Source organism: Limnothrix sp. FACHB-1083 (assembly GCF_014696485.1).
GTDB lineage: Bacteria > Cyanobacteriota > Cyanobacteriia > CACIAM-69d > CACIAM-69d > CACIAM-69d.
This window is the reverse complement of the sequence record NZ_JACJQD010000009.1, coordinates 173,015-230,685: the sequence shown is the minus strand read 5'-3', so window position 1 is coordinate 230,685 and position 57,671 is coordinate 173,015. Positions and strand designations below refer to the sequence as shown.

Genomic DNA, 57,671 nt, shown 5'->3' with positions numbered 1-57,671 from the left:
CCGCCCAGGTTGGCATCGCCATCTTTGAGTTTGTTGCGCTTGCGGGCGATCGCGTTCATGGTGCGGGTCAAAACGGCCTTCAACCCTTCCAGGTGGGTTCCGCCATCCACAGTGCGGATGTTGTTGGCAAACCCGAATAGGTTGTCCGTGTAGGCATCGATCGACCATTGCATGGCCACTTCCACATGCACCCCGTCGCGCTCCCCTTGCACGTAGAGAATTTCCTCGTGGAGGGGCAGGCGATCGCGGTTGATATAGGCTACATATTCCCGAATGCCGCCTTCATAGCAGTAGGTTTCAACCTTGGGTTGCTCGGTACGCAACAGCTCCAGCCGGTGATCGCTGAAGGTGATTTTTACGCCCGCATTCAGATAGGCCAGCTCCCGCAGCCGACTGGCGAGGGTGGCGTAGTCAAATTCTGTGCCGGTGATGAAAATTTCGCGATCGGGCAAAAAGGTGACCCGCGTGCCCGTTTGGGAATCGTCGCTGGGTTCGCTAGTCAGGGGCCCTTGGGGGATGCCTCGGCTGTAGCGTTGAACGTGCCGTTGGCTCAGGCGCTTGACTTCAACAATCACTTCTTCCGAGAGGGCATTCACCACGGACACGCCCACGCCATGGAGACCGCCGGATACTTTGTAGCCACCGCCGCCGAATTTGCCGCCCGCGTGCAGCACGGTCATCACGGTTTCGAGGGCGGATTTGCCGGTTTGGGGGTGAATGTCAACGGGGATGCCGCGGCCGTCGTCGGTGACGGTGACGGAGCCGTTGGCATTCAGATCCACTTCAATGTGGGTGCAATAACCAGCAAGGGCTTCATCGATCGAGTTGTCCACCACCTCGTAAACTAGATGATGGAGACCGCGCGGCCCAGTGGAGCCGATGTACATTCCCGGTCGCTTGCGGACAGGTTCAAGCCCTTCAAGAACCTGAATTTGATCTGCCCCATAGTTGCTGGTCATGCTCACTCCGCTCCAGATTGGACATCTTAGGCAGGTTAAATTTGCCTAAAGCCCTATAACTTCAAAACATTCCAAGATTTTAGCACAAACGGGTTCTAGGAGTTGCCAGGGTACGCTTGTTATGAATTTGGGCTTGGGATTGATTGACCTTGAAAAATGCCTGGAAAGGTCACTAACAGCCCTAGAAATTTGCCTTCCTAAGGTTGCAGCGGGGAGCCACTTCCCCCTTAGGCTCCTGGGGGAGTGGCCGATCGCAAGGCGGCCATGAGTTGAGCTAAATGTTCGGGCTGGTGGGTGGCCATCAGGGTCAGGCGCAGGCGGCTGGTGGGCACGGTGGGCGGTCGAATGGCTCCGACCCACAGGCCGGCTTCCGTGAGCGATCGCCCCAATTGGCTGACGGTGGCTGGGTTGGGCACTTGCAAACAGAGAATAGGCGATTCACTGGGCAGTAGGCGGTAGGCGCGATCGCCCTGGGTGAGTTCGGCGGGCTGGGTGGCTAACCAATCCTGAAGGGCTTGACGGAGCGATCGGGTATTGTGCCAAAGGGCGGCCCGTCGCTCGGGTTCTTGGTTCACAATCCGAATGGCAGCCAGGGCGGCGGCCGTGTCAGCGGGTGACAGGCCCGTGGTGTAAATCCAACTGGCGGCGCGGTTGCGCAAAAAATCGACGAGGGTGGCCGAGCCGGCCACATAGCCCCCCAAGCTGCCCAGGGCCTTGCTGAGGGTTCCCATCTGAATCAGCGATCGCCCGCTGCACCCCAGGGCCTCCACGCAGCCGGCCCCCGTGGCCCCGAAAACCCCCGTCCCGTGAGCCTCATCCACCAACACCATGGCGGAAAAGGCCTCCGCCAAGTCCAGAATTTCCGGCAGGGGAGCCAAGTCCCCATCCATACTAAACACCGTGTCCGTGAGGATCAGGCAGCGGCGATAGTGGGAACGGTGGCTTTGGAGCCGATCGCCCAAATCCTGCAAGTCGCCATGCCGATAGTCCACGACCGTGGCTCCACTGAGTTTGGCTCCGGCTAGCAGGCTGGAATGGTTATAGGCATCGTTCAAAATCAAATCTCGCGGGCCTACCAAGGCGGCGATCGTGCCCAGATTGGCTAAATACCCGGAACTGAAGACGATCGCGTCTTCGGTCTGTTTTAGTTGGGCGATCGCCTGCTCTAGCTCTCGGTGCAACGCTCGCTGGCCAGTAATCAGCCGTGAGCCAGTGCTGCCGGTTCCATCGGTTTGAATCGCCTCGATCGCGGCGGCCATTAACCGGTCATCGCCCGCCAACCCCAAGTAGTCATTACTGGCGAAGTTAATCAGGGTGCGGCCGTCGCGCTCCACCACGGCCCCCGGCCGGCCGCTCAGGATCTGGGGCGATCGATGCCAATGGGCCCGGTGAATCGTCTGGAGGGCCTGGGCCATCCAGTCGTAGGGGGACTCGGTTGAGGAAGGACTGGGGGCGGTCTTAGGAATGGGCATCGGTGGCGCGATCGACGGCATGGCCAGCCCCAGAACGGGCCGGATGGGTAGGGGTCTGCCCATTATGATCGATCGAGTTCAAATCCTTGGGGTCAACCTCCGGATCAAAATCCCCGCGCTGACTGCCCGCCACTGGCCGATCGCCGGCTGGATGATCACTCCCCGCCGCACGATCGGGGTCAAAGTCACCCGGATTAGAATCACGAAAATTATTCAGATGATTCATCCTGGGGTCATCAGCTATTTCACCGGCTCTTTCGGCAAAATCGGGATCCGGCGCTGGCGGTCGCTCGCCCACCAGCCAGTAGGTGAGCATTTCCCCGCGTCCTCGCACTTGCCAGGGGCCACGCGGCTCTAGAACAAATTGATCGCCCAACAGGGCCGCCGTGGAAGCCGTCACCTGAATTTTGGCTGCTTCCCCCTGGGACTCCATCCGGCTAGCAATATTCACCGTGTCGCCCCAGAGATCATAGATAAATTTGCGAATGCCAATGACCCCCGCCACCAAGGGGCCCGTATTCAGCCCAATTCGCAACTGAAAGGTTTGCCCATTTTTGCGTTGAAACTGCCCGATCGCCTGCTGCATTTCCAACGCCATCCGCGCCGTGTTGATGGCATGGTTAGGATGCGCCGAAGGCACGCCCCCCACGGCCATGTAGGCATCCCCGATCGTCTTGATTTTTTCAACCCCATAGCGTTCAGCAATGCGATCGAACTCCGAAAAAATATCATTCAAACAGGACACCAACTCCGCCGCTTGAATTTGGGAAGCCCATTCCGTAAACCCCACAATGTCCGCAAACAGCACCGTTGCCGACTCGAAGCGATCAGCCATGGCCGTCTGTTGCATTTTCAGGCGCTGAGCAATTTTCTGGGGCAAAATATTCAGCAATAATTGCTCCGATTGTTGCCGTTGTTGTCGCAATTCCAGCTCTGTTTTGCGACGTTCGGTAATCTCTTGCACCATGCCTTCAAAGTAAAGAAACTTGCCCCCAGCGTCATAAACACTACGAACGGTTTCAGAAATCCAAATTCGCCGGCCATCTTTCCGGTAAACTTCCGACTCAAAATTGGATACTTCTCCGTATTGAGCCATGTAGGCCAGAAACTCTTCGCGCCGGTGCGACCGCACGTAAAGTTGGTGGCCCACATTGGTGATTAGTTCCATCATTTCTTGAGGCGATTCATAGCCACAAATGCGGGCCAAGGTCGGATTCACACTCATAAATCGCCCTTCCCAAGTGGCTTGAAAGATCCCTTCTAGGGCATTTTCAAAAATGCTGCGATAGTTTTCCTCCGCCTGTTGCAGGGCATCGGCCGCCAACTTGCGATCGGTGATGTCATCCAAAACCCCTAAAACCCCAATCACTTGCCCCGCTTCGTCGCGAATCGGTACGCGGTAGCAATCTAGCCAGATGGGCTGGCCCCCTTCAGCGTGACGATATTTGCGTAATAGTTGATGGGAAATGGGTTGGTTAGTTTCAATCACGCGGCGATCTTGGGCCCGAAATTGTTCGGCAATGGCTGGATCTTCAATTAAGTCCTGATCGGTTTTGCCAATCACACTTTCGGGATCCCCTAAACCGGATGCTTCTGCCCAACTTCGATTGCAACCCAAGAAAACTAAGTCAGCATTTTTCCAAAAAATTTGCTGAGGAATGTTGTCTAAAATAATGCGTAAATATTGCTTTTGTTCTTGCAAAATGGCGGCGGTTTTTTCATGTTCCGCCACTTCCGCTATTAGCCGCTGGTTTTGTTCGGCAACCAGCTTGGCAGCTCGCTGAATTTTCAGGTGTGTATTGACTCGAACCAAAACTTCTTCAAGGGCAAAGGGCTTGATTAAATAGTCAACGCCACCCACCTTGAAGGCTTGAATTTTATCTAAGCTGCCATTGGAGCCGCCATCAGAGCTGCCAGTGAAAATAATCGGAATATCGGCAGTTTTTGGGTTGGCTTTCAGCTCCTCGCAAAGGGCAAAGCCACTGCGATCGGGCAGATACACATCCAATAGGATGAGGTCAAAGGTATGGTGCTTCAGTTGCTGCCAAGCCTGATGGGCATTATCCGCCAGCAGGATGTGATAGCCCTCACGCGCTAGAAGTCGATGCAAAAGAGTGCGATCGTCCGTTCGATCGTCCACGATCAACAGACTGGAGCGGGCCACCGACCAATCAGGACGCAGAACGGGTCTCTCTGCACCGTCGGGCAAACTCTCGGCAGACGGGTCGATCGAGAAAGTCACAAGGCTCTCCTCAAAAGCTGAGGCGCAAACGAAGCCGCATCACGGCAAACTACCAATATCTTATCGCTGACCCAGCTTCTGGCGAGGAAGCATTCTTGGATCATTTTCCGCATAATCACGGTTATGGTTTGGCTGATTATGCTTGCCCCTAGTCATTATTCTTGCGAAGAATAGATATTTTCGGGTCTAATATGACCAAATTGCAACGCAAAGAGCGCTCCACAGCATCTTCAGACCCCAAAGTCAGCCAAGTAGCAATTAATACGGTGCTTTGAAAATACTCGATCGACTGTGAGCGAAGCGTGAACATTGGCCCTGGTCTGGGTAGCAGTTTTGGGCGGGTTCGGGGTGGCTTGCCGGTCTTTGCTGGCTGATTTTCGGGGGCTGACAAATTTCAGGGGTTGGTTTATGGCAGGAGTTTGTTTTAGGTTGCCCATTTGTTTTAGGTTGTTGGTCTTGGTTGGCTTGATTTGGTTGACTGATTCTGTTTGTCTTTAACGCGGCGGTGAATGGGCATGACTCAAAATTCCCCAATTCCAGTAGTGGTGGTTGGTGCGGCTGGCAAGATGGGCCGTGAGGTGGTGAAGGCGGTGGCGGCTGCGCCCGATATGACCCTCATTGGGGCGGTCGATCGCGCGCCGGAGCTAGTGGGCCAGGATGTGGGCGAAGTGGTCGGCTGCGGCCCCTTGGAAGTGCCGATTTTGGATCAGCTAGAGGCGACTTTGGCCATGGCGGCCCAAGAGCGACAGTTAGGCGTGATGGTGGATTTCACGCACCCCAGTTCGGTCTATGAAAATGCGCGATCGGCGATCGCCTATGGCATTCGACCCGCGATCGGCACAACGGGGCTGAGTGAGCAACAGGTGCGCGAGTTGGCGGAATTTGCCGACAAGGCCAGCACCGGTTGCGCCATCATTCCCAACTTCTCGATCGGGATGGTGTTGCTTCAGCAGGCTGCGGTTCAAGCCTCCCAATATTTCGATCATGTGGAAATCATTGAGCTGCACCACAACCAAAAGGCCGACGCACCCAGCGGCACGGCCCTGCAAACGGTGCAACTGATGTCTGGATTGGGCAAAACCTTCAATCCGGCACAGGTGGAAGAAAAGGAATTGATTCCCGGTGCGCGGGGCAGCTTGGCCGGCGACAATATCAATGTTCACAGCATTCGCTTGCCGGGTCTCATTGCTCACCAGGAGGTGATCTTTGGTGCGCCGGGCCAAATCTACACGCTGCGCCACGACACGAGCGATCGGGCCTGTTATATGCCCGGTGTGTTGCTGACGATTCGGAAGCTGATTGACCTGAAGTGCTTGGTTTATGGTCTTGAAAAACTGCTGTAGCAGCGCGACAACCTGATGTCGATCGGTCAAGGCCAATGGCCGTTGCCGTTACCCGATCACTAGGCAGCAAGGGGCTTCAGCCCCTTGTGAGGGCGACTGGCGTTGCCCTCCGATGGCTTAACCTTGTCCACTCGCCTCAGTGACTTCCTCAGAAACTTCCTCAGAACCGCCTCCGAACAACCTATGCTGGTTCCGCTGACCCGTGACGCTTTCGATCGCCTGATTCCCTCGATCGCCACCTATCCGCAATACCAATTCTATTGGGGGCGGCCGGCGGACTTCATTCGCCGCCTAGCCATTTCCGTGGTGGGCATGGTGGTGACCTGGTTGGGCAGCCTAGCCACGGGCGATGCGACGGGCCCCATTTGGTTTGTGCTGGGCTTTGCGGCAGCGCTCTATTGGTTTTGGGCCCCCATCTATTGGGCCAGCCTCCGCAATGGCAAAGTGCGCAAATTCGGCTATTGCGGTTTTTGGGAAGGTGAAATTCTGGATGTTTATGTGACTGAAGAGCTGGTGGGTCAAGAGGAAACGGTGAACCGCCAGGGCGAGTTGGTGATTGTGGAAAACCGGGAGCGTTGCCTCAACTTGGAAGTGGGCGATGAGACGGGATTTGAAACCCGTTTGCAGGCTCCGCTGCGTCGCGAGCACAAGGGCATTAAGCCGGGAATGCGGGCCCAAACCCTGATTTTGTCCGATCGCCCCGATTTGGGACGAGTGGCCCAAGTGGCTGATTTTTATCTTCCCGATCGCCAAGTTTGGATCAGTGACTATCCCCTGTTGCAGCGGGAAGCCTTTGAGGAGGTGAGCCGGGAGCTGAGCGACCCACCGCCAAATCGTCGATCGCGTCGGCCCAGCCGTCCGGCCCCAAGCCAGGAGACCGGCTTAGCCCGCCGCCCGGATCCGCGCGATCGGGCCCTGGCCCGTTATGATCGGCGTGATGCCTCCGAGGGGCGCGGGCGGTTTGATGATCTTGAAGATGACTTTGAGAACAGCGATTTCGAGAACTTTGAGGACGATCGCCGCGATCGCCCCCGTCGCCGCCGCTAGAACCTGAAAACGGCCCCAACAACACAAAAAAGCCCCAACCGTCGATCAAAGTCGATCAAAACGGACTCTACTGCCCAGAATGCTCGCTAAATCCCAGGAACTGCTGACAGTTGGGTCAATTTGTCGGTTAGGGAATTGACGGAATGGGTTGAGCTTGGTATTCCTGATGTCAACATGAGCGTGCTTGACTGACCCTAACGATCCCCGATCGCCCCTTGTCACCCGAAACCGCTCGATCGCCTAACCTCGCTGAATTCCGTCTTTTGGATCCCTATCGCGCGTTAGCTCGTCGATCAGCCTGTGGAACCCCTATCCTTTTCCGATCCGTTTAATGGTGCATCGTCGCCCGGGGTGACCCTATTTGGGCCGCCACATCTTGCGCCCGGGGCAATTGGGGGAGCGGATTGGTTGCCCCCAGTGCCCCCAGAGGAGATGGTTAGCGAAGTAACCGTCATGCCCGAGCATTCTGCGGACTGGTTGTTGCAGCAGTGGTTGGATCTGGGGCTTCAGCAGCTCGAAGCCAGCAATTATCCTGGGGCGATCGAAGCCTTTGAACGGGCCCTCGATATCCAATCTGACTTAACCGTTGCTCGCCACGGCCGGGCGATCGCCCTAGTGGGAGCCAAGGCCTATGCCGAAGCTCTCCCGGAACTGGAGGCACTCCTGCAACAAATTCCGCACCAAATGGATCTTTGGGGGAACTATGGCCATGCCCTCGCTGCCATGGAGCGTCACGAGGAAGCCCTCGCCGCCTATCGCCACATCCTGGCCATTGATCCCAACGTTGTCAATGCCTGGCTCGATTGTGGGCGGTTGCTGCAAACCCTAGACCGCTGGGGCGAGGCTGCCGCCGCCTATGAACGGGCTTTGGAGTTGCAACCCACCGCCAGCGCGGCCTGGTTCGCCCGGGGAATGCTTCAGAAAAAGCTCGGTCAACGGGCCCAAGCCCTGGAGTCCTTTGAACGCACCCTTTCGATCGATCCCCATTGCAAGGAAGCCTGGAACTATCGTGGCAACTTGCTCGAAGATTTGGGCCGCACCCAGGAAGCCCGCGAGGCCTATCAACGGGCGATCGACCTGGATCCTCAGTATGCCGAAGCTTGGAATAACCTAGGCATTGCCCTCGATAGCCAACAGGCCCACCAGGAAGCCCTGGAAGCCTTTCACCAGTCTTTGGCCAGCGATCCGAATAATCCCGATGTGTGGAATAACTGTGGCCTCACCTTGGACAGTCTGGGGCAATTAGGCGAGGCGGTGACCGCGTTCGATCGCGCCTTGGCACTCACCCAAAACAGTCACTGGAAATCCTGGGCAAATCGGGGTTGTGTCCTTTGGCGGCTCCACGGCTATGCGGCCGCCCTCAAAAACTGGAATCAGGGCATCGACTCCCTCAATCGCCAAGCCCCAGACTACGCCCTCGGTTGCGGCATTTTGCACTATCACAAGGGCCGGGCCCATGTGGACGAAGGCCAGCGCCACTCCGATGCCTTCCCCTACTTGCAAGAGGCGCGACTCTGTTTTGAGCAAGCCCTCAATTTCCTCGCACCCGATCGCCATCCAGATTGGTATTTAGAAGCGGCCCAAGGGGCGATCGACACGTATCGGGCCCTGGGTAATGCAGACCAAGCTCAAGCCCTGATGTATAGCGCCACGGAACTGCTGCGCCGTCGAATGCGCGAAACGGACTGCACCAGCCAAAAAATGGCCCTCGCGAACAAGCTGGCTAGCTTCTACCAAAACGGGCGATCGTAGCGCCTGGTCGTTGGAATGATTAATCCCTTAGTCATAATTATTATTTGTAGTTACAGCCTTTACCTAGAACGATTGGTACGTCATATTACAGATGCCATAGAGCAATTATGAGGTGGGCACTGCCCACCCTACTAGCGCGTCAAGCTTATTTTGATAGGTCAAATTAGATGACTGTTGCTGTTACCAGATCCTTAGGCAGCGAGGGGCTTAAGCCCCTTGTGAATACGACTGGGTTTTTCAACAAAAAAACTGCGATCGCCCGATCGCAGTTCGTCAAAAAGGTGAGGATAAAAGAACGAAAAAATCATTCAAAAATTGGGCAACGATGATTCCATGAATGATTGGGAATTTGGACAAAATCACGGGTCGTGAGTCGATCGAGCCACTGGATATTTAGCAACCGCCATTGATCCGGCTTCAGCCGATTTCAGCAGTTTCCACAACACCAATCACCTAAATCGCTTCTCCCCTGTAATTCGGGTCATCATCCGGTTTGTGCTCAAGTTTTGTGCTCAAGTTTAACGATCGAACCATTCGCCCCAATTGATCGTTCAAACCCTGATTTTGGGTCAGGAGCACCAGGAACCTAGAAACTGAACTCGGTGCGCACCACGCCCAAGATGGCCGTGTTGTTGTCGTTGCCCGTGTCCGCATTGAACACCGCAATCACCCCCGGAGTGATCGAAATGAAGTCGTTCACGGCCCAGCGGTAGAGCGCTTCCACGTGGATCGGTGTTTCGTCATCCTCTTCCACGCCATCCGCACTGATCACCGTCGGCGGCTGACCCACCAACAAGGATCCCAGGTTGCCTTCTTTGCCCAAGTCAGGGAAGACCAAACCCACAGCCCAGTTCAGCACGTCGATGCTGTCGTCGCTTTGGGCATCTTCCGCCTTGGTGTAACCAACCCAACCGTTCAAGCCCACCTTGGGCGAGAACAGATAGTTAGCTTGCAGGCCAACACTGTTGCTGATCGCGGAATGGTCGCCAAAGGGGTTGATTGTGCGTCGCGTGCCGGTGCGACCCAACAGGCCCAAGTCTTCGTCGGCGTATTGGTAATCGTCGTTGGAGTAGTAGCTGTGGGCAAAGAACAGGCCGGCGCTGAAGCGGCTGTCACTGCTCTTGTAGTTCAAGCTGGCGCTGGCGCTGTAGCTACCGCCAAAAAGACCGCTGCCATCGCTGGGGCTGGCGGCGTTGCCGGCCATGTAGGCGGCCCCGATCGACCATTGATCGCTGGGACTCCAAACAAAGCCCACCCCAGCATCGGCCGGTTGACGCAACACGGGCGGCCGATCGCCAAATCGCGACAGGGCCCCGGAACCATCGCCATAAAGGAAGGGGTTGTGGGTGTCGTGGATGTCATCCAAATCCAACCCGGTGGTTCCCACCAGGGCTTCCACTTTTTCCCCGATCGGGAAGCGATAGCCCAAATAGGTCAGGCTGATTTGGTTGCTGTTGCCGTCGCCGTAGCTCAGGGAACCCAAGCCCGTCACATCGTTCAGCGGATTCTGAACATTGTTGGTTTCCAAACGGGTGGTCAGGGTGTCTTGGCCCGTGAAGCTGGTGTTGAACACCAGTCGCACCCGATTGCTGAAGGTGACGTTTTCGGCGTTGCTGTCGTCGTCATCGCCCGTGAGGGTTCCCCCTTGCAAACCAAGGATGGCGTTCCCGGTCAACTTGGTGGTGGTGGAGAATTGGGTTTTCTCCAGGTAAGAAATCCGACCTTCCAGGGTGTCTACGCGACCCCGCAGCGCGGCCAGCTCGGTCTTGAACATGTCCTGCAATTTCTTCAGGACTTCCAGATCGGCCTTGGTGGCGTAGTCAGCCACGTTGGTCACGAGCAATTCTTGGATTCGATCGAGGCAAGCATTCAAACCGGCCGCGAACTCGTAGCGAGTCATGGCCCGGTTGCCCTTGTAGGTTCCGTCGGGATAACCGGCAATGCAACCGTAGCGCTCAACCAGCGATTGCAGGGCTTGGAAGGCCCAATCGGTGGGTTGCACGTCCGACAGTTGCGAGACGGAGGTGACCTGATCGGCGCTGCTGGCGCGGCGGTTGCGTCCCTCTTGGCCGTATTGGTTGAGGTCGTTGATCAGCTCGCTGGTGTCGGCCACGGCCCCGATCGAGTCGGGATTGGCCAAGTCAGGGCTAGTGGAATTAACGGATTGGGCTAAGGCCGGTGCAGCGGGAGCCGCCGCCAACAGGGCCAGGGCAGCGATCGGGGTTAAGCGCGATCGCCAATGGAACCGAGACATATGCAAACCTCACACGAAAAATCTGAGTCCATTGCAAACTGAATTCATCCCCAGCCTTTAACCATCAAAAGCTGGCAGCAATTCCTCAAAATCACTGCCCTCCCAAGGTCGCCAGCCCAGAGCCAAATCCCTTCGCATCCATCAAAAAGATAATGATTCTCAATCTGATTTATGAAAAGATAATTAAGCGGCGATGAATCAGTTTTGATCGTCATTCTAGCGAATTCTAGATCGATCTAAGGCAGAACAAAGACAAAATATTATTGATTTTGGATCTCAATAGGGTGATGTAAATTCTACGTGAAATTACTGGGATCAAACGTTCAAAATTACAAAACAACCCCCGCAACAGCAAGTCCCCAGCCGACAGGTGCAGTAGGTTCAAGGGCATGAATTTTGATTGGATATGGAGCCGATCGAGCCGTTTCAAGCGATCGACTCCTTCGCGCCGCTCAACCCGATCCAGCCGATCAGCGATTTTGGCCCCAGGGCAATGGCGCAATTGGCCCTAAGAATTCTCGAGATTGTGGGCAGCAGCGCGATCGAACCAACGGAGCAGCACGCGGGCTAACTTGCCCGAGTGGTGGCGAATTAGTCCCGTGTGGGGATCTTCGTCAATGACGTTGGCAATCACGATCCGGCGACCCAGACGCGCCACCGCTTCCCGATCGAGCTGAATGGGGTGGCTATGTTCGCGGGCATAGCGATCGAGGGTTTTGGGGGATGGGGGATTTTTTTGCACCAACACCGCATCAAACAATTTGTGACCACAGGCCTGGTCGATCGCCCGGATGTGATCCGAAACGGTGTAGCCCTCCGTTTCTCCCGGTTGGCTCATCACGTTGCACACATAGATCCGAGGAGCCGGACAACGGGCGATCGCCTCAGTAATTTCTGGAACCAACAGATTGGGAATCACGCTGGTGTAGAGGCTGCCGGGGCCAATGATGATGTAGTCCGCCGACTCGATCGCCTCGATCGCCCGAGGCACGGCCCGAGGATTAGACGGCGTGCAACCAATGCGGGCAATTTGCCCATGGGCCTCGCTGATGTTCGACTCGCCCTCCACGTAACGGCCATCGGTTAGCTCAGCCCAGAGCACCACATCCTCCAGCGTGGCCGGCAACACCCGCCCCTGCACCGCCAGGACTTGGGAACTGGCATCGATCGCCTGTTCCAAGTCTCCCGTGATGTCGCTCATGGCCGTCAAAAACAAGTTGCCAAAGCTGTGGCCCGCCAACCCGCTGCCGGTGGTGAAGCGATATTGAAACAACGCCGTCATCAGCCGCTCTTCCGCCGACAGGGCCGCCAAGCAATTGCGAATATCCCCTGGTGGCAGCACCCCAAAATCGCGCCGCAGCCGTCCTGAAGATCCGCCATCATCCGCCACCGTCACAATGGCCGTGATGTTGGCGCTGTATTGCTTGAGGCCTCGCAACAGGGTTGAGAGACCCGTGCCACCCCCGATCGCCACAATGCGCGGCCCCCGATTCAGCCGCCGATGGGTCAAGAGGCGATCGATCAACTCCTCATCCCCATCGGGCATCAGCACTTCCGCGATCGTTCCCAGGGTGCGCGTTTGTCCCCACAACACCAACCCCAACCCCCCCGCCAACACCAGCGGCCCAGAAACATTATTGGGAATTAGGGTGGCCAAGCGCCCCACAAACTCTTGCAAGAACTGAGTGGTGTAAAACACCGGGGTTTGCTTTGTCCAAATGGCCGCCCCAAACCACACCAACACCGCCCCGCTCGCACTGGTCAGCAGCCAGCGCTTGACCAACAAACCCGGCGCAAGCCACTTCACCCATTGGTTAACCCGTTTGGGAGCGCGGCGCTGCAAAATGGCTCGCGGTAGGTTGCTGAGCCAGTGAACGGTTGAGTAGGACAGTCGATTCTTCAAGGGAAAGGTGGGGAAAAACGGACAAACGAAGCCAAGGCAAGCAGAATCAACAACAAGCACTGGGGCCACAACGGCGGCAACGGCAGCAGTTACCGGGACGCAGGGGAATTAAACCATTGGTGGGGGATCGGGTTCTGGCCAATGGCTACCGTCTCCTTCAAGCACGTATTCAAGAACGTCTTTAAGGACGTAGGCTTAACACCCATGGATCCCCGTTGTTGGCGGTGATTGAGCCGGTGATTAAGCCGGTGATTAATCCGCTAATCCTGAATCCCGATCGCCCCAGCCTGGATCCGCAAACGGGCGGGCTAAAATGGCGAGCAACGGAATTAACCGTTTCCAACCGTCGTAATTTCCATGAGGATAGCGCGTTGCGGATTGGATCCCGGGATGAGTAGCCCGCTCGGTGGGCTGGCATGGCTGGGAATGCTGGCTGCTGGTCAGTCGGTCTGGTTCGTGCGGCGAGACCAGTTCAACCCATCGATCGCAACCCATTGGTCGTCAAATTTGCCGCGAGAGGTTCCCGCAGTTCCACAGGGGCTTCCAGTAATTGCAGCGTGGCCCGTTCGGCATCGATCGCCACCGGAATCCCGATCGGGAGGGTGAGCTTGTCGGGCACATGGCCTAGGGCTAACCCCTGCCAACTGGGAATTCCCAAGGGGCGAATCCAATCATCCAGCACGCGGTTAAGGGAAAGGGCCGGCTCCCGATCGCCCGGACTCTCGCAGCGCGTGCATTGGGCAAACACGAACCCCGCCAACTGATCCAGCAAACCCGCCAGCTTCAGTTGCGACAACAGGCGATCGACCCGATAGACCGGCTCGCCCACCTCTTCCACCACCAAAATTTTGCCCGCCCACTGGGGAAGATAGGTGGATCCCACCATGGCCGCCAACACCGACAGATTCGCCACCACCAAGGGGCCCTGGGCTTGGCCGGGGTGAATCACTCGGTGGGTTTGCTGGGGCGGATTTTGGAGGGTGGCCGCTGTCCCTGCCATCAAAACCTGTTGCCAAGCGGCCGTGGAAAACGCATTCCAGCGAGAAGCGATCACGGGGCCATGGAACGTGACCAAGCCCGATCGCTCGTAATAGGCCAACAACAGGGCGCTGATGTCGCTGAAGCCCAGGAGAATTTTGGGGTGCGATCGCGCCAACTCCCAATCCAGCAGGGGCAAAATCCGCGCACAGCCCCACCCACCGCGCGCACAAATAATTGCCGCCACTTGCGGATCGGCAAAGGCCCGGTTTAAATCCGCCGCCCGATCCCGATCGCGCCCGGCCAAGTAACCATCTCGATCGAATAAATGTCGCCCCGGAACCAGCCGAAATCCTTGCTGAGTAAACCACTGCCAGCCCTGCTGTAGGTCGGCTGCCGAAACGCGCCCCGCCGGAGCCACAATCGCGATCGTGTCGCCGGGTCGGAGCGATCGCGGCCGCAGCAGAGGCCGCACCGGGTTAGCCGTTGGCAATGGCGACAAGGGAGAATCTGCCGCCCTAGCCAGCGATCGGCCGTCGATTTGCGTAGCCAGGGCCAGAGCACCCAAACCCCTCAGCCAAAACCGGCGCGATCGCCCATGGTTGATCATCATTAATCGCTTTTTGAAAAAAGTTATGAATAGAAATGAGAACGGCTCCGCAGCCTGCTCAGTAAACTTCTTACACGAATCGGCTAGCAGCCCTCATCCCCCAACCCCTTCGCCCAGGGAGGGCGAAGGGGAGCCAGAACCATTGCGTTACAGCGATCTCGGGACTGGCGATCAAGTCCCTCTCCGAACTTGGAAGAGGGATTTAGAGTGAGGGTCTTGATTGATACAAAAGGTCTAGTGATTGATTTCATAATTCCATGATCATCCATTACCCAGTCCTGGCTTCAGACAATCTTTTGTTAAGCTAGACTGAGAATTAATTGCAATAATGCTAGGCTCATACTTCAATTAAAACGCCGATTATCCGGCCGAGGTGCGATCGCCAGCAGTCATCAGCAATCCTCGATCGACCCACCATCCCAGGCGCTCAGTGCCCTCGGGGTAGACCCTGGAATTGGGTCACGACAACAGCCGATCTCCCTGCGCAGACTGACAACCACCCCGAACCGGATTTTCATCAACCCGACATTGCCAGCTTCCATGAGACGTTTGACCCGCCGCGCCTTTTTGGCGACCAGTTCAATGGCCACCGCCGCCGTTGCGATCGCCCAGGGTTGCACCCCATCTTCCTCCACTTCCAACAACGCCAACAGCAGTTCCAGCAATGGATCCAGCCAAAAAGTGTTGCGGCTCTATTCCGGCCGTCACTACGACAGCGACAAGGCTGTTTATGAAGGATTTGAACGCAAAACCGGCATCAAAATCGAGTACATCTCCGATGATGCCGACAAGCTCATTGAGCGGATCCAAGCAGAAGGCAGCAACAGCACAGCAGATCTGTTGTTAACAGTGGACGCGGGGCGATTATGGCGGGCTTCGGCAGAAGGGTTGTTTCAGCCGGTGACCCCCACCCAGGCCCCCAACCTTTACAGCGCGGTTCCAGAAAATTTGCGCCACCCGGAAGGCCAGTGGTTTGCCCTGTCAAAGCGGGCCCGCGTGATTATGTACAACAAGGAAAAGGTGCAACCCTCGGAACTCAGCACCTATGAAGCGCTGGCCGATGCCCGGTGGCGCAGCCAAATTCTGGTGCGCACCTCCAGCAACATCTACAACCTGTCCTGGGTGGGCGAAATGATTGCTGTCCATGGCGAGGCCAAGACGGAACAATGGGCCCGCAGCATGGTGGCGAATTTTGCGCGGCCACCGGAAGGCAATGACACGGCGCAAATCATGTCCTGTGCAGCGGGTATTGGTTCGATCGCCATTTCCAACACTTACTATTTGGTGCGTTTGGCCAAGTCCACCAAACCGGAAGAGCGCACCGCCTTCCAACGAATTGGAGTCTGTTTCCCAAACCAGGGCGATCGGGGAACCCACATCAACATCAGTGGCGTGGGCCTGGTGAAAAATGCTCGTAACCCCGAAGGGGCGATTCAGTTCATGGAATATTTGCTGAGTCCCGAAGCCCAGGAACTCTTTGCCAAGGGCAACCACGAATATCCCGTGCTGAAGGGTGTGGCGCTGGATCCAGATCTGGCCAAGCTGGGCACTTTCAAGGAATCTACCGTGAGCGCCACCACCTTTGGCCGCAACAACGAGGTGGCGCTCAAACTGCTCGATCGCGCTGGTTGGAAGTAACGTTGCCATGGGCCAGGAACCCACTCCCCGATCGCTTCCTCTGGTTTTGAGCGCCTTCGAGCCTCAGACCCTGCGGGGGTGGTCATGGGTTCATGGCCATTGCCGCTCGATCGCCCAATCAAATTGACTAATTAACTTAACTTATTAGATTGATCCATGAGATCCAGTCATCGGATCAAAAATCCAGCGTGCCTTGTGCAAACTGCCACGAAATCGTTTCAGTAAGTCTTTCAGTAAGTCACTGAATTTTGCTAACTAGTGAGCTATTGTCGATCGCTCAGTTGAAGCTTGCGTTTGCCAAGCCAATTCATACTATCTCCGCAGGTACAATGTAGCTTTTTTAGCCAGGTTGCTGAGGCGGAAACTCATAATCCCTAAAAATTGATTCAAAACTTAAATTTGCAATGTAAAAAAAGTTACAAGCCTGTCTCGATTAATAGTGAATCTGTTGATCTCGCCAGGGCAAAATCTTTAGAAAATATTGAAGAAATATTACAATTATCTGAGAAAGCATCTGAAATTCATTCAGAATCATTTCGTTCAATAATGACAGTCATCTCACTTTCTTGATCAAAATCTGAAACGAGACAATGAAGGTTTTTGTTTACAGTCTCGGTCTCTCAAAATGGCAAAAACCCTGATCAAGCTAAATGAGAATTGGTTTAGTCAACCCTCATTTTAAAAGCCAGTTTGGCCAGGAGTGAGGGATGGCAAATCAAAATTTTTCTTTATACTAAAGCAGTAACTAGGACAGTGACCTAAACTCAAGTTTCGGGCTTCTGATGAAATTCCCGTAACACTACTTCCCCTGAGTCTGAACCCATGACGAGTGCGCCCGGTTCCACCAACCCAGCGATCGCCCATCTTCCGGCATACCAGATTCTTGAGCTGATGTATGAAGGCACAAGAACACTGGTCTATCGCGCAGTGGAAAAGGCAACCCAGCGATCGGTCATCATTAAAGTTCTGTCTCAGGAATATCCAAGTTTTGCAGAATTAGTCCAGTTTCGCAATCAATATACGGTCACCAAAAACTTACCCATTGATGGTATTGTTCACCCCCTTAGCCTCATTCCCTACGGCAATGGATACGGATTGGTGATGGAAGATTTTGGAGCAATTTCCCTTGCTCAATATCTTCAAGATAATACAGTCACTTTTGTTGAAATTCTAGGAATTGCAGTTCGTTTGGTTGAAATTCTCCATGAATTGCATCAATATCGGGTTATTCATAAAGATATTAAACCAACCAATATTCTCATTGACCCCACTTCCAAGCAAGTCAAATTAATTGACTTTGGAATTGCTTCTCTGTTGCCGAAGGAAACGCAATCCCTCCAAAGTCCTAAAAGTCTGGAGGGAACCCTCGCCTATTTGGCTCCAGAACAAACGGGGCGCATGAACCGGGCGATCGATTATCGAGCTGATTTTTACGCCCTAGGAGTCACGCTCTATCAAATGTTGACGGGGGAATTACCGTTTAAGGGTCAAGATCCGCTGGAGCTAATTCATTGCCACATGACGCAAATTCCGCCAGCGGTGGATGTGTTGAACCCTCAGGTTCCTGGCATGGTGGCGGCAATTGTCAACAAGTTGATGGCCAAAAATGCGGAGGATCGCTACCAAAGTGCCTTGGGGTTGAAGCATGACCTGGAGCATTGCCTCAACCAATATACCCTTCAAGGACGGGTAGCGGTTTTTTCTTTGGGCGATCGGGACTTGAACGATCGATTCCTGATTCCCGAAAAACTTTATGGTCGCCAAACAGAAGTTCAAGCCCTTTTAGATGCATTCGATCGCGTGGCCCAGGGAGCCTCGGAATTAATGTTAGTGGCGGGATTTTCCGGCATTGGCAAAACTGCCGTGGTTAGTGAAGTCCATAAGCCGATCGTGCGGCAACGGGGCTACTTCATTAAGGGAAAGTTTGATCAATTTAATCGCAATATTCCTTTTTCGGCCTTTGTTCAAGCGTTTCGAGATTTGATGGGGCAGCTTCTCTCAGAATCTGACCAACAACTTGCCCAATGGCGCACGAAAATTTTGACGGCCCTGGGAACCAACGGGCAGGTACTGATTGACGTGATTCCTGAGCTAGAGCGGATTATTGGTTCGCAACCACCGGCTCCGGAGTTATCCGGTGCGGCGGCTCAAAATCGATTTAATTTGCTCTTTCAGAATTTCCTCCAAATCTTTACCCAAGCGACCCATCCCCTGGTTTTATTTTTGGATGATTTGCAGTGGGCTGATTCAGCCTCTTTGCAACTGATTAAGATTTTGATGGATGGTCATCCCTATCTTTTGCTATTGGGAACCTATCGAGATAATGAAGTCTCGTCTGCCCATCCGTTAATGCTGACCATTGAGGAACTGAAAAAAGCAGAGGTCACGCTGCAAACAATCACCCTTGCTCCCCTAGGGTTTCGCGATACTAACCAGTTGGTGGCGGAAACTTTGCATTGCGGCTTGGATCGATCGCGCTTGCTGACGGAGCTAATTTATCTTCGTACTCAAGGAAATCCTTTCTTTACGGCCCAATTTTTGAAGGCTCTCAAAGAAGATGGCTATATTTTGTTTGACCGAGAGCAAGGCGTTTGGGAATGCGATTTAGCACCCATCAGCACCCTGTCTTTAACGGACAATGTGGTGGAATTTATGGCCTTGCAGCTTCAGAAGTTGCCTGCGGTTACCCAAGGAGTTTTGAAGCTAGCCGCTTGTATTGGCAACCAGTTTGATTTGAGCACCTTGGCCATTGTTTCTGAACAGTCAGAAACGGAGACCGCCGCAGCCCTCTGGAAAGCGCTGCAAGAGGGATTAATTTTGCCCCAAAGCGAGGTTTATAAATTCTATTTAGGTCAAGAAACACCAGAGGCGACAGAAACAGAAACCACAGTGAGCGATCGGGCTGTTTATCGCTTTTTGCACGATCGTGTTCAACAGGCAGCCTATGCCTTGATTGATGACGACCAAAAACAGGCAACCCATCTTTGTGTGGGTCGGTTACTGTTGGAGCAACTTTCAGAGCGCGATCGGGAAGAGCGGATCTTTGAAATTGTTAACCACCTCAACGTGGGTCAAGCGCTCATTGCAGCACCCAACCAACAGCGAGAATTAGCCCAATTAAATTTCTTAGCCGGTTGCAAGGCCAAAGCCGCCACCGCCTATGCCGCCGCATTGACCTATATTCGCACGGCGATCGAGTTGTTACCGGAGGCGATCGCCCAAAAGGATTATGACCTCAGTTTTAGGCTCGATAAAGAACGGGCAGAAGTTGAATATTTGAATGGCAACCTGGAAGCAGCAGAAATCTGGATTCAAAGAGCCTTGGGCAAGGCGAAAACTTCCTTAGAAAAAGCCGATGTTTACAACATGTCGATCTTGCAATATACCTTGCAAGCCAAATATCCCGAAGCGATTCAAGCGGGCCGTCAAGGCTTAGCCCTCCTGGATATTGATCTGCCTGTTGATCACTTGGAAGCGGCCCTAGCCCAGGAATTAGGCCAAGCAAAAACATTGGCCAATCATAATTCCTTTGAGGTGCTGACTCAGTTGCCGATCATGACTGAGCCGGAGCAAAAAATGGCGATCAAGCTGTTAATTAGCATGGGGCCGCCCACCTATCGTTCCCATCAACGGCTGTGGTCGGTCATTTGTGCCAAGGCAGTGAATCTTTGTTTGCAATATGGCAATACACCGGAAATTGGCTACATCTACCCGGCTTTTGGTGGACTGCGGGGCTATGCCTTGAATAACTATCAAGGCACTGATCAATTACTAGATATTACCCTTCAGCTAATTCAGGCTTTTAATAACAAGTCCGCTGAAAGTGTGGCTTATTTGATGATTGGCAGTTCCTTACGCCATTGGTCAGATCCCCTCAAAATCGCCACGGAGGATTATCTATCTTCCTATCGAGTGGGGCTGGAATCGAGTAATTTGCAATACGCGGCCTATGCTTTTGGTCACAACATGTATTGCCGGTTTTATCAAAGCCTGCCCCTAGATCAACTATTTGATGAAATTACAGAATATTTAAACTTCAGTCGCAAGCATAAAAATCAGTGGGCGATCGATCTTATGTTAGGGGGTCTGTCGGTGGTTGCCAATCTCCTAGACCCGGAGTATGACCCAACGGATTTATCGATCGGCTGGGGCAAAATTCAGTCAGAGCTAGCCTACTTAGAGCAATGCCGGATTCACAAAAATTGGCAAGTTATTTGCATTTTCAATATCCTGCGTACCCAAGTTCTTCTGATTTTTGATCAACTGGAAGAAGCCTATTATTACGGTCAGCAGGCGGAATCAGAAATTATTAATGTGGCTCCTCAGGGGCTATTGCCCTACGTTCATCACTGCTTTGTTTATGCGCTGCTCTTAGCGGCTCGATATGAGCAAACCCCTGAAGAACAAAAAGCCAGGGATTGGACAACCATCATTCGCTATCGTGATCAGCTCAAAATTTGGGCCGATAATTGTCCCGAAAACTTCTTGCACCTTTACTTTTTGGTGAAGGCGGAAACCGATCGCCTCACCAATCAATATCCTGAGGCGATCGAGTCCTATGATTGGGCGATCGCCAACGCCAAAGGCATGGGCTATCTCCAGGAAGAGGCCCTGGCCAATGAACTGGCTGCGAAGTTTTATATGAGTTGGGGTAAGGAGAAAATTGCCGCCGTTTATCTCCAGGAAGCCTACTATTGCTATGCCCGCTGGGGAGCCAAAGCCAAAATTCGAGATCTGGAAATTCGCTATCCCAAATTGTTGCGACCAATTCTTCAGGCGAGTTCCACCTCAGTTGACTTTCTCAACACGTTGATGACCCTTACTTCGGTTAACCCGACCATCCACAGCAGCACGCGCAAAAGTGCCAGCAGCGCTCGGCTTAATCAAACCTTGGACTTTGCTAGCATTTTGCGAGCGTCACAGGCCCTTTCTAGCACTATTCAATTAGAAGAATTGTTGGGTCAACTCACGCAAATTATTTTGCAAAATTCCGGAGCAGAACGCTGCGTTTTGGTGTTGGCTGATGATCGTGGAAGCTGGCAAGTGCGTGCTACGGCCACACTGAAATCGACCCAACTGGGAAATGATCCTTTAACCGATCACAGTCAAGTGCCGGCCAAGCTCATTCGGTATGTAAAAAATACCCAAGAACTGATTGTTATTGATGATTTGGTTACGGATTTACCAGTAATCGGAAGTTATTTAAATCAACACCAACCGAAGAGCGTCCTCTGTTTGCCTATCTTGAATCAGGGGCAATTATTGGGTTGCTTGTATTTGGAAAATCGGCTAACCGCTGGAGTTTTCACCAACGATCGAGTGATTATTCTCAACTTCCTTTGCACGCAAGCAGCCATTTCTCTCAACAATGCCAAGCTCTATCAGCAGGTACAACAGTCTTTTACGGACTTACAGCAAGCACAATTAAAGCTAGTTCAAAGTGAAAAAATGTCGGCTTTGGGAAGTTTAGTGGCAGGGGTAGCCCACGAAATTAATAACCCGATCGGCTGCATTATTGGCAACATTGACGCAACCCAAATTTACATTGAAGATCTCCTGGGCTTGCTAGATCTCTATGCTCAAGAGTTGCCGAATCCCAGCGCCCAAATTCAAGCGGAATTGGAAGCGGTGGATTTGGACTATGTGCGCGATGATGCCATGCAACTGATTCGGGCCATGAAGGAAAGTGGCGATCGAATCCGTGCCATCAGCAAGAGTTTGAGAACCTTCTCCCGAGCGGATACGGAAAGCAAGCAATTGTTTGATGTGCGTGAAGGCATTGACAGCACGGTTTTAATCTTGCGCCATCGTCTGAAGGGCAATGATCACCGACCAGCGATTCATGTGGCCACCAATTACGATCCAGTGCCCGAAATTTATTGCTTTCCGGGGCAACTGAACCAGGTGTTTATGAATTTGTTAGCCAATGCGATCGATGCGTTGGATGAGGCCAGTCAAGGGCATAGTTTTGAAGCATTAACCGCCGCTGCTCAGGCAATTTCCATTCGCGTCACGTCCGATCAAGCAACTGTTCAAGTCACGATCGCTGATAACGGGGTGGGAATCCCTGAGGAAATTATCGGCAAGATTTTTGACCAGGCGTTTACGACTAAGGCAGTGGGTCGCGGAACGGGGCTAGGATTGGCGATCGCCCGCCAAATTGTGGTGGATATCCATGGGGGCAGTTTGGAGGCGAAATCAACGGTTGGTCAGGGGACAGAATTTGTGATTAGCTTGCCGATCGAGCGTCCCAATTAACCTGTAATCAATTGCGCATCGAATGCATGGCTCATCGATCGCCCCCATGAATCGTTTCGCCCCAATGGATAGTTAATGCGATCCAGAATCTTAGCCAAGAAATTGGATGGCCCCTTGGCGCAATACTTCCCAGCCCGTCGGCCCCCAGCGCACCACGGTGGATGGTTCGCCGGAACCCACTTCCGAATCGCCCATGGCAGCCACTTCATCGGGGCTGAGGGTCAACAGTTCGGGAAATTCCCGGTTAATGTCCGCGATCATCCGCAGAGGAGGCTGCCCCGATCGATTCACACTGGTGGTGAGCAGCGGCCCCGTTTGGGCCAAAATAGCCTTGGCCACTTCACAGGCGGGAACTCGCAGCCCGATCGAGCGTGTGGGGCCCAAAATGTCGTTCATGGGCGGCAGGCGATCGCTCTGGGCAGGTAACACAATTGTTAAGGCTCCTGGCCAATAGTCTTGGGCGATCGCCTGCCATTGGCCCAGATCGCCGGCCCGATCGTCCACATAGGGCCACAAATCCGCTGGCTGGGCCCCCATCAAAATCAGGGGCTTTTGGAAATCGCGCTGCTTGGTGGCATAGACCGCCGGGGCCCGATCGGGCCGAGCCGCCAGGGCCGGAACCGTATCCGTAGGGAAACTGGCGAGGGCGGTTCCTGTCCGCAAGCCGGTGATTAGGGCTGAGAGGGTGACTTGGGGCACGCTGAGAACTCCTGGTGCGATCGCAACAGTTGGCCAAATCGGCGAAAAACTACAAGAAATTACAAAAAATTGGGAGAGATTAGGAAAAATTAGGGTGCGAGAACTGCGGGCGCTTGGCGCAACCGGGGGCAACCTAGCCGCTGCATCAACCCCTAAACCTCATCATCTTCGTCATAGAACCGGGTGGAAAAAACCGGTTCAGACATCTTGCTCGTGGGAATCAGGGGTGGCTGTTCTGCGTCGAGGGAGTCTAGGGCCGGCAAATCAACCACCGTGGGAATGATCGGGGGGTTGGTGGTCGCGTCCTTTTCCACATCCACTAGGGCATCCAAGTCCCGATCGGCTACCGTAACGGCCAAGTTATCCCGATCGCCCGCTTCATCTCGATCGAGCGGTTCTTGATCGAGCGGGTCGATCGCCGGGGGATTGAGCACCTCGGGGAGAGTTGGCGGCTGCGGTGGGTTTGGCTCCGAATCCGTCGCTTCGTCGGGATGCGCCGTGGGCCGATCGCTAGCCCGTCGAAACACCAAGTTGGTTTGACCATTCACCTCGATCGCTTCCACCTCGATCGTGTCGCCTTCGGTGAATGCGCCGGCCAGGATTTGATCGGCGATCGGGTTTTCCAATTCCTTTTGGATGGCTCGCTTCAGGGGGCGGGCCCCATACACCGGGTCGTAACCCACATCGGCAATGTAGGTTTTAGCTGATTCAGACAGAGCGATCGCAATTTTTTGATCGGCCAACAATCGCTCAATTCGCTTCATTTGAATGGACACGATTTGGCGCAAATTCCCCTTCGAGAGAGCTTCAAAAATAATCGTTTCATCCACCCGATTCAAAAACTCGGGGCGGAAGTGCGATCGCAAAGCCTTCAACACCCGATCGCGCATTTCATCATAGCCTTCCTCTTCCAGGCTAGATTTCAAAATATGCTCGCTGCCCAGATTACTGGTCATGATCAAAATGGTGTTCCGGAAATCCGCCACACGCCCTTGACCATCCGTTAAGCGCCCATCATCCAGCACTTGCAGCAAGATATTAAAAATATCCGGGTGCGCCTTTTCCACTTCATCAAACAAAATCACGGAATAGGGATGCCGCCGCACTGCATCAGTGAGCTGGCCACCCGCTTCATAGCCCACATATCCCGGCGGCGCACCCACCAACCGCAACACATTTTGCTTCTCCATATATTCGGACATATCAATCCGAATCATGGCATCTTCGCTATCAAATAGCAGCTCCGCCAAGGCGCGGGCTAATTCTGTTTTGCCGACCCCCGTGGGCCCCAAAAACAGGAAGGAACCGATCGGGCGGCCCGGGTCTTTCATGCCAGCGCGGGCCCGGCGAATGGCGGCGGCCACGGCGGTGATCGCCTCCTGTTGGCCAATCACGCGATCGTGTAAATAGCGCTCCAGTTGCAAAAGTTTTTGGCGCTCCGATTCCATCAACCGATTAACCGGAATGCCAGTCCATTTCGCCACCACTTCCGCAATATCCGCTTCCGTGACCTGCTCTCGCAACATGGGCACGGCCATTTGCGTTTGGATGGCCAACAATTGGGATTCTTTAGCGGCTCGTTCCTCTTGAATACGCTCTAGGTCACCATACTTAAGCTGGGCTGCCAAATTGAGATCATAGTCCCGTTCCGCTTGTTCAACTTGTTTTTGCAGGGTGCTTTCTTGCTCTTTCAAATTGCCAATTTCATCGAGCAATTCTTTCTCACCCCGCCACTGTTGATCCAGCTCCGTTTGTTGACTCTGAAGGGTGCTAATTTCAGCTTCAATGCGCAGCAGTCGATCGCGCGAGGCTGTTTCGCCCTGCAAGGACAACCGCTCCATTTCCAATTGCCGTAGCCGCCGTTCGATCGTCTCCAGCTCCACCGGCTTGGAGGTGATTTCCATTTTTAATTTGGCGGCCGCTTCGTCCACCACATCGATCGCCTTATCGGGCAAGAATCGATCGGGAATATAGCGATTAGACAGTTGGGTGGCCGCCACCAAAGCCGCATCGGAAATCTTCACCCCATGGTGAACTTCGTAGCGCTCCTTCAGGCCACGCAGGATCGAAACCGTCACGTCGATCGTCGGTTCTTCTACCAAAACCTGTTGGAATCGCCGTTCCAGGGCCGGATCCTTTTCCACATGGGTGCGATATTCATCGAGGGTGGTGGCTCCAATGCACCGCAGTTCCCCCCGCGCCAACATGGGTTTCAGTAGGCTGCCCGCGTCCATGGCGCTGCTTTGGCCCGATCCCGTACCGATGATGGTGTGCAGCTCATCGATGAACAGCACCACGGAGCCGCCCGAGTGGGTCACGGCCCGCAAGACCGATCGCAGTCGTTCCTCAAATTCCCCCCGAAATTTGGCTCCGGCGATCAGGCTGCCCATGTCCAGCACAATTAACCGCCGATTTTTGAGGGATTCCGGCACATCCCCATTCACAATCCGTTGGGCCAAGCCTTCCACCACGGCGGTTTTGCCCACGCCCGGCTCCCCAATCAACACCGGGTTATTTTTGCTGCGGCGTGAGAGCACCTGAATCACACGGCGAATTTCCTCATCGCGTCCAATCACCGGATCTAATTTGCCGGCCCGGGCTTGTTCGGTCAGGTCGCGTCCAAAGCGCTCCAGGGCTTCCAGGGGATCTTCTTCTTTGCTCACGCTGTCGCGGGCGGGGCCAGTGGCTTCGGCCGATCGCTCCTGGGCCTTGATGGCGCTGCGAATTTCCCGAATGGCCGCTTCCACATCTTGAGGATCGACCCGTAGCGATCGCAGAATTTTGCGTCCCACCCGATCGTCATCGGCAAAGGCCAACAGCAGGTGATCAATGCCAATTTCCCGATCGCCCCAGGATTCCCGAGCCACATCAGCCCGATCGAGCAGGGCATCTAACCCCCGCCCCAGATAGAGCTGGTCACCCGCGCCGCCCCGGGGTTGCCGCTGGCCAAAATTTTCCAACTGCCGCGCCACCTGAGCCGGATCCAGTTGGGCCCGCTCCAACACCACCGCCGCCGTGTCGTTAATTTCCAGCAGAGCCAAGATCACATGCTCCACCTCCAGGTTCTGCTGGCGCATCCGGCGGGCCACTTCTTGGGAATTAACGATCGCTTCCCAGGCTTTTTCGGTGAATTGATTGGGGTCGGTGGGCTGCATGGATGGCGCTAGGAAAAGTGAGCATGGCCCGATCGTAGTCGATCGGGAGTGCCTACGAGGACGTTGGCTATTTTAGGGGTTAATCAACAGCCTGAAGACAAGTTTGGGCGAGCTGCTCCGCTTGGGCCGGGTCGATCGACTCAGGCGTTGCCAAGACCTGGCCGTTCAGGCCGCTCCCTTGCCAATAGTCCACAAACTCTGGCGCAGCACCGCAGAGGATCCAGCACGAGGGCGTTGCTTGGCCATAGGCGGTGATGGTTTCGATCGCCAGGGAAAACCCACCGGCCTTGAATTTGGGGTTCAAATCCCCGTCATATTCAAACTTGCTCAACATCAACTGCACGGCCCGCAAGGCTCGGGCATCAAACCCGGGCGCATCGGTCAAGGTACGGGCCCGAAACACCGGTCGCAAGGTTCGGAAAGGAATGCGCACCGTTTGCCAAATGTTGTAGACCGTATCAAAAGAGGCGCAGTAGCCAATGCCGTCCCAGCGAGATTCCGCACGCAAAATGAGCTTGTAGCGTTGGCCATCGCCCTTAATGCGCAATTCCAACCCCTCAAAGGCCGACAGATTAATCGGTTCCTGAAAATTGCGGGTGCGAATGGAGGCAAACCCCCCGGAATTGTCGGTGGAAACATTGCCCGCAAACAGGCCATACCCACTAAACAGACGCAGATCGCTGCTGCTGACTCCGCCCATCACCACATCGTCGATCGCCCCCCAAACTTGGGCCAGTTCGGGGCTGGGTTGCCGAAAATCACAAACCATTTGCGGCGCTCGTTGGGGCGCTCGGGTCGCTTGAGCCGCGCGATCGACCCAGGCTTCGGGGGCCGCCGCTCCAAAAATCAAAATTGCCGCCGCCTGTTCGATCGGCGCTTCAGCCCATTGCTCAAAGGTCAGCCAATGGAGTTGGGGATCGGCCGGGAGCCGGGCCCGATCGACTCCCAAGGCCCAAACCTGATAGTTCCGTTGCAGGAGCAAGCGCACCACCCGCCGGCCCACATCCCCACAGGCCCCCCACACCAGAGCGATCGGGCGCGTAGTCTGGGCTAAAGACGGTTCCATCCAATCCACCTTGGCCTGTGTCCCCATCAGTTTTTGTACCCAACCAAAATCACCAATCACGGGAAACACCCCAAAATAGCGCAGGGTGCTGATGAATCGATCAAATGCCCAAGTTGCCATTGGTTTGCGTGGGGTGAATCAACGATTTAGGAAACAATTGGAAACGATTTAGGAAAAGACTCGATGCAGTGGACTGATTGACCCTGTGAACTGTATTGATCCTAATGATTTCCACCAATGCTTTGCGGAACCATGGGCCGTGATTCAGCCCAATCGATGGCGCAACCAAAGGGCCATGAGCGGCAAGGCCACCCGATACCCCAGATCGGGCCCGTAAACCAAGCCCTTTTGTTGCAAGCTGGCCAGGGCCCCTTGCAGGCCGCCCCCCCGCGAAAGGCGGTGTTTTTGGACATATTCCCGCGCATGGGGGCGATCGGTCGGATCCAATGCCAAACTTTCCAGCAGCCGCACTTGGGAATCGGGCAGCAACAACAGCAAGGATTCAAACGTGGCCGACAAGTCCTCCACTAACCCGATCGCCGCGCGATCGACCTGCTCTGCCGTAATCGCCACCGGGGTCGCCGTTGATCGGCCCCGTTGCCCCGCCAACACATCAAGCCAAATCCGCCGGGCCAGGGCGATCGACTCGCCAAAATGGCCCCCCGCATTCAGGGCAAACCGTCGAATCGCCTCTGGAGTCCAATGCAACCCCAGCCGATCGCTCCGTTCCCGCAACCAGGGTTCCAACTCCGCCGCCGACAGGGGAGGCAGCAACAAAATTGCCAAATTGTGATCGGTGACCCACTCATCGGCCGTTGTCGCAATCAGGGCATAGCTCACTCGGGTTTGTCGCTGAATTTCGGCCCGCAAATATTGCTCCCAGCGCCCGTCACGATCCCATGACCTAAGGTGGGGTAAGTTTGCCAAAACCATCACCACTCGATAGTTCAGCCCATCGGCTAACTGTTGGGGCAAGGCCAGCAAAGATTGAAAACTCGCCCATCGATCGGCTGTGGGCGGCAACCGCAGTTCTGGCCGATGACCCCAGCGGATGGTGGCCCCCATGGTTTCGGCCCACCGTTGCAGGGTTTGGCGCTCCCGTTCTTGGCGGCAGGCTTGCAAAATACCCGTGGCCAAGCAGTCCACCAATCGCTCCGGACTCACGGCCCGCAAGCAATCAATTTCCATGACTTGGGCCCCCAAGCTGGCGGCCGCATAGGTCAAAAGGGTGCGCCGACCAATGCCCGGCACTCCGGCCAACAGCACGTCGCCATCCGCTTGCAGAATTTGACACAACTGCTCCCGATCGCTCACGCGGCCCACCAAATAGGGCGGAATAAAGGGATTCAGCGGGGGGCGATCGGGAAATGCATTCGCAGCCGCCACGGGCGAAAGGATGACCATTTTCACAACCTCAGCCAAACCAGTGACGGACTTCAATCAAGATCGATTGCGATCCTGATAGCACTATATAATAGTGCCAGCCGATCCCGCTGACTCATCTCGCCTTAGGGGATCGCAATTTTTAGCGACCAACGCGACCAAAGCCCATTTGCAAATTTTCTGATCCCAAACCCCGCGATCGCCCACCATCCCACTAGAGCGATCGGGTTTGGTCACCCACCCCCTCCAGATCTATGACTATTGACTCTCCTGCCCGCACGGCCACCCCCAACGCGGCGGCAGCCAAGCCCGTGGCCTGGCATTCCCTGGATCCACAAGCCGCGATCGAGCAGTTGCAAGCCCGACCCGAAACCGGCCTCAGTTCCGCCGAAGTGCGCGATCGGCTGGCCCAATACGGGCCCAACGAACTTGATGACGGCGGTGGCCGCAGCGTTTGGGAAATTCTGTTGGGTCAGTTTGGCGACATCATGTTGCTGATGCTGATCGGGGTTGCCTTCGTGTCCGCCGGCCTGGATTTGTTTGAAGGTTGGCAAAGCACCCAACAGGCCAACCTCAGCTTGGCGGAAGGCTTCCAACAGGGCAAATTTCCCTTTCCCAAGGATGCCTTGGCCATCTTTGTGATCGTGATTTTGAACGGCACGTTGGGCTATTTGCAGGAGAGTCGGGCCGAAAAAGCCCTATCCGCCCTCAAAAAATTGTCATCCCCCCGAGTTCGGGTGCAGCGAGATCAGCAAATCCTGGAAGTGGATGCCAAGGAACTGGTTCCCGGCGATGTGATGTTGATTGAAGCCGGAAACCAGGTGGCCGCCGATGGCCGAATTCTGGAACTGGCCAATCTGCAAATTCAAGAAGCCGCCTTGACCGGGGAAGCCCATGCGGTGGATAAGCAGGTGAATTTGACCCTGGATCCGGAAACATCCCTGGGCGATCGCCTCAACCTGGTGTTTCAAGGCACGGAAGTGATTCAGGGCCGCGGCAAGGTGCTGGTCACGGAAACCGGAATGCGGACGGAACTGGGCAAAATTGCCACCATGATCCAGTCCGTGGAAGCGGAAGAAACTCCCCTGCAACAGCGGATGGAGCAGTTGGGCAAGGCCCTGGTCACCGGCTCCATGGTGTTGGTGGTGCTGGTGGTGGTGGGTGGAACCTTTGCCCTGGGTTGGGAAAACTTCCGCAAGCTGTTGGAAGTGTCTCTCAGTATGGCGGTGGCTGTGGTTCCGGAAGGATTGCCCGCCGTAATTACCGTGACGCTGGCCTTGGGAACGCAGCGGATGGTGCGTCGCCATGCCCTGATTCGCAAGCTACCGGCCGTGGAAACCCTTGGCTCAGTCACCACCATTTGTTCCGACAAAACCGGGACGCTGACCCAAAACAAGATGATTGTGCAGGCCCTGGAGCTTTGCGATCGCTCCGTGCGGGTCACGGGCCAAGGGTACGAACCCTTCGGCTCTCTGCAACCGGTGGATGCGACGGGCCCAGTGGGTGAGCCGATCGCCGCCGAAACCTTGGCCCAGGAAGCGCCGGACGTATATTTGCTGCTGTCGGCCTGCGTGCTCTGTAACGATGCCATTTTGCAGTGCGACAAAACCGTGACCGATCGGGGCAAGTCGCCTTGGATGATCATTGGTGACCCCACCGAAGGAGGGCTGTTGGCCCTGGCCGGCAAAGGCAACCTGAGTCAAGAAGAGTGGACGAAGCGCTATCCCCGCGCCGCTGAAATTCCGTTTTCGTCCGATCGCAAACGGATGAGCGTGTTTGTGCGCACCGATCAGGCCGGGCCCCTGTCGTTGACAGCCATCACCGGCCCCGCCAAGGTTTTGATGGCCAGCAAGGGATCGCCAGAATTGTTGCTGGAACGGTGCGATCGCGTCCAAAGCGGTGTTGAGGCCCGTCCCCTGAGCCCAGCCGATCGAGCCGACATTTTGGAGCGCAATAACCAACTGGCCAGCAAAGGGCTACGGGTCTTGGGCTTGGCCTACAAACCCTTGGATCAACTGCCCCCCGAAGCCAACAATCATTCACCGGAACCGAACGGCTCCGCCACCGACCCCGAACAGAACCTAATTTGGCTCGGATTGGTGGGCATGATGGACGCGCCGCGCCCGGAAGTGAATGAAGCCGTGGCCCGCTGTCGCATGGCCGGCATTCGCCCAATGATGATTACCGGTGACCACCAACTGACCGCCAAAGCGATCGCCCAGGAATTGGGCATTTCCGCCGAGGGCGATCGGGTCTTGACCGGCACGGAACTGGAAAGGATGACCCAAGGGGAACTGGAAGAAGCTGTGGGCCGCGTTTCTGTCTATGCCCGCGTTTCCCCAGAACACAAGTTGCGGATTGTGAAAGCCCTGCAACACCAAGGCAAAATCGCCGCCATGACCGGCGACGGCGTGAACGACGCGCCCGCCCTCAAGCAGGCCAACATCGGCATCGCCATGGGCATCACCGGCACTGATGCCAGCAAAGAAGCCAGTGACATGGTGCTGCTGGATGACAACTTCGCCACGATCGTTGCCGCCACCGAAGAAGGCCGCGTTGTTTATGACAACATTCGCCGCTTCGTGAAATACATCCTCGGCTCCAACATCGGTGAAGTGCTGACGATCGCCAGCGCTCCTCTGATCATCCCCATTTCCCAGGTGGGTGGCGATTTGGTGCCCCTCACGCCCCTGCAAATTCTGTGGATGAACTTGGTAACCGATGGGTTGCCGGCCTTGGCTCTGGCAATGGAACCCGCTTCCCCGGACGTGATGCAGCGGCCACCCCATGCCCCCCACGAAGGCATCTTCGCGCGTGGATTGGGGGCCTACATGGTGCGGATCGGGATTGTGTTTGCGGTGGTCACCATCGTTCTCATGGTTTGGTCCTATAACTATGCCCAAGGCACTGACCACCCCGAAAGCTGGAAAACCATGGTCTTCACGAGCCTTTGCATTGCCCAGATGGGCCACGCTTTGGCCGTGCGATCGGACACGAAGCTGATTGTGGAAATGAATATGTTCTCCAATCCCTATGTGCTCTGGTCGGTGACGCTCACCACGCTGTTGCAACTGGCGTTGGTTTACCTGCCGCCGCTGCAATCTTTCTTTGGCACTTCGGCGTTGGACTTCACGGAACTGCTGGTTTGTCTTGGCTTCAGCGCCCTGATTGTGGTTTGGATTGAGGGCGAAAAGCTGTTCCTCCGTTGGTTCTGGAACAAGCGCTAGGCGATCGGCATTCAGCCGCAAGCAGTGAAATTACTGAAATCACTGGCATGAGCATGATGGGGGGCGATCGTCCCCCTTTTTTATGGCTTGTTTTTAATGGCTTTTGATGGCTGGTGGCGATCAAGGCCCAAAGCACGATCGCCGCGAACAGAATCGCCTCCCTGAAGACAGCGGCCGGTGATCAAAAAATTGCTAAATGTAACGCGATCGAGCCAGTCTTCAGGTCTACTGAACTGAAAGTTTAGATTTCTTTATCAATTCATGAACAATCACTGACATTCCTGATCATGATCTCGTCGGCAATCTTGAACACCCAAATGGCTCCATAGCAGGATTTTTGGCAACAATTGCCCAAAATTTCCATTTTTAATTCTTTACTTACGGCAAAAAAGATTTATGAATAACGCTTTACGAAGTCAGTAGAATAGCAACATCCATAAGGCAGTAAGTATTCTTGCTCACCACCATCATGGCGGATCATTTTCCCTGGCTGACCGCGATCATTCTGTTTCCGCTGATCGCGGCCTTCCTGATTCCCCTCCTCCCCGATCGCAACGGCAAAACCGTCCGCTGGTTCGCACTCAGCGTCGGCGTATTGGACTTTCTATTGATGGTCTATACGTTCTGGACGCACTACGACTCCAGCAACTCCAGCTTCCAACTGGTTGAAAAATATCCCTGGCTGCCGCAAATCGGCTTTAGCTGGGCTGTCTCCGTTGACGGCATCTCGATGCCCCTTGTCCTGTTGGCTGGATTCGTCACCACGTTGGCCATGTGGGCCTCCTGGCAGGTCGATCGCAAGCCCCGGCTGTTCTATTTCCTGATGTTGGTGCTCTATGCAGCCCAAATCGGGGTGTTCGTGGCCCAAGACCTGCTGCTGCTCTTCATTCAGTGGGAATTGGAACTGGTTCCGGTGTATCTACTGGTTTCCATTTGGGGCGGTCAAAAGCGCCGCTACGCCGCCACCAAGTTTCTGATTTACACCGCTGCCGCTTCGATCTTTATCTTGGTTGCTGGTTTGGCCTTGGCCCTGTCCGGCGACGGCCCCGTCACCTTTGACATCGCAGACTTGGCCCTCAAGAACTATTCCTTGGGCTTGGAACTGTTGCTCTATGCGGGTTTGTTGATTGCATTTGGGGTCAAGCTAGCCATTTTCCCCATGCACACTTGGTTGCCGGATGCCCACGGGGAAGCTTCTGCACCCGTGTCCATGATTCTGGCGGGTGTGCTGTTGAAAATGGGCGGCTACGGGTTGATTCGCCTGAATCTGGAATTGCTGTCCGATGCCCACATCTACTTCGCACCGGTACTGGCCATTCTGGGGGTGGTGAACATCATTTATGGTGCTTTCGCTTCCTTTGCCCAAACGAATATGAAGCGCCGCTTGGCCTATTCGTCCGTATCGCACATGGGCTTTGTGTTGCTGGGCATCGCTTCGTTCACCGACTTGGGAGTCAGCGGCGCAATGCTGCAAATGCTGTCCCATGGTCTGATTGCAGCACTGCTGTTCTTCTTGGCGGGTGTGACCTATGACCGCACCCACACCCTGGCGATGGATCAAATGCGCGGCATGGGTCAACTGATGCCGAAGGTGTTTGCACTGTTCACGGCGGGGGCGCTGGCTTCCTTGGCGCTGCCGGGGATGAGCGGTTTTGCCAGTGAGCTGGCGGTGTTCGTTGGGTTCACCAGCAGCGATATCTATAGCTCCACGTTCTGCACGGTGACGGTGTTCTTGGCTGCGGTGGGTGTGATTCTCACGCCGATTTATCTGCTGTCGATGCTGCGTCAGGTGTTTTACGGCACGAGTGCGGATCTGGCTTGCGAGGTGGGCAATGCGGGCCTGCAAAACCAGGATGTGGAAGGCGCAGTTTGTTTCGGTACCGATTGCGTGTTGCCGGATCAGGCCGTGTTCCGGGATGCCCGGAAGCGTGAGGTGGCCATTTCGATGGCGTTCCTGATTCCGATCGTGGCGATCGGGGTGTATCCGCAACTGGCCACGAAGGTCTATGACGTGAAGACGGTGGCCGTGAACTCGCAGGTGCGGGAGTCTTACACGATCGCGAAGGCCAATCCTGAGTTCTTTGCCCAGGGTCTGTTCCAACGGTCGATCGCCCAGAAGGTGGCTCAGGCTCCGACGCTGGCGGAATAGGGCAGTGGAACCGGGTTGGAAAATGCCCGGTTTCGCCGCTCGGTCAATTCATTTGGTTAACTGAATAGACTTCGATCGGGGGCGATCGCTATCTCAAGAGGATGGTCGATCGCCCCCGATTCAGTTACCAGATCCGCAAAAATACAGCCCAAAAAAAATTACAGATCGAAAAAATACAGATCAAAAAAGGGAGTCGATCGACTCCCTGGCAAGCTATCTTTTCAAGCCGCATCCAGACTCATAAGCTTGGATTCAGGCATGATTAATTTGCTAAAGACACCCTAGGAAATTCCTGGGAATCCTATTTCTGCATCCAGCTAAACATGGCCCGCAGATCCTTGCCGACTTCCTCGATCGGGTGTTCTGCTTCCCGACGACGCATGGCCGTGAAGCCAGCCTTACCGGACTGATTTTCCAACACGAAATTGCGGGCGAAGGTTCCATCTTGGATATCCTTCAGCACCCGACGCATTTCATCCTTGGTTTCGTCAGTGATGATGCGGGGGCCCGTCACGTAATCGCCGTATTCCGCCGTGTTGGAGATGCTGTCGCGCATCTTGGCCAAACCACCTTCCACCACCAAGTCCACAATTAGCTTCACTTCGTGCAAGCACTCGAAGTAAGCCAACTCGGGCTGATAACCCGCTTCCACCAAGGTTTCAAAACCTGCCTTGATCAAGGCGCTCAAGCCACCGCAAAGCACCGCTTGCTCACCAAACAGGTCGGTTTCCGTTTCTTCGCGGAAGGTGGTTTCCAAGATGCCGCCGCGCGTGCCGCCGATGCCCTTGGCGTAGGCCATGGCCAGGTCACGGGCCTTGCCGGTTGCGTCTTGATAAACCGCAAACAGAGCAGGCACGCCTTGGCCTTGCTCATAGGTGCGGCGCACCAGATGGCCGGGGCCCTTAGGAGCCACCATCACCACGTCCACATCGGCGGGGGGAACCACTTGGCCAAAGTGAATGTTGAAGCCGTGGGCGAAGGCCAACAATTTGCCCGCGCTCAGGTTCGGCAGAATTTCGTTGCTGTAAACGGTCTTTTGCACTTCATCGGGCAGCAGAATCATGATGAAGTCGGCACGCTTGGCGGCTTCGGCCACGGACACGACTTCTAGACCGGCTTCCCGCGCTTTGGCGGTGGATTTGCTGCCTTCGTAAAGGCCGACAATGACGTTTACGCCGCTATCTTTGAGGTTAAGGGCGTGGGCATGGCCTTGGGAGCCATAGCCGACGATCGCGACGGTTTTGCCGTTCAGCAGGTCTAGGTTTGCGTCGTTGTCGTAGTACAACCGAGCCATTTGATTTCTCCTTCGGACGTGGGCCGTGCAAGGGGCATTGCAAGTGTTCGATCCTAGCGCAAAACGGCACGGGAACCGTTGGCCCGGCTCAGGTTGCCTGTGGGCCAAACGTCAAACGGTACGGGAACCGTTGATTTGGCTCAGGTTGCCCTTGGGGAACGCGATCGAGGATTGGTCGTCAAGCGATTTATAGGGAACGTTGAGAGAGGTTTGGGTATGGCGTTGCTAGTGCTGACCGATGGGGATGATCGGCTGAATTTGACGGAAGCCCAGGCGGTTTTGGGGCAGGGGGGCAATGACTCCCTGACGGGAACCAGTGGCGATGACATCCTCTACGGCGGCCTGGGCAACGACACCCTGATCGGCGGTGCTGGAGCCGACATCCTGGGCGGCAACGAGGGAGATAATCGCCTGCGGGGTGGGGCGGGCAGCGATATTTTTGTGATTGAGGCTGGAACCGGCACAGCAACGGCCCTGCAACGGATTGAGGATTTTGATCCAACGAGCGATCGAATTGGGCTGGCTCCGGGGCTGCGGTTCGAGGATTTGGAGATTGTGCGGGTTAGCGATCGCGCCAATGACACCATCGCCACCAGCACCACCGACAGCCCCGGCGAAGTGCTGATTTTTCTGAAGGGCACGACCAATCTGCTGGCCCGGGTGGCCAATGTGCGGTTGGCAGACTTGGGGCGCGATCGCTTCGTGGAAGCGGAGGTGCTGCAATTTAGCGACAGCACTTTTCAGATTCGGGAAGATGGCACACCGTTCACCAGTATTCGCATTGAGCGCAGTTTTCCCTTTCTGAAATCGCCAATCACCACCAAAACGGTCACGGTGGGTGTGAGCAATGGCACGGCGATCTTGGGCCAAGATTTGCGCTTGGATGGGCCGATCGTGGCGGAGTTTGGGGCCGATGAGCGATCGGTCTCGGTGGTGTTGCCGTTGGTGGATGACCTACTGGTGGAGGGAACGGAAACCCTGCGCCTCACCTTGGCGGATCCAACCGGGGGCAGCAAACTGGGCGATCGCACGCAGGCGACCCTCTTGATTGAGGACAATGACCAGCCTTCAGCGGCTTCACCGGGACGATTGGATTTCAGCGGCTCCGTCTACAGCGTTGAAGAAAGCGATGGCTCCGCCCTGATCGCCATCACGCGCACGGGGGGCACCAACGGCGAAATTACCGCCACGATCGATATTGTCAATGACAGCGCGATCGTCTTCCGCGACCTGGGCGCACCGGAACCCACCGTGGTGCGGTTTGCCGACGGAGACAGCACCACCCAATTTGTCCGGGTTCCTCTGATTGACAACTTTGTGGAGGATGGAACCCGCAGCGCCATTTTGCGGCTGGTGAACCTGACCAACGGAGCCAGCACCGGAGAACGCCCCGCCGCCCGCTTGGAAATCATCGACAACGACGGCCCCGCCGGAACTTTATCCTTCAGCCAGCCGGTTTTTAGCGTGGTGGAAGGCCAGGCGATCGCCTCGGTGACGGTCACCCGCAGCAACGGCAGCAGCGGCCCCGTCACCGCCCTCATTTCCACCACCAGCGGCACGGCGGTTCCCGGTGCTGATTTTGGCATTCCTGCCAGCACTCTGGTGAGTTTTGCCGACGGGGACACCACACCCAAAACCATTCAATTCTCGATCGGGGATGATGCCCTGTTGGAAACCACCGAAGTGGTGAATCTGGCCCTGGTGAACCCGACGGGCGGGGCCTTGCTGGGGCGGCAAAATACGGCCGTGTTGGAGATTGCCGATAACGATCGATTCACAGCCCAGGTCAACTTTGGGCAAGTGCGCGATCTCCAGCCGATCGGCACGGATCCGATTACGGGCGTTCAATTTTCCAGCAATGCCCTAGGAATTTTGGATTACAACGCGGGTGGCAGCGGCAACTTCACCGATCCGCTGCTGAATGCCGGAGCTGCCGCCCAAGTGATGACCTACGGAGAAGGGCGATCGATTGTGATGACCGTGGCCAACGGGTTTCGCGATCGACTTAGTTTCCGTTATGCGGCCCCCTTTGCCCTTGATCCGCGCCGGGATCCCGATGGGGATGGCCGCCATGAAGTGACGCTCTACGATGGGCCCAACGGCACCGGAAACATTTTGGCCATCATCGATCTGCCCCTGACAGCCGACAGCAACTTACCCGTGGGAGCCTATGCCCTGACCCGCGATCCCTTCGTGGTGAACTTCAGTGGTATTGCCCGATCGGTCACCTTCGGCAGCCAAGCAGACAAGCTGATTTTGGACGACATCGCGATCGGCTAAGCTGCTCGTCACGGCAATTCGTAGCCTGCTGAACAGCAAAAATTTTGATTTGCTTCAACATTGACGGGTCGCATATCTAGTGTTTGACTGAAAAAGGTTTTCTGTTTCACGCTAGATATTGTGGGTGTCCCATCAGCTATGGTCTCGCAACTTGAGGTTTCCACCCTATCGCGATCGTCCAACTCCCTCGCTCATGGTTTGGTGCAGGTGTTTACCGCGCCCCGGCGAACGTTTCTGACAGATGTAATGGCCCAGGCCCTGCGCGTGGCCGGCCAGGGACAGTCGGTGTTAGTGGCCCAATTCCTCAAGGGCGGTATTCGTCAGGGCAGCGACCATCCGATCTCCTTGGTGCAACGGCTGGATTGGCTGCGTTGTGACCTCTCGCGCAATTTGGATGAAGCCCAGCCCACGCCGGAAGAAATCGCCGCCATTCGCGATCTTTGGCAACAGGTGGTCGATCGGGTGCAATCGGGACAATACGAGCTAATCGTGTTGGATGAATTGAGCTTGGCAATTCGGCTGGGGGCGATCGACTGCAAGGAAGTGCTGGATCTGCTCGATCGCTGCCCGCAACACCTGGACGTGATTTTGACTGGGCCCGACGTACCTCAATCGCTGTTGGATGCGGCTGACCAAATCACCGAAGTGCGTCGCAGTCGTCGTTCTTGATCGTTAACTCTGGCTGGTGTGGGCTGGTCTGCTCGATCGGGACTGTGCCCTAGATTGCGCCGCCCCCGAAAGCCATCACAGCCAGGGGTAGCAAGCCCAAGGCTGCTTTATGCTAAGGTGGCTTGCTGCCCTACCTCACTCGCTGACGATCATGCTCAAGAACGATGCCTGGATTACCGAGATGGCCCGCCAAGGGATGATTTCCCCCTTCGAGCCAAAACTTGTACGGCGCATCGAACAGCATCCCGTCATCTCCTATGGGTGCAGCAGTTTTGGCTATGACATCCGCCTGTCGCCCAAGGAATTCAAAATTTTTCGCCACATTCCTGGCACAGTCGTTGATCCCAAAAACTTCAACCCCGCCAACCTGGATCCCGCCGAGCTACACCGCGATGAGAACGGTGAATTTTTCATCCTGCCGGCCCACTCCTACGGCCTCGGAGTCGCCCTAGAGCATTTGCAAATTCCCGACACCATCACCGTCCTTTGCATCGGCAAAAGCACCTACGCCCGTGTCGGCTTGATTGCCAACTTGACCCCAGCAGAGGCAGGCTGGCGCGGCCATTTGACCCTGGAAATTTCCAACGCATCGAGCGCCGATTGCCGGATCTATGCCAACGAAGGCATTGTGCAATTGCTCTTTATGGAAGGGGATCCTTGCGAAGTCAGCTATGAAACCCGCCGGGGGAAATATCAAGACCAACCCGAGTCGATCGTGATTGCCCGAGTCTAATTCGCACCCAGTTTACCGGTTATCCATCTCCCTTTTCCTGCCCCTCATTGTCGCTTTCCCTCGAACGTCATGGATCTGTTTCGCGTTGAAGTGCTTTCCGCCATGCCCAATCCTCAGCAGTTGGTGTGGGCAGCCATGCACCAGGATTATTCGGAAAACTTTGTGGTTGATGAGCGCGATCAATTCCCCGACGAGGCCCGAGCGGGTGAATTAATTATCAAGCACCTCTTACAGGGAAATCGGGGACATTTTGGGCCGATTGAGCATCCGCAAATTGTGTTTAATGTGGGCTTTTTCCCCCATTCAACCATGCAACAATTGCGGACTCATCGAGTAGGAATCTCCTTCGATGTTCAATGTCTAGCAGGCAGCACAGAAATTACCTTTGTTAACTGTGAAGGTGAAACTAGTCAAAAACACAAAAGAACGATCGCTGAACTTCATGACCTCTGGACAAATGGCGAACGGTCTATCCGAGAGCGCCAAATTCGAGGTCGCCATGGTGAACCACCAGGAACCTATCGACGAAGTTGTCGAAAACGCCTGCAAAAAATGCGATTGCGGGTGCTCAATGAAGAAACCGGCTTTTTTGAAACGGGTCATATTCAAGACGTGATGTGCAGTGGTCTGCAACCCGTTTATCGAGTGACACTCGAAAATGGAAAGACATTGGACTGCACCACGAACCATCGTTTGTTCACAGATCAGGGCTGGAAAACAATGGCAGAAGCTGTTGGGCTAGTCGTGGACGAACAAGGTGAGGTTCTACGGATTGAGCGCGATCGCTTTGTCATGTGCAACGGGATTGCTGTTTCTGCGGAAATACCCACTTACCAAAACCAAGCCTGGTTAACGTATCAAATTCAGCAGGGGAAAACCGCACCGGAAATCGCTCGCCTGGCCCGTTGCAGCTCTAAAACCATTCGCATTTGGTCAGAGCGCTATGGTTTGACCTTGCCCAAAAGCCACCCTGGACGACGCGCAGGTGAACAACCCAAATTTAAGAATCAGGATTGTCCCGTACATAGGGATATTCAGTGGTTAAAAGACCAGATTGCAGCCGGATCCTATGCGGATGAAATGGCTGTCCTGGCGGGTTGTTCCGTCTCTGCAATTAAAAAATGGGTGTATCACTACGGGTTAACTCTCAACAAACGCCCCGCTGGCCAGGCAACACCCTGGAACAAAAATCGAGGGGGCTATAGCCTGCATTTATCAGACGATTCCCGTCAAGCTCGACGCGCCCTGAGCTGTCAATTCACTCGCCGGGGTTCGGAATCTAATTTTTGGCGCGGCGGGGTTTCTTCGGAACGCACGATGAATGCAGCTTGGACAAGACAAATCGCCCCCCAAGTACATCAAAAATTTGATTACACTTGCCAAAACTGTGGTGTACGCGGCGGGGAACTCCATGCCCACCATTTAGTGCCAGTTTTTGCGAACCCTGGGCTGGCTTATGAATTTGATAATTTAGTGACGCTCTGTTGCGACTGTCATCAAACAATTCACCACAATCATCAAGAAAAAGCCTTTGCTGAACGTTTTCACCAGCAAGGGTTAGTCATGGCTGATCCAAGCTGCTGGCTAGAAAAACCCAAGCCACCCAGTCGGAAGTTGAAAGCTCATCCTGTGCGGGTGATTGCGGTGGAATACTTGGGAGTCCAGATGACCTATGACTTGGAGGTGAGTGGAGATTGGCACAACTTTGTGGCTAACGGACTCGTGGTTCACAATTCCTTCCGATATTCGGGAATGCGAATTTTGGATGTTTTGAATGGCACTCGATCGCTTGAGGAAATTTTCTACCTGCGGCCGGTTGGTTACTACGCCGATCGCCAAGGGAAAAAGTATTTTTATTCGCCTGAGCAACGGCAAGCGGATTTGGATTGGTGCTTAGAAGCTTGCAAGCGCTATAAGCAACGGATTGAGGAAGGCCTGTCCGAAGAGCACGCTCGCGGGTTGATTCCCTTCGATGTGCGCCAGCATTTCGTGATGAGTTGCAATGCCCGATCGCTCATGCACATTCTCGATTTGCGAGCCAAAGCTGACGCACAGTTGGAAATTCAAAAGCTGTGCGACTTGTTGATGGTGCATTTCAAAGATTGGATGCCGGCCTTGGCCGATTGGTATGAAACCAATCGGTTGGGTAAGGCGCGGTTGTCGCCCTAGCGCTGATTACTGACAGTTGGCCGAACAGTTGGCCGAATGATAATCACGGTGGTGCGATCGAACCCAGGGGGCAGCCCGGGCGGTACTGGAGAGCTGGGATTGTTCGGTGTGGCGCTAGGGGTGTTGCTGCGGGGGCGATTGGCTCCCTCGCTCACGGTGCTGGGTGTGCCGCTACCGGTTGCGCCGCGCCCACCCAGAGGATCCGCCATCCCGTCCAGGGCATCAATCACAAAGGTTTCGGAAAAGCCTGTGCGGGCCGGCCGCCGGGACTCTTCAAAAAAAGAGGGCTTGGGGCTGCTGCCCGAAGAGCCACTGGGGGCTGCCGGTTGGGCGATCGCCCCCATTGTCCCTAACCCCACGCCCAACAAGACTCCGATCGCCCCGCCGCTCAAACGCCATCCCCAGACCATAACCCGCCCCATCGCGATCGCCCTCTTCACTAATCAAGCTCAACAATTCAGGCAAAATTTCTCGGATTGTAGCCAAGTTATTGCCCCAGCCTGCACCCAGATCGCTATCCAACCCGATCGTCATCCAGATTGAATCCGGCGAACTGCCGCGCTAGGATTCCTAAGCGGTGGCAAGAAACGCCAGCAGTTCCCCCGTTGGAATTGCTAGACGAACAAGAGCCATCGATCGTTTCCCTCGTCGCCGCCCAGACAACCTAGAAAACTGCTCCACCCGATCGGCCCCCTTTGCAACCCATGAGCCAAACCAGCAAAAAACGAGTTCTCTCCGGCGTACAACCCACCGGCAGCATCCACCTCGGCAACTATTTGGGCGCAATCCGTAATTGGGTCGTCGATCAGCACCAGTACGACAATTTCTTCTGTGTGGTGGATTTGCACGCCATCACCGTTCCCCACAATCCGGCGGTGTTGGCCGCAGACAGCTTCAAGATTGCCGCCCTCTACTTGGCCTGTGGAATTGACCTCAGTTGCTCCACAATCTTCATCCAATCCCACGTGAGCGCCCACAGCGAATTGGCTTGGTTGCTAAATTGCGTCACGCCCCTGAATTGGCTGGAGCGGATGATTCAGTTTAAGGAAAAGGCCCTGAAGCAAGGCGAAAATGTCAGTGTGGGTCTGCTGGACTATCCGGTGTTGATGGCGGCGGATATTTTGCTTTATGACGCGGATTTGGTGCCGGTGGGCGAAGACCAGAAGCAGCACTTGGAGTTAACCCGCGATGTGGCGATTCGGGTGAATCATCAATACGGCAGCGAGGAGCGGCCGATTCTGAAAGTGCCTGAACCCGCCATCCGCAAGGAAGGGGCCCGCGTGATGAGCCTGACGGACGGGACGAAGAAGATGTCGAAGTCGGATCCGACGGAGATGAGCCGGATTGAGCTGTTGGACAGCCCCGACACGATCGCCAGGAAAATTAAGCGCTGCAAAACCGACCCCCAGCGCGGTTTGGAGTTTAATAACCCCGATCGCCCCGAATGCCACAACCTGTTGGGTCTCTATCAAATTTTGTCCGGCAAATCCCGCGAGGAAGTGGCGACGGAATGTGCCGACATGGGTTGGGGACAGTTCAAGCCCCTGCTGACGGAAACGACGATCGCGGCGCTGGAGCCAATTCAGCAAAAATATAACGAGGTGATGGGCGATCGGGGCTATCTGGAATCTGTGTTGCGGGATGGCCGCGAAAAGGCGGCCGCCGTGGCCAATGCCACCCTGCTTCGGGTGAAGGATGCTTTGGGCTATTCGCGACCGCTTTAGGGCCGATTCGAGGGTTAATCACCCGCTGACGGGCGATCGGTGCGGCCCCGGAATTTGAGACCATAACCAACTGGACAAGGGAGACGGAAACTGCGATGAAAGCCGTGGTGTTTGGTGCAACCGGCGAAACGGGCCGGCGAATTGTGCAAGCCTTGGTCGATCGCCAAGTGCCCGTGCGGGCCGTGGTGCGCGATTTGGCCACCGCTCGCGCGATTTTGCCGGATTCGGTGGAAGTGGTGCAGGGCAATTTACTCGATCGCCGCTCGATCGACTCTGCCTTAGCCGGTTGCACAGTGGTTTTGAGCGCTGCCGGAGCCAGGCCCAGCTTGGATCCAACGGGGCCCTTGCAGGTGGATTATCTGGGAACCAAGAACTTAACCGATGCAGCCAAGGCGGCGGGCATTGAGCAGTTGGTGCTGGTCTCTTCCCTTTGTGTGTCCAAACTGCTCCACCCGCTGAATTTGTTTTGGTTGATTCTGTTTTGGAAACAACAGGGTGAGCGCTACTTGCAAAACAGCGGACTGACCTACACGATCGTGCGGCCCGGCGGTCTGAAAAACGAAGATCGGGACACCCCTGTGGTGATGAGCACTGCCGATACGCTCTTTGAGGGATCGATTCCCCGATCGCAGGTGGCCAAGGTTTGTGTCGAAGCCTTGTGGGAACCGGCGGCCCGCAACAAAATTGTGGAAATCGTGGCGCGGGATGATGCCCCCGTGCAGCCTTGGTCAGCCCTTTTTGCCAGCGTTTAAGCGCGGTTCGATCAATGTTTCCTAACTCATCCAATCCCAATCCCTTGGGGGGTTCTGGGTCGTCGCTGCCCGGTTCACTGCCCGGTTCACTGCCTGGATCTCCCACCGGAGAACCCGGGGGCGATCGCTACGGCACCGGGCTAGTGGCTCCCCAAAGCGTGGATGCGCGCACCAAAAAATTGATGCAGCGCACTTTCTTGATCTTGCTTTTGGCCGGTCTGGCGATCGGGGCGGTCATCTCCGTAGGGGTGGTGATTGCCTTCCAAAAATTTGGTCTGATTGGCGTACCCACCCCCAGCGCCCCGATCACGCCCGGGAATTAGCCCCAAGCTGACACACAACAAGCCATTAGGATTGGCGCACCACCGCCCCACGCACACATAACCCCAACAGGCTGCCACTCAACAGCAGCTTTAGGGTTTCCAGCCCAAAGTAGCCCCCATGCCAAAGGGTCATGGCCGCCGGAACCGAGGGAGCAGTGCTAGCCCAAGACAGGGAAGCCCCTAGCCCCGCCATGGTCGGCGCGAGCCAATAGGTTTGCATCAACATAATGGCCATCAGCACCGCCGCGATCGCCACCACCCACCGCTCGCTGAGGCGGCTCACTTCGTGGCGATATCCCAAGGCCAGCGCACCGGCCATTACCACCCCGGCCACCAACAGCCCCACGTGGTTGAACCCATTGAGCAGTAACCAACCCACGGGCGCAAAGTCGGGCCGCTCCATCATGCCGCCCATGTAGAGGGCCGGCATGGCCGCCAGGTCGATCGCCAAGGTGGCCCCAACCCACAACAAGAGAGCGATCTCAACGGTCATTTTCCAAGCCGATTGCCCCAGACCGAGAGCGTGGCTGAGACTGGTTTTAAATTCAGAACTCATGCTCGATCGCCTCCTAAATTCCAATTTCTAGCCTAGGAAACTTCCGAGATCAGCGGTAGCCTTTGTTGGGTTTATTCATGATTTGCACATGAACCGTAATACCGGCGATTGCTGAAGAATCTAGAGAATTGAGGATCATGGTCTGATCGAAAAAATGAAGTTCTTCGGTTGCTCATTGCCCAAGTTTCAGAATGGGCCAGGTTCCAATGTTGACGACCGGCCGATCGATCAGTGCTAGGGCGCTTTGGGGGGTGATTGATCGAGCGCTTGAATGAGCCAAGTGTTGTTAAAGGGTTCGATCGCCTGGATTTGGTAGCGGGGATTGGTTTTGATCCGATCGAGCCATTCTGTTTTGGGCCGATAGGCGATCGCCCGCTGAATGGTTTCAGGAAGGGGCAGATCGGGTTCCTCTAGGTAAACCAGTTGGGCTTGGGATGGCAGGCGACGGGCCAGGGTAAGCAACCGCAGAGCATTGCCGCTGATCACCACGGGTGGCTGAAGCTCGCTCACCCGCTGGGCGATCGCCGGATCGTCGTAACTGCTGTATTTGTTCCACCAAGTGGGAGCCATCACGCCTTGGCTACTGGACCACAGCCCCACCACCCACAACAGGGCGATCGCCCCCGCAGCCCAAGGCCGCCGCCGTTGGTTAGCCCAAGCTTCGCTGAGACCAAAGGCCAGCAACCAAGTGAGGGCCAAGTAGGCCGGAAGGAAGTAGCGGGCAATGGTCGATCGCTGGCCGCCATCCACCGCATCCAACAGGGCAAAGGGCAGGGCGATCGCGCCAGTCAACAGGGGAAACAGCCAAATATCCGGCGGCGTGACCCGCAGCAAGCGCCGGATGCTGAGTGCAACCATCGCCAGCAACAACCCGATCGGGAGCCAATGCCAGGACAGGGCGATCGGGTCGGTTTCCTGAGTGATGTCAAACAGGGGCCGATCGAAACAGGCTTGCCAATCCAGGGCGATCGCGCTGAAATTTAGGCCCCAACGCTGCACCAAGGTTCCCCAAGTCAGCTCCCGATCGATCCAACCCATGGGCTTTCGATAGGTCAGCCAACAAACCAGCCAGGGACTGAACAGCACCAATGCCCCCAACAGGGAACCACCCCAGGCCAAAAGGTTATGGCGCAAGGCATTCCAACCCCGGTGCGATCGCTCCAGCCATCCCCGCAGGGCCACGTAGGCTCCTTGGGCAGCAATCCCGAGGGCCAAGGGCAAATGGCCATAGAAATTGCAGGCCACCAAGACTCCGTAGGTCATCCAGGCCGATCGAGTGGGTTTACCCAAGCGATCGAACCGCAGAACACGCAACAGGGCCCAACTGGCCAACAAAAACAACACCACCGCCAAGCTGTAGCCTCGGGCTTCGCGGGCATAGACCACTTGGATCGGGGAAACGGCCACCAGACCGATCGCCAAACCAATCACCGATCGCGCCCTGGGCCAGTCGGCTAGCCAAGCCTGCCCAAACAGAACCAAAGCCGGAAACACCAGCAGGCTCACCAGGGCAGAAAAGGCCCGAATCGTCGCTACCGAGTCCCCTGCCAAATGCGTCCAGCCCCGCAGCAACAGGTAATAGAGCGGTACTTGGTCGGGGGTTTCGGTGGCCAGGCTGTGGAGCGTCGCCAGCCAAGGACGATCGCCCGATCGCTGCAAGGGAACTAAATCAGCGGGGACGACGGGCCGCCCCTGGGGCTGGAAAAAGTCCTCCACTTGCTCCTTAGTGTAGCCCGCAATGCGCACGGAGGTGATGGTTTCGTCGTACCAGTAAACCGCGCGATCGAGGGCCGAAAACCGCAACAGCACCGCCACCACCAAGACGAACCCAATCACCCAACCCGATCGGCCCAGCCCAAATCTGCCACACCAAAAACCGCCTAAATTCCCAAATCGGCTCGATCGCTTCGGGGAGCTGCTCATGGCTTCACGTCCCGATCGCGGGCAATTTCAGCGGCGGCATCTGGCAAATCATCGAAATCATCAGGGGCATCATCATCGGGAACATCATCCGCCGGCAATCTCAACGAATCCTCTGGGTCATCATCCATGAACCGATCCTCCTCAATGGCCGACCAATCAGCCGGGGGCCAGTGGAGTGCCAAATAGGGCACATCCCAGGAGTCTTGGCGCGATCGCCCTGCCGCAAAGTTGCGCCCCGTCTCCGCACCGGGGTAGGGCAAATGACCTACCGGGGCCGACAGATCAAAAATGAGAGAGTTGTAAGGAATTAGTTCCACCACCCGATCGGGCGCAGTGCCCCGAAACCGTTGCCACCAAAGGGCCAGCCGTTGCCAGTCGTCCTGGGCAGCCGTATCGGGATCAAACAGAGTCACTTGCCAGCCCACATAATCCGCCAATTGCTCATAAACCTCTGAATCCCACTCTCCCGGCTGCCCGCCCAATTCCGTCCACAGGGCCGCTTGGATGCTCCAGCCAAATTGCCCGCGACTGTAGGTCACCCATAGCTCATCAATCTGTTGCAGTTCCGCCGTGGGTAATTCCAGAAAGGAGCATTGGGCGGCAAAGTAACGCACTAGCCGATCGGTTTCCCGATCGGCCGATCGCCAATCTCCCACTTTCAATGCTTCAAACAAATCCTGATACAAATCTTGGCGGGCAAACCCGCCCCTTGCTTCCGCACAAATCCGATGGGCTTCGCCTCGGCGGGCAATATCTTCGTAAATAAGCAGGCCATCTCGTTCAACTTTGTGGATCCAATCCTCACAGCCGGTCAGCTCTGGTGCAAAGGCATGGCCACAAAATTTACAGGCCTGGTGATCCAGAGGCGCACCACAGTTGGGGCAATGTTCCAAGGACGCATCCAGGGCCAAGGCTCCACAACTGCCACAGGGGCGCGGGGCTAATTGCACCTGAGCCAAGCAGTCTTCATGAAAGAAGCGCTGTAACTGGGGTAAATAAACCACCGCCGAGGGGGCGATCGGCTGCTGACAAACCGCACAGGGCAATCCCAAATAGTCGATCGCCCCGCAATGGGGACAGGCCGCCGCCCCCAAGGGCACCGCTCCGCCACAGTCCAGGCAGGTGGATAACTCAGCCATGCATTCTCCTGCGTTGCTCAACCCCGGGCGATCGCTCCAGTTATGCAAGATTTTGCAACCATCGGGGGCGATCGGCGTTTGTCTGTGGGTTATTTTGCCTGATTTTCTGGTTCCTATTCCCTGGCGCTCAGCGTGTTGATGAACCCCTGTTGATGAACCCTGTGGGCCGTTGCCTGAACTGCTGGGGTTAATCAACCGTTGGGATCGCAGATTGATGGCAACGCCGTTCAGAATCAATGCAGCGCCAACTCAGTACCAATTCAGTTCAGTACCAATCCAGCGCCGAAGGTTTATAAACAGTTCAAGGGTTACAGCCGCGATCACTCGCTTCGGCGGTCGGGGTTGCGGTGTAGTATGTTCGTTGCGACATCCGGCCCGTTTCGGGGGTCATTGGTTCAGCCGATCGGCGACGCGCAATCCTGAGGCCTATGCAACGCCAGAAATTTACCCTTGGTTTCATTGTGGTGTTGACGATCGCGGCGATCGCCGTGATTGTTAACCTGCCCGTGCAGTTGGGGCTTGACCTACGCGGTGGCTCCCAATTGACACTCCAGGTCATGACCACGCCGGAAATTCCCCAGGTCACGCCCGAAGATCTCTCGGCCGTCCGCAAAGTTATTGATAACCGGATTAATGAGCTGGGGGTTTCCGAAGCCCTGGTGCAAACGTCCGGCAACGACAAGCTGGTGGTGCAACTGCCGGGGGTCAGCGACCCGGAACAGGCGGAGCGAGTTTTGGGCAACACGGCGCGGCTGGAGTTTCGGGAGCAAAAACCGGGAACCGAGGCCCAATACCAAGCGGAACGGCAAGTTTACGACGAGCTGAAGGCGAAACGGGCCGCGCTGATTCAGGCAGGGGACAAGGCCGCGATCGACGAAAATCAGCGGGCGATCGAACGGAGCCAGGAAGCCATTAGCCAACTGTTTGAAAAAGCGGTGCTCACGGGCCAAGATCTCCGGGAAGCGGGAGCCGCCCCGGATGGTGGCTTGGGTAACTCTTGGGTCGTGATTATTCGCTTTTCAGCCGATGCCGCCGATCGCTATGCGGAACTGACCAAAAAACTGGCGGGCACGGGTCGCGGCCTGGGTATTTTTCTCGATCGGGACTTGTTAACCGCACCCGTGGTGGGGCCGGAATATGCCCAATTGGGAATTACCGGCGGCAGCACCGAAATTCGCGGTAACTTCACCGCCGACTCCTCCCAAGAGTTGGTGATTCAACTGAAGGGTGGAGCCTTGCCCCTGCCCGTGAAGTTGGTGGAAACCCGCACCGTAGGCGCAACTTTGGGGCGCGACAGCGTAGAAAGCAGCATTTGGGCCGGTGTGGGTGGCTTGGTATTGGTGCTGATCTTTATGGCCATCTACTATCGCCTGCCCGGCGTGGTGGCAGACCTGGCCCTGATCATCTATGCCCTGTTGAACTTTGCGGTCTTCGCGCTGGTGCCCGTCACCCTCTCGTTACCGGGGATTGCGGGTTTCATTCTCAGCATCGGGATGGCGGTGGATGCCAACGTGCTGATCTTTGAGCGCACCCGCGAGGAATTGCAAGCGGGCAAGAGTCTTTATCGATCGGTCGAATCCGGTTTCTATCGGGCGTTTTCCAGCATTTTGGATGGTAACGTCACCACCCTGATTGCCTGTGTGGTGCTGTTTTGGCTGGGCACAGGTTTGGTCAAAGGGTTTGCCCTCACCCTGGCGATCGGGGTGTTGTTGAGCATGTTCACCGCCCTCACCTGTAGCCGCACTCTGTTGTTTGTGGCCCTCAGTATTCCTTCCCTGCGCCGTCCTGAGTGGTATTGCCCCGGTTTAAAGACCGCCAATCTGAAAACGGCTGGCTCGGGCAACTAGCGCCCCCTTCGCCCCCTTCCACCTGCCCTCCTGAATCAGCAAGCGCGATGAACCTGAAGATTATTGAAAAAAGTCGGTTGTGGTGGTCGCTGTCCCTGGCCTTGACCGTTGCCGGGGCGATCGCCGTGATTGGTTGCATGGTCACCTTTGGCACGCCCCTGAAGTTGGGACTGGACTTTGTGGGGGGAACTCGCCTGCAACTGCAACTGGACTGCCCAGCCACCGGGGCCCAACCCCAATGCCAAAAACCTGTGGAGCTGGCCGATGTGCGGGCCGTGCTGAACGAACAGGATTTGGGCGGCGCGGCTGTTCAGTTGTTGGATGTGGACTCCAAGGCCCAAGACCGACATATCATCGCCATTCGATCGCAGGATTTAGCGGCCGAGAAGCGCACGGCCTTGGTGACCGCCCTGGAAGCCAAATTGGGCAAGTTTGATGCCCAAGGAACGCTGATTGACACGGTGGGGCCCGTGCTGGGGCAGCAGGTGCTGAACTCCGGGGTGATGGCTGTGTTGCTGTCCCTGCTGGGCATTGTGATCTATCTGCGTTTTCGCTTCCAGTGGGACTACGCTATTTTTGCGGTGGTGGCCCTAATCCACGATGTGCTGATTACGGTCGGGGCATTTGCGGCCATGGGCTGGTTTGGCGGCACGGAAATTGACACGCTGTTTATCGTGGCCCTGCTGACAATCATTGGCTTTTCCGTGAATGACACTGTGGTGATTTACGATCGGGTGCGGGAGAACATTGCCCAAAATCCCACCGCCCCGATCGATACAGTGGTGAACGATGCGGTGAATCAAACCCTGACCCGATCGCTCAACACCACCGCCAGCACCTTGCTTTCGGTTGTGGCGATCTTCCTGTTTGGGGGTTCCACCCTGCGGGACTTTTCGCTAGCCCTGATCATTGGGTTCATCTCTGGGGCTTACTCCAGTATTTTCATCGCCAGTACTCTGCTGGCCTGGTGGCGATCGCGCCCAGGCTATGTGCCCCCCAAACCTGCCACGGAAACCGAAACCAAGCTCCAAGACTCTATTTAGCCATTCCCTTCTTTGCTGAACAGGGCTACTGAATAGAGCTACTGAGTGGGTTTGCTGGGCTTCTGCAACTTTGCTGTTGCTGAGTGCCCCAATGCCAGTTTCTTGCTCGACCCCAAAGACTTCTTGATCGGCCGTTTGTCTTTTCTTCCTCGCCCCTTGCCCAAGCGTGCCTGCTCCTTCTTCCTCTCGCTTGCCCAGTCGATCGCGCTGGTTGCTGCTCGTCCTCTGTTGGGGCACGATCGGCCTAGCTAGTCTCTGGGCAATGCGCGAAGAGTTTGACCTCTGGCGCACCTATTTCACCTGGGCTGCGGTGCGCTATGCCATTTTTTTCAACCGCTGGCCGGTTTTTGGCCTGTCCCTTTGCCTGGGGCTGACTGTCACCACGCTGATCGATTACGGTCGCCATTATTTCTGTGATCAGCAGCCCGATCGCCCGCATAAACCCTAAATGGGTCACAGGCGTAAACGCTTTAACCAACCCCCAGACCTAGGCATTTTCAGAACCGCGATCGCAAGTTGACTGTCGAGAAAAGTTGATAATAATAAAGAGTGAATTGCAGTGAGCGATCGCTCCTCTTGCTAATCGGGTTTAAGCAATTAGGCCAACGGCTCGATCGCCCCAATGGTTACTTATGCCGTTTACCGAGGAACTACGCCATGTCCGTTGAAATCATAGAGAAGAAGTCAGCCGCCACCATCCGTAAACCAGCACCTCGCTACAAAGTGCTGCTGCATAACGATGACTTTAATTCCATGGAATACGTGGTGGAAACGCTGTTACAAACCGTTAGCAGCCTTACCCAACCTCAAGCCGTTAACATCATGATGGAAGCCCATTTTAACGGCTTGGCTTTGGTGATTACCTGTGCCCAGGAACATGCAGAATTTTATTGCGAAACCCTCAAAAACAAAGGGCTAACCAGCACGATCGAGCCAGACGAATAAGAACCAATTCATCAGTCGTTTTGAGCGATTCTAAGGAACTAAAAACAAGGGGCTTAAGCCCCTTGCCCCCACCAATCCTGGTGCTTTGCCAATACACTGGTGCTTTGCCAGTACCCCAAGTTATTGCTCAGACATCTTCTCGATCAGTTAATGGTTGCCCTATAAAGCAGACGGCTTGTACCCCAGCTTTTGGTAAACCGGGAGGGTGAAATGAAAACAACTCCCGCCGCCCGGCCGCTCATCAACCCAAATTTGTCCATAGTGGGCCCGAATCGCCCGCTGGCAGGCAGCTAGCCCAATGCCATATCCCTCTGAGCGTTGATCTCGTTGCAGTCGGAATCGCTCCTTAAAGATGGAGCTACGTTGACTGTCGGGAATGCCGGGGCCACTGTCGCAAATGCTGACCTGCACATTCTGGGTGGTGCGGTGGAGGGCGGCCACATGGATTGTGCCCCCATCCGGCGTGTATTTCACGGCATTGTCCAGCAGGTTGGAAATCACTTGCCGAATTCGATCGGGGTCGGCATAAACCACCGGCAAGTCCTGGGGAATATCCGTTTCTAGGGTTTGGTGCTTCAGGTGAATTCGACTGCTGAAGGTGTCAATCACCGCGTGACAAAGGGCCTTGAGATCAACGGATTGGGGTTGAATGTCGGCCTCTTGTCCCTCCCCTTGCGACACTTCCAACAGGTTGGCAATCAAGCGATCGATCGCCCGAATTTGCGATCGCGCCTGCATCAACAGTCGCTCCCGCAGGCTATCGGTCATCTGGGCCGCCTGAATGGTGTTGGGTCGATAGCTGGCCTCCAGGGTCTCGATCGCCATCGAAGCCGCCGCTAAAGGGTTTCGCAAATCGTGGGCCACAATCTCGATCGCCCGATCCTTAAACCGCAACAGTTCCCTTAACTCCGCCTTTTCCCGCCCTAACCGAAAGACTTCATCTGACAGACGAATCACCTCCGCCGCCGTTGCCAACGACGAGGGCGAACCATCCGTCGGCATCATGTCCATCGACTGGTTCTTCTCCGGCGAGTCCAAGCTGTCGTGAATTGCCTCCTGCCACCGCTCCCACCAAGCATCCAGTTGCTGGGCCAAGTCCATTCCCGTCAGGGTTTGGCGAGGGTGGGGATGCACCTTCACCAGCGCGGGCGTGGCAATCAGCCGGAAATGTTCAGCCACGTAGGGTTGCTCGGCCACATCCACAATGTCGAAAGCAAAGGGATAGCGGGCTTTTAGGGCCTGTAATCGGCCCTGAATTAGGCTTGCTTGCTCCCAGGAACTGGAGCGGTGATCCACAAACAGAAGCAGTTGCAAGGGCGCGCGTGAGGCAGGGAAAGGATCGGGCGAAACCGACATAAGCGATGAACCATAAGATCAATAAGTTATGGATCGAGGCGGGCCTGCACCGTGACCATCCACCCGCATTCCAGCCAAAAAGGCGCAAACTCTTTACAATCAATGTCAATCAAAATCAAGCTGCAAGCCAGTTGCAATCAAACTACATGCAAACGCCCATCAAGGGCAGTGGGGGTGATGGAGTTGGCAGTGGTTGCCTCTGTCGATACCAATACCGTAGAAATGCCGTCGCTGGATCAGCCGTTGCTGGATCAAGGGCGGGGTTGGAAATGGGGCCGCAGGCTAAAAGTCGCCAGTCGGTTGCGTTCAGGCTAAGTTGAGCTTGAATGGGTGTTGATTTCTCCAGCCTATCGCTTTTTTCAGCGGGAGCTGCCAATTACGGTAAATCGGGAGGGGTGGAAGCGGCAATTCGATCGAGCGCCGAGCGGGCCGCCTTCGTCACGATCCCGGTTACAACTAGGGTGGCGATCAAACCCAAAATAAAAAGCAACCACTCGATCGGGCTTTTGGCTCGTTCTCCATACCCCGAAAACAGGCTAGCCAAGTCCCGAAAAGAAGCCCCGATATAGACATAGGCAACCGTTCCCGGCAACATCCCGATCGAGGCCAATAGGTAGTCTCGGATTGAAACCTGCGTTAGCCCCAACATATAGTTCAAGGCATTAAAGGGAAACAGCGGCGACAAGCGCATCAGCAACACAATCTTGAGGCCATCTTCTGCAATGGCGCGATCGATCGCCTGAAATTGTCGATTTCCAGCAATCCAGCGCTGTTCCACCCAATCCCGAATGCCATAGCGCCCCACCAGGAACGCTGCCAACGACCCCAGCGTGGCCGCCCAGAAAACAATCACCGATCCCCAACCCACCCCAAACAGCACCCCGGCCCCCAATGTCAACAGCGATCCGGGAACCAGCGCCACCGTGGCAACCACATACACAACCATGAAAGCGACACCGCTCCAGGGCCCCAAATGCATAATTTCCGATAAAACCCACTCCAAGAACGCCTGCACGCTAACCAGCCTCCCTCAGCCCCAAATCGGTGAATTTCAAGAAATCCCTCGTTTTAGCCCCCCAATGCTCTCCGTCTATAAAAATCCGCATCTATAAATCTGCTTCTGCCAGCCATCAAGTCATCAAAAATTTTTGGAAAATCTTACTTGAAATTTAGCTTGATCTTTGCTCGATCGCTACTCGATAAATCCTGAATCTATACTCCCTTCCTCGTTCTCTTCCCTATGGACAGTTAAAAGACCTAAATCAAAATTTTCCCGATGAAGACCCCGACAATAGCAGTAAAATGGTTCAATATTATCTATTGCCACAGAATTGATTCCCGCAAAATTACTGGAGCAAAAGCTGCAACTAAAACGGTAACCAAATCCCACTAACCTTGAATTTGACTTTAGAATCTTTTCAGAATCACTTCGTGAATGTCCTATGGATCGGCCGTCCCAAACTCCAATTCCGCTGCCTTCACACATTCACTACGAACTACTTCTTCAGTTGCTGGAACGAGAAACCAGTGGCACTCTCAAACGAGGCACGGAGGAACACCGACAGCTCCAAGAATTGGTGGCCACCCTCCGCCGGGCACTCGCCGTTCAAAAACAGTTGGAAGCCAGTTGCCAAAATAAACAGCTCCCGATCGAATATCACTGGTCGTTGAATCTGCCAGCCGTTGGCCCTCTGAGCAACGCTGCCAAAGGCGAAGAATAATCCAGGATCAATGATCAATCAAGAACGATCGATTGATTGATTGGCCAACCATCATCAATCAATTTCACCGATCAATGCTTGATCGACTTTTCATTTCGTATTGATCAATTTTTCATGATTGGCAGTTTGACTATAATCACCAAACTAGTGGTTTTGGTTTGATATTGAAATAAATTCAAATGATTCAAGCAATTTCGATAACCTTTGAATAATCTCCAATTAAACTCACTATCGACTCTTTTCCTCCATTTGAATATTTTCTGAAACAACTATCGCAGTTAATCAATAAAGTAACTTAGTTGCCAGCTTTAGTTGCCAGCTTTAGCTGATTAAAAATTGGCAAACCCAAAGCTGATTTGATCAGAAAATTAAAGATCAAAGGCTAATAGGCTAATTTAACGAATTTAAGTTAACCAAAATAGATCAACATAGATTAATCAAGATCACAAGATCGATTGATCACCAAAATCGCTGGCTTTTGCTCAATTTTTGCCAGTTCAATTGGTCTTTCGCACCGTGCTCAGTTCCCAATCTTCCCAAGCAGGATGCCAAAGGCCCCAGGCGATCGCCCAAAGTGCTTGGGATAGCTCGTTTTGTGACCCATGGCGATCGCTAATTCTTAAGAATTGACCCAAGCCAGCCCGATCGAATCGACCCCATTTCAGAGAAGCTTGTGCCAGTTAGCGGCAGATTGATTTTGTTTTTGTCCATATTTTTATCTCAATCCTAATTGCAAAAGATTCTCGTTTCTGTCGATTCCAAAACCTATAAAAACTCCTCCCAATTAAAGATCCAGCCCATCAACGACTCAAGACAAATCTGTCGAATCAGGTGATCGCTTACAGTTTCCGATTTGCAACAAACTGAAATAATTAGCAGGATTATTTTTATCGAATTGTGTCAGATCCTAGAATTGCAGATCAGCGCCAATCGGCAATCTGGTAAAAGTGCCTAGAGAGCAAGCGTTTTCGAGTTTCCATCCTCATCCAACCCAGCCGCAGGAGAGAGTACCGGATGTTCACCTACGTCAAGCCCGCCGTGCGCCACGTCCAACCCGAAGATCTTCGGGGGCGGTCTTTAGTCAAGGTGGTCTACGTCGTTCTGGAAGCGCAGTACCAGAGCGCCTTGACGGCAGCAGTCAAGTCGATTAATGCCAACAATCCGAATGTGGCCGTGGAAATCAGCGGCTATTTGATTGAAGAGCTGCGTAGTCCCGAAAATTACGAAGCCTTTTGTGATGATGTGGCCAGAGCTAACATCTTCATTGCTTCATTGATCTTTATTGAAGACCTGGCCGAAAAGGTGGTGGCCGCCGTGCAGCCCCACCGCGATCGCCTCGATGCGGCCGTGGTGTTCCCCTCCATGCCCCCCGTGATGCGGCTGAACAAGCTGGGCACTTTCTCGATGGCGCAATTGGGCCAGTCCAAGAGCGTGATCGGCGAATTCATGAAGAAGCGCAAACAGCAAAACGGCAGCGGCTTTGAAGACGCAATGCTGAAGCTGTTGCGGACGCTGCCGAACGTGCTGAAATTCCTGCCCGTGGAAAAGGCCCAGGATGCCCGCAGCTTCATGCTCAGCTTCCAATATTGGTTGGGTGGCTCGCCGGAGAACCTGGAAAACTTCCTGCTAATGCTGGCCGATAAATATGTCTTTAAGACGGACAAATCGGGGCGCGATCAGTCACGCGAAAAGATTGATTTGGATTATGCCGAGCCGGTCACCTATCCCGACATGGGAATTTGGCACCCGCTGGCTCCCAAGATGTTTGAGGATACGAACGAGTATTTGGCTTGGTATCGCAGCTCGTCAGTCGTGCCCGATGCGGTGCGTGATCCCGATGCGCCCTGTGTGGGTTTGGTGTTGCAGCGGACGCACTTGGTGACGGGTGATGACGCGCACTATGTGGGCATGGTGCAAGAGTTTGAAGCCCAGGGCGCGAAGGTGATCCCAGTGTTTGCGGGGGGCTTGGACTTCTCGAAGCCGGTGGATGAATATTTCTATTTGCCCAGCAAGAACGGCAGCGAACCGACCACGATCGTGGATGCGGTGGTGTCGCTGACGGGGTTTGCTCTGGTGGGTGGCCCGGCCCGGCAGGATCACCCGAAGGCGATCGAGTCCTTGAAGCGGCTGAACCGTCCCTACATGGTGGCGCTGCCGTTGGTGTTCCAAACCACCGAAGAGTGGGAAGAAAGCGAGCTGGGCTTGCACCCGATCCAGGTGGCGCTGCAAATCGCGATTCCTGAGTTGGATGGGGCGATCGAGCCGATTATTGTCTCCGGTCGCGACGGCAACACCGGTAAGGCGATCGCCCTGCAAGACCGAGTCCAGGCGATTGCCGAGCGCGCCCTCAAGTGGGCCAACCTGCGTCGCAAGCCGAAGCTGCACAAGAAAGTGGCGATCACTGTCTTCAGCTTCCCGCCGGATAAGGGCAACGTGGGTACAGCGGCCTACCTTGACGTGTTTGGCTCGATCCATGAGGTGCTGAAGGGGCTGCAACGGGAAGGCTACGACCTACGCGACGTGCCCGAGTCGCCCAAGGAGCTGATGGAAGCCGTCCTGAAGGATGCCCAGGCCCAATACGCCAGCCCCGAGCTGAACGTGGCCTACCGCATGAGCGTGGCGGAATACGAAAAGCTCACCCCCTATTCCAAGAAGCTGGAAGAGAACTGGGGCAAACCGCCAGGCAACCTGAACAGCGACGGCCAAAACCTGCTGGTGTTCGGGAAGCATTTCGGCAACGTGTTCATTGGTGTGCAGCCCACCTTCGGCTACGAAGGCGACCCGATGTTGCTGCTGTTCTCGCGATCGGCTAGCCCCCACCACGGATTCGCCGCCTACTACACCTACCTGGAAAAGGTCTGGGGCGCAGATGCGGTGCTGCACTTTGGAACGCACGGTTCGCTGGAGTTCATGCCCGGTAAGCAAATCGGCATGTCCAACGACTGCTATCCCGACAGCCTGATCGGTTCGATCCCCAACCTCTACTACTACGCCGCCAACAACCCCAGCGAAGCGACGATCGCCAAGCGCCGGGGCTACGCGGAAACCATTTCCTACCTGAC

At 55.2% G+C, this 57,671-nt stretch carries 38 protein-coding genes (2 of these 38 running past the window's edge); 21 read left to right on the top strand and 17 right to left on the bottom strand.

Features of this window, described 5'->3' with window-relative positions; all coding sequences use genetic code 11:
- The 3 genes from gyrB to H6F46_RS13300 all read right to left on the bottom strand — a co-directional run.
- Positions 1 to 959: the 5' end (the start) of a DNA topoisomerase (ATP-hydrolyzing) subunit B gene (gene gyrB / locus H6F46_RS13310; protein WP_099533579.1), read on the bottom strand. It extends 979 nt beyond the left edge of the window; the window shows 959 of its 1,938 coding nt (coding positions 1-959); it begins with the start codon at positions 957 to 959; its stop codon lies beyond the left edge, outside the window.
- Positions 960 to 1,186: 227 nt separating this feature from the next.
- Positions 1,187 to 2,431 (bottom strand): 8-amino-7-oxononanoate synthase, encoded by a 1,245-nt coding sequence (gene bioF / locus H6F46_RS13305; protein WP_190355180.1) that lies wholly within the window; start codon positions 2,429 to 2,431, stop codon positions 1,187 to 1,189.
- Positions 2,418 to 4,673, bottom strand: coding sequence for an adenylate/guanylate cyclase domain-containing protein (locus tag H6F46_RS13300; protein ID WP_190355158.1), 2,256 nt, complete (start codon positions 4,671 to 4,673; stop codon positions 2,418 to 2,420). Before H6F46_RS13300 ends, bioF begins: the two co-directional genes overlap by 14 nt.
- Positions 4,674 to 5,188: 515 nt before the next feature.
- Between H6F46_RS13300 and dapB the strand changes: the two genes are divergently transcribed.
- The 3 genes from dapB (at position 5,189) to H6F46_RS13285 (ending at position 8,815) form a co-directional block, all read left to right on the top strand.
- Positions 5,189 to 6,016, top strand: a complete 828-nt coding sequence (gene dapB, locus H6F46_RS13295; protein WP_099533583.1) for a 4-hydroxy-tetrahydrodipicolinate reductase — start codon at positions 5,189 to 5,191, stop codon at positions 6,014 to 6,016.
- 183 nt (positions 6,017 to 6,199) lie between these two features.
- Positions 6,200 to 7,063 carry a phosphate ABC transporter permease gene (locus tag H6F46_RS13290; protein ID WP_199291548.1) on the top strand — a complete coding sequence of 288 codons (864 nt, stop codon included), beginning with the start codon at positions 6,200 to 6,202 and terminating at the stop codon, positions 7,061 to 7,063.
- A 300-nt stretch (positions 7,064 to 7,363) separates the two neighbouring features.
- Positions 7,364 to 8,815 carry a tetratricopeptide repeat protein gene (locus tag H6F46_RS13285; RefSeq protein ID WP_190355157.1) on the top strand — a complete coding sequence of 484 codons (1,452 nt, stop codon included), beginning with the start codon at positions 7,364 to 7,366 and terminating at the stop codon, positions 8,813 to 8,815.
- 586 nt (positions 8,816 to 9,401) lie between these two features.
- Here the strand turns inward: H6F46_RS13285 and H6F46_RS13280 are convergent.
- Positions 9,402 to 11,069 carry an iron uptake porin gene (locus tag H6F46_RS13280; RefSeq protein WP_099533585.1) on the bottom strand — a complete coding sequence of 556 codons (1,668 nt, stop codon included), beginning with the start codon at positions 11,067 to 11,069 and terminating at the stop codon, positions 9,402 to 9,404.
- Between the two features lie 508 nt (positions 11,070 to 11,577).
- Positions 11,578 to 12,915, bottom strand: coding sequence for a gluconeogenesis factor YvcK family protein (gene yvcK / locus H6F46_RS13275; protein WP_234406959.1), 1,338 nt, complete (start codon positions 12,913 to 12,915; stop codon positions 11,578 to 11,580).
- A gap of 275 nt (positions 12,916 to 13,190) precedes the next feature.
- Here yvcK and H6F46_RS13270 point away from each other — a divergent pair, with 275 nt between their 5' ends.
- Positions 13,191 to 13,370 (top strand): hypothetical protein, encoded by a 180-nt coding sequence (locus H6F46_RS13270; RefSeq protein WP_190355156.1) that lies wholly within the window; start codon positions 13,191 to 13,193, stop codon positions 13,368 to 13,370.
- Between the two features lie 74 nt (positions 13,371 to 13,444).
- Here H6F46_RS13270 and H6F46_RS13265 read toward each other — a convergent pair whose 3' ends face one another.
- Positions 13,445 to 14,563, bottom strand: a complete 1,119-nt coding sequence (locus H6F46_RS13265) for an LD-carboxypeptidase (protein ID WP_190355155.1) — start codon at positions 14,561 to 14,563, stop codon at positions 13,445 to 13,447.
- Positions 14,564 to 15,100: 537 nt separating this feature from the next.
- Here H6F46_RS13265 and H6F46_RS13260 point away from each other — a divergent pair.
- Together H6F46_RS13260 and H6F46_RS13255 are read left to right on the top strand one after the other, a co-directional pair.
- Positions 15,101 to 16,198: a Fe(3+) ABC transporter substrate-binding protein gene (locus tag H6F46_RS13260; RefSeq protein ID WP_190355154.1), complete on the top strand. Its 1,098-nt coding sequence runs from the start codon at positions 15,101 to 15,103 to the stop codon at positions 16,196 to 16,198.
- An 822-nt stretch (positions 16,199 to 17,020) separates the two neighbouring features.
- Positions 17,021 to 22,456: an ATP-binding sensor histidine kinase gene (locus H6F46_RS13255; protein WP_190355153.1), complete on the top strand. Its 5,436-nt coding sequence runs from the start codon at positions 17,021 to 17,023 to the stop codon at positions 22,454 to 22,456.
- Positions 22,457 to 22,546: 90 nt separating this feature from the next.
- Here the strand turns inward: H6F46_RS13255 and H6F46_RS13250 are convergent, their stop codons facing one another.
- The 4 genes from H6F46_RS13250 to H6F46_RS13235 form a co-directional block, all read right to left on the bottom strand.
- Entirely contained in the window at positions 22,547 to 23,155 is a 609-nt protein-coding gene (locus tag H6F46_RS13250; protein ID WP_099533589.1) for an L-threonylcarbamoyladenylate synthase, read from the bottom strand.
- 152 nt (positions 23,156 to 23,307) lie between these two features.
- Positions 23,308 to 26,310, bottom strand: a complete 3,003-nt coding sequence (locus tag H6F46_RS13245; RefSeq protein ID WP_190355152.1) for an ATP-dependent Clp protease ATP-binding subunit — start codon at positions 26,308 to 26,310, stop codon at positions 23,308 to 23,310.
- 79 nt (positions 26,311 to 26,389) lie between these two features.
- Entirely contained in the window at positions 26,390 to 27,496 is a 1,107-nt protein-coding gene (locus H6F46_RS19365; RefSeq protein WP_190355151.1) for a CIA30 family protein, read from the bottom strand.
- A 144-nt stretch (positions 27,497 to 27,640) separates the two neighbouring features.
- Positions 27,641 to 28,780, bottom strand: coding sequence for an ATP-binding protein (locus tag H6F46_RS13235; protein ID WP_190355150.1), 1,140 nt, complete (start codon positions 28,778 to 28,780; stop codon positions 27,641 to 27,643).
- Positions 28,781 to 29,013: 233 nt separating this feature from the next.
- On the opposite strand from H6F46_RS13235, the gene H6F46_RS13230 reads away from it, so the two are divergent.
- On the top strand, positions 29,014 to 31,986 hold the full coding sequence (locus H6F46_RS13230) for a cation-translocating P-type ATPase (RefSeq protein ID WP_190355149.1): 2,973 nt from the start codon (positions 29,014 to 29,016) through the stop codon (positions 31,984 to 31,986).
- Positions 31,987 to 32,452: 466 nt separating this feature from the next.
- Positions 32,453 to 34,135 (top strand): NAD(P)H-quinone oxidoreductase subunit 4, encoded by a 1,683-nt coding sequence (locus H6F46_RS13225; RefSeq protein WP_099533614.1) that lies wholly within the window; start codon positions 32,453 to 32,455, stop codon positions 34,133 to 34,135.
- 301 nt (positions 34,136 to 34,436) lie between these two features.
- Here the strand turns inward: H6F46_RS13225 and ilvC are convergent, their stop codons facing one another.
- Positions 34,437 to 35,429 carry a ketol-acid reductoisomerase gene (gene ilvC, locus H6F46_RS13220; protein ID WP_099533592.1) on the bottom strand — a complete coding sequence of 331 codons (993 nt, stop codon included), beginning with the start codon at positions 35,427 to 35,429 and terminating at the stop codon, positions 34,437 to 34,439.
- Between the two features lie 216 nt (positions 35,430 to 35,645).
- On the opposite strand from ilvC, the gene H6F46_RS13215 reads away from it, so the two are divergent.
- The 4 genes from H6F46_RS13215 (at position 35,646) to H6F46_RS13200 (ending at position 41,280) form a co-directional block, all read left to right on the top strand.
- On the top strand, positions 35,646 to 37,709 hold the full coding sequence (locus H6F46_RS13215) for a Calx-beta domain-containing protein (protein ID WP_190355147.1): 2,064 nt from the start codon (positions 35,646 to 35,648) through the stop codon (positions 37,707 to 37,709).
- A 138-nt stretch (positions 37,710 to 37,847) separates the two neighbouring features.
- A complete protein-coding gene (locus H6F46_RS13210; protein WP_190355146.1) occupies positions 37,848 to 38,378 on the top strand; it encodes a cob(I)yrinic acid a,c-diamide adenosyltransferase in 531 nt (176 codons plus the stop codon).
- Positions 38,379 to 38,529: 151 nt separating this feature from the next.
- A complete protein-coding gene (dcd, locus tag H6F46_RS13205) occupies positions 38,530 to 39,111 on the top strand; it encodes a dCTP deaminase (RefSeq protein ID WP_099533595.1) in 582 nt (193 codons plus the stop codon).
- Positions 39,112 to 39,180: 69 nt separating this feature from the next.
- On the top strand, positions 39,181 to 41,280 hold the full coding sequence (locus tag H6F46_RS13200; protein ID WP_190355145.1) for an FAD-dependent thymidylate synthase: 2,100 nt from the start codon (positions 39,181 to 39,183) through the stop codon (positions 41,278 to 41,280).
- On the opposite strand, the gene H6F46_RS13195 is transcribed toward H6F46_RS13200, so the two are convergent.
- Positions 41,277 to 41,702 (bottom strand): hypothetical protein, encoded by a 426-nt coding sequence (locus H6F46_RS13195; protein WP_190355144.1) that lies wholly within the window; start codon positions 41,700 to 41,702, stop codon positions 41,277 to 41,279. The genes H6F46_RS13200 and H6F46_RS13195 overlap by 4 nt on opposite strands.
- A 282-nt stretch (positions 41,703 to 41,984) precedes the next feature.
- Between H6F46_RS13195 and trpS the strand changes: the two genes are divergently transcribed.
- The 3 genes from trpS (at position 41,985) to H6F46_RS13180 (ending at position 44,079) form a co-directional block, all read left to right on the top strand.
- Positions 41,985 to 43,004: a tryptophan--tRNA ligase gene (gene trpS, locus H6F46_RS13190; RefSeq protein ID WP_190355143.1), complete on the top strand. Its 1,020-nt coding sequence runs from the start codon at positions 41,985 to 41,987 to the stop codon at positions 43,002 to 43,004.
- 95 nt (positions 43,005 to 43,099) lie between these two features.
- Positions 43,100 to 43,756 carry an SDR family oxidoreductase gene (locus H6F46_RS13185; protein ID WP_190355142.1) on the top strand — a complete coding sequence of 219 codons (657 nt, stop codon included), beginning with the start codon at positions 43,100 to 43,102 and terminating at the stop codon, positions 43,754 to 43,756.
- Between the two features lie 14 nt (positions 43,757 to 43,770).
- Positions 43,771 to 44,079, top strand: coding sequence for a hypothetical protein (locus H6F46_RS13180; protein WP_099533601.1), 309 nt, complete (start codon positions 43,771 to 43,773; stop codon positions 44,077 to 44,079).
- 25 nt (positions 44,080 to 44,104) lie between these two features.
- Here H6F46_RS13180 and H6F46_RS13175 read toward each other — a convergent pair whose 3' ends face one another.
- The 3 genes from H6F46_RS13175 to H6F46_RS13165 all read right to left on the bottom strand — a co-directional run bounded on the left by H6F46_RS13175 (position 44,105) and on the right by H6F46_RS13165 (position 47,697).
- A complete protein-coding gene (locus H6F46_RS13175) occupies positions 44,105 to 44,635 on the bottom strand; it encodes a DUF4149 domain-containing protein (RefSeq protein WP_190355141.1) in 531 nt (176 codons plus the stop codon).
- A gap of 234 nt (positions 44,636 to 44,869) precedes the next feature.
- Positions 44,870 to 46,558 (bottom strand): glycosyltransferase family 39 protein, encoded by a 1,689-nt coding sequence (locus H6F46_RS13170; protein ID WP_190355140.1) that lies wholly within the window; start codon positions 46,556 to 46,558, stop codon positions 44,870 to 44,872.
- Positions 46,555 to 47,697 carry a GUN4 domain-containing protein gene (locus H6F46_RS13165; RefSeq protein ID WP_190355139.1) on the bottom strand — a complete coding sequence of 381 codons (1,143 nt, stop codon included), beginning with the start codon at positions 47,695 to 47,697 and terminating at the stop codon, positions 46,555 to 46,557. The genes H6F46_RS13170 and H6F46_RS13165 overlap by 4 nt, the downstream gene beginning before the upstream one ends.
- 428 nt (positions 47,698 to 48,125) lie before the next feature.
- Here H6F46_RS13165 and secD point away from each other — a divergent pair, with 428 nt between their 5' ends.
- The 4 genes from secD to clpS all read left to right on the top strand — a co-directional run bounded on the left by secD (position 48,126) and on the right by clpS (position 51,532).
- Positions 48,126 to 49,544, top strand: a complete 1,419-nt coding sequence (gene secD / locus H6F46_RS13160) for a protein translocase subunit SecD (protein ID WP_190355138.1) — start codon at positions 48,126 to 48,128, stop codon at positions 49,542 to 49,544.
- A gap of 47 nt (positions 49,545 to 49,591) precedes the next feature.
- The gene (secF, locus tag H6F46_RS13155; protein WP_190355137.1) at positions 49,592 to 50,587 is read left to right on the top strand and encodes a protein translocase subunit SecF; all 996 of its coding nucleotides are present in this window, start codon (positions 49,592 to 49,594) and stop codon (positions 50,585 to 50,587) included.
- 166 nt (positions 50,588 to 50,753) lie between these two features.
- On the top strand, positions 50,754 to 51,035 hold the full coding sequence (locus tag H6F46_RS13150) for a hypothetical protein (protein WP_143473041.1): 282 nt from the start codon (positions 50,754 to 50,756) through the stop codon (positions 51,033 to 51,035).
- A gap of 209 nt (positions 51,036 to 51,244) precedes the next feature.
- The gene (gene clpS, locus H6F46_RS13145) at positions 51,245 to 51,532 is read left to right on the top strand and encodes an ATP-dependent Clp protease adapter ClpS (RefSeq protein ID WP_099533615.1); all 288 of its coding nucleotides are present in this window, start codon (positions 51,245 to 51,247) and stop codon (positions 51,530 to 51,532) included.
- A gap of 159 nt (positions 51,533 to 51,691) precedes the next feature.
- Here clpS and H6F46_RS13140 read toward each other — a convergent pair whose 3' ends face one another.
- Positions 51,692 to 52,888: a histidine kinase gene (locus H6F46_RS13140; protein WP_190355136.1), complete on the bottom strand. Its 1,197-nt coding sequence runs from the start codon at positions 52,886 to 52,888 to the stop codon at positions 51,692 to 51,694.
- A 376-nt stretch (positions 52,889 to 53,264) separates the two neighbouring features.
- Complete coding sequence (locus tag H6F46_RS13135) at positions 53,265 to 53,903, bottom strand: TVP38/TMEM64 family protein (protein WP_347278326.1); 639 nt, start codon at positions 53,901 to 53,903, stop codon at positions 53,265 to 53,267.
- Between the two features lie 427 nt (positions 53,904 to 54,330).
- Between H6F46_RS13135 and H6F46_RS13130 the strand changes: the two genes are divergently transcribed.
- Together H6F46_RS13130 and H6F46_RS13125 are read left to right on the top strand one after the other, a co-directional pair.
- The gene (locus tag H6F46_RS13130; protein WP_190355135.1) at positions 54,331 to 54,609 is read left to right on the top strand and encodes a DUF5340 family protein; all 279 of its coding nucleotides are present in this window, start codon (positions 54,331 to 54,333) and stop codon (positions 54,607 to 54,609) included.
- Between the two features lie 1,014 nt (positions 54,610 to 55,623).
- On the top strand, positions 55,624 to 57,671 hold the 5' portion of the coding sequence (locus H6F46_RS13125; protein ID WP_190355134.1) for a magnesium chelatase subunit H. The gene runs 1,969 nt beyond the window's last position; only the first 2,048 of its 4,017 coding nucleotides appear in the window; it begins with the start codon at positions 55,624 to 55,626; its stop codon lies off the right edge, out of view.

Coding starts and splice junctions, on each gene's coding strand:
- H6F46_RS13235 (WP_190355150.1), bottom strand. CDS start 28,780: ATGGTCATCCTTTCGCCCGTGGCGGCTGCGAATGCATTTCCCGATCGC.
- dcd (WP_099533595.1), top strand. CDS start 38,530: ATGCTCAAGAACGATGCCTGGATTACCGAGATGGCCCGCCAAGGGATG.
- dapB (WP_099533583.1), top strand. CDS start 5,189: ATGACTCAAAATTCCCCAATTCCAGTAGTGGTGGTTGGTGCGGCTGGC.
- H6F46_RS13195 (WP_190355144.1), bottom strand. CDS start 41,702: ATGGGGCGGGTTATGGTCTGGGGATGGCGTTTGAGCGGCGGGGCGATC.
- bioF (WP_190355180.1), bottom strand. CDS start 2,431: ATGCCCATTCCTAAGACCGCCCCCAGTCCTTCCTCAACCGAGTCCCCC.
- secD (WP_190355138.1), top strand. CDS start 48,126: ATGCAACGCCAGAAATTTACCCTTGGTTTCATTGTGGTGTTGACGATC.
- H6F46_RS13265 (WP_190355155.1), bottom strand. CDS start 14,563: ATGATGATCAACCATGGGCGATCGCGCCGGTTTTGGCTGAGGGGTTTG.
- H6F46_RS13130 (WP_190355135.1), top strand. CDS start 54,331: ATGGATCGGCCGTCCCAAACTCCAATTCCGCTGCCTTCACACATTCAC.
- H6F46_RS19365 (WP_190355151.1), bottom strand. CDS start 27,496: ATGGCAACTTGGGCATTTGATCGATTCATCAGCACCCTGCGCTATTTT.
- H6F46_RS13230 (WP_190355149.1), top strand. CDS start 29,014: ATGACTATTGACTCTCCTGCCCGCACGGCCACCCCCAACGCGGCGGCA.
- H6F46_RS13180 (WP_099533601.1), top strand. CDS start 43,771: ATGTTTCCTAACTCATCCAATCCCAATCCCTTGGGGGGTTCTGGGTCG.
- H6F46_RS13260 (WP_190355154.1), top strand. CDS start 15,101: ATGAGACGTTTGACCCGCCGCGCCTTTTTGGCGACCAGTTCAATGGCC.
- trpS (WP_190355143.1), top strand. CDS start 41,985: ATGAGCCAAACCAGCAAAAAACGAGTTCTCTCCGGCGTACAACCCACC.
- ilvC (WP_099533592.1), bottom strand. CDS start 35,429: ATGGCTCGGTTGTACTACGACAACGACGCAAACCTAGACCTGCTGAAC.
- H6F46_RS13165 (WP_190355139.1), bottom strand. CDS start 47,697: ATGGCTGAGTTATCCACCTGCCTGGACTGTGGCGGAGCGGTGCCCTTG.
- H6F46_RS13290 (WP_199291548.1), top strand. CDS start 6,200: ATGCTGGTTCCGCTGACCCGTGACGCTTTCGATCGCCTGATTCCCTCG.
- H6F46_RS13185 (WP_190355142.1), top strand. CDS start 43,100: ATGAAAGCCGTGGTGTTTGGTGCAACCGGCGAAACGGGCCGGCGAATT.
- H6F46_RS13245 (WP_190355152.1), bottom strand. CDS start 26,310: ATGCAGCCCACCGACCCCAATCAATTCACCGAAAAAGCCTGGGAAGCG.
- H6F46_RS13200 (WP_190355145.1), top strand. CDS start 39,181: ATGGATCTGTTTCGCGTTGAAGTGCTTTCCGCCATGCCCAATCCTCAG.
- H6F46_RS13255 (WP_190355153.1), top strand. CDS start 17,021: ATGACGAGTGCGCCCGGTTCCACCAACCCAGCGATCGCCCATCTTCCG.
- H6F46_RS13170 (WP_190355140.1), bottom strand. CDS start 46,558: ATGAGCAGCTCCCCGAAGCGATCGAGCCGATTTGGGAATTTAGGCGGT.
- H6F46_RS13215 (WP_190355147.1), top strand. CDS start 35,646: ATGGCGTTGCTAGTGCTGACCGATGGGGATGATCGGCTGAATTTGACG.
- secF (WP_190355137.1), top strand. CDS start 49,592: ATGAACCTGAAGATTATTGAAAAAAGTCGGTTGTGGTGGTCGCTGTCC.
- H6F46_RS13210 (WP_190355146.1), top strand. CDS start 37,848: ATGGTCTCGCAACTTGAGGTTTCCACCCTATCGCGATCGTCCAACTCC.
- H6F46_RS13280 (WP_099533585.1), bottom strand. CDS start 11,069: ATGTCTCGGTTCCATTGGCGATCGCGCTTAACCCCGATCGCTGCCCTG.
- H6F46_RS13175 (WP_190355141.1), bottom strand. CDS start 44,635: ATGAGTTCTGAATTTAAAACCAGTCTCAGCCACGCTCTCGGTCTGGGG.
- H6F46_RS13140 (WP_190355136.1), bottom strand. CDS start 52,888: ATGTCGGTTTCGCCCGATCCTTTCCCTGCCTCACGCGCGCCCTTGCAA.
- clpS (WP_099533615.1), top strand. CDS start 51,245: ATGTCCGTTGAAATCATAGAGAAGAAGTCAGCCGCCACCATCCGTAAA.